49 protein-coding genes and 1 riboswitch (1 of these 50 only partly in view) are annotated in these 56,817 nt (G+C 74.3%); of the genes, 26 read left to right on the top strand and 23 right to left on the bottom strand.

The window, feature by feature from the left end; translation table 11 throughout:
* Positions 1-196 carry the 5' portion of a helix-turn-helix transcriptional regulator gene (locus AB0910_RS06055; RefSeq protein ID WP_366743320.1) on the bottom strand. It extends 638 nt beyond the left edge of the window, so only the first 196 of its 834 coding nucleotides appear in the window; the start codon lies at positions 194-196; its stop codon lies beyond the left edge, outside the window.
* A gap of 89 nt (positions 197-285) precedes the next feature.
* Between AB0910_RS06055 and AB0910_RS06050 the strand changes: the two genes are divergently transcribed.
* From AB0910_RS06050 to AB0910_RS06040, 3 genes are all read left to right on the top strand, one after another.
* Complete coding sequence (locus AB0910_RS06050) at positions 286-516, top strand: hypothetical protein (RefSeq protein ID WP_366743319.1); 231 nt, start codon at positions 286-288, stop codon at positions 514-516.
* Between the two features lie 53 nt (positions 517-569).
* Positions 570-1,466 carry an MBL fold metallo-hydrolase gene (locus AB0910_RS06045; RefSeq protein ID WP_366743318.1) on the top strand — a complete coding sequence of 299 codons (897 nt, stop codon included), beginning with the start codon at positions 570-572 and terminating at the stop codon, positions 1,464-1,466.
* Positions 1,467-1,528: 62 nt separating this feature from the next.
* A complete protein-coding gene (locus AB0910_RS06040; protein ID WP_366743317.1) occupies positions 1,529-2,110 on the top strand; it encodes a TetR family transcriptional regulator in 582 nt (193 codons plus the stop codon).
* A gap of 67 nt (positions 2,111-2,177) precedes the next feature.
* Here the strand turns inward: AB0910_RS06040 and AB0910_RS06035 are convergent, their stop codons facing one another.
* Together AB0910_RS06035 and AB0910_RS06030 are read right to left on the bottom strand one after the other, a co-directional pair.
* On the bottom strand, positions 2,178-3,248 hold the full coding sequence (locus AB0910_RS06035; protein ID WP_366743316.1) for an alkene reductase: 1,071 nt from the start codon (positions 3,246-3,248) through the stop codon (positions 2,178-2,180).
* 85 nt (positions 3,249-3,333) lie between these two features.
* Positions 3,334-4,599, bottom strand: coding sequence for an MFS transporter (locus AB0910_RS06030; protein ID WP_366743315.1), 1,266 nt, complete (start codon positions 4,597-4,599; stop codon positions 3,334-3,336).
* Positions 4,600-5,086: 487 nt separating this feature from the next.
* On the opposite strand from AB0910_RS06030, the gene AB0910_RS06025 reads away from it, so the two are divergent.
* The 8 genes from AB0910_RS06025 (at position 5,087) to AB0910_RS05990 (ending at position 13,666) form a co-directional block, all read left to right on the top strand.
* On the top strand, positions 5,087-5,494 hold the full coding sequence (locus tag AB0910_RS06025) for a DUF485 domain-containing protein (RefSeq protein ID WP_366743314.1): 408 nt from the start codon (positions 5,087-5,089) through the stop codon (positions 5,492-5,494).
* On the top strand, positions 5,491-7,071 hold the full coding sequence (locus AB0910_RS06020) for a cation acetate symporter (RefSeq protein WP_366743313.1): 1,581 nt from the start codon (positions 5,491-5,493) through the stop codon (positions 7,069-7,071). Before AB0910_RS06025 ends, AB0910_RS06020 begins: the two co-directional genes overlap by 4 nt.
* 132 nt (positions 7,072-7,203) lie before the next feature.
* On the top strand, positions 7,204-7,968 hold the full coding sequence (locus AB0910_RS06015) for a citryl-CoA lyase (RefSeq protein WP_366743312.1): 765 nt from the start codon (positions 7,204-7,206) through the stop codon (positions 7,966-7,968).
* Positions 7,965-9,587 carry an AMP-binding protein gene (locus AB0910_RS06010; protein WP_366743311.1) on the top strand — a complete coding sequence of 541 codons (1,623 nt, stop codon included), beginning with the start codon at positions 7,965-7,967 and terminating at the stop codon, positions 9,585-9,587. Before AB0910_RS06015 ends, AB0910_RS06010 begins: the two co-directional genes overlap by 4 nt.
* 71 nt (positions 9,588-9,658) lie before the next feature.
* Positions 9,659-10,432 (top strand): enoyl-CoA hydratase/isomerase family protein, encoded by a 774-nt coding sequence (locus AB0910_RS06005; RefSeq protein WP_366743310.1) that lies wholly within the window; start codon positions 9,659-9,661, stop codon positions 10,430-10,432.
* A gap of 2 nt (positions 10,433-10,434) precedes the next feature.
* Positions 10,435-12,090, top strand: coding sequence for an AMP-binding protein (locus AB0910_RS06000; protein WP_366743309.1), 1,656 nt, complete (start codon positions 10,435-10,437; stop codon positions 12,088-12,090).
* A 72-nt stretch (positions 12,091-12,162) separates the two neighbouring features.
* Positions 12,163-12,981 carry an IclR family transcriptional regulator gene (locus tag AB0910_RS05995; protein ID WP_366743308.1) on the top strand — a complete coding sequence of 273 codons (819 nt, stop codon included), beginning with the start codon at positions 12,163-12,165 and terminating at the stop codon, positions 12,979-12,981.
* Between the two features lie 49 nt (positions 12,982-13,030).
* Complete coding sequence (locus AB0910_RS05990; protein WP_366743307.1) at positions 13,031-13,666, top strand: enoyl-CoA hydratase/isomerase family protein; 636 nt, start codon at positions 13,031-13,033, stop codon at positions 13,664-13,666.
* 266 nt (positions 13,667-13,932) lie between these two features.
* Here the strand turns inward: AB0910_RS05990 and AB0910_RS05985 are convergent, their stop codons facing one another.
* Positions 13,933-14,967, bottom strand: a complete 1,035-nt coding sequence (locus tag AB0910_RS05985) for a polyprenyl synthetase family protein (protein ID WP_366743306.1) — start codon at positions 14,965-14,967, stop codon at positions 13,933-13,935.
* Positions 14,968-15,327: 360 nt separating this feature from the next.
* Here AB0910_RS05985 and AB0910_RS05980 point away from each other — a divergent pair, with 360 nt between their 5' ends.
* The 6 genes from AB0910_RS05980 (at position 15,328) to AB0910_RS05955 (ending at position 24,122) form a co-directional block, all read left to right on the top strand.
* Positions 15,328-16,341, top strand: coding sequence for a LacI family DNA-binding transcriptional regulator (locus AB0910_RS05980; RefSeq protein WP_366743483.1), 1,014 nt, complete (start codon positions 15,328-15,330; stop codon positions 16,339-16,341).
* Positions 16,342-16,592: 251 nt separating this feature from the next.
* Positions 16,593-18,203 carry an FAD-dependent oxidoreductase gene (locus AB0910_RS05975; protein ID WP_366743305.1) on the top strand — a complete coding sequence of 537 codons (1,611 nt, stop codon included), beginning with the start codon at positions 16,593-16,595 and terminating at the stop codon, positions 18,201-18,203.
* Positions 18,204-18,299: 96 nt separating this feature from the next.
* The gene (locus AB0910_RS05970) at positions 18,300-20,429 is read left to right on the top strand and encodes a hydantoinase/oxoprolinase family protein (protein WP_366743304.1); all 2,130 of its coding nucleotides are present in this window, start codon (positions 18,300-18,302) and stop codon (positions 20,427-20,429) included.
* Positions 20,426-21,064, top strand: a complete 639-nt coding sequence (locus AB0910_RS05965) for a hypothetical protein (RefSeq protein WP_366743303.1) — start codon at positions 20,426-20,428, stop codon at positions 21,062-21,064. The genes AB0910_RS05970 and AB0910_RS05965 overlap by 4 nt, the downstream gene beginning before the upstream one ends.
* 2 nt (positions 21,065-21,066) lie before the next feature.
* On the top strand, positions 21,067-22,359 hold the full coding sequence (locus AB0910_RS05960; RefSeq protein WP_366743302.1) for a transporter: 1,293 nt from the start codon (positions 21,067-21,069) through the stop codon (positions 22,357-22,359).
* 1,007 nt (positions 22,360-23,366) lie between these two features.
* Positions 23,367-24,122: a hypothetical protein gene (locus AB0910_RS05955; protein WP_366743301.1), complete on the top strand. Its 756-nt coding sequence runs from the start codon at positions 23,367-23,369 to the stop codon at positions 24,120-24,122.
* A 132-nt stretch (positions 24,123-24,254) separates the two neighbouring features.
* Here the strand turns inward: AB0910_RS05955 and AB0910_RS05950 are convergent, their stop codons facing one another.
* From AB0910_RS05950 to AB0910_RS05935, 4 genes are all read right to left on the bottom strand, one after another.
* The gene (locus AB0910_RS05950; RefSeq protein ID WP_366743300.1) at positions 24,255-25,751 is read right to left on the bottom strand and encodes an arabinofuranosidase catalytic domain-containing protein; all 1,497 of its coding nucleotides are present in this window, start codon (positions 25,749-25,751) and stop codon (positions 24,255-24,257) included.
* 249 nt (positions 25,752-26,000) lie between these two features.
* On the bottom strand, positions 26,001-27,425 hold the full coding sequence (locus AB0910_RS05945; RefSeq protein WP_366743299.1) for a condensation domain-containing protein: 1,425 nt from the start codon (positions 27,423-27,425) through the stop codon (positions 26,001-26,003).
* Between the two features lie 166 nt (positions 27,426-27,591).
* Entirely contained in the window at positions 27,592-28,776 is a 1,185-nt protein-coding gene (locus AB0910_RS05940) for a PP2C family protein-serine/threonine phosphatase (RefSeq protein WP_366743298.1), read from the bottom strand.
* 85 nt (positions 28,777-28,861) lie between these two features.
* Positions 28,862-29,065, bottom strand: coding sequence for a hypothetical protein (locus AB0910_RS05935; RefSeq protein WP_366743297.1), 204 nt, complete (start codon positions 29,063-29,065; stop codon positions 28,862-28,864).
* A gap of 40 nt (positions 29,066-29,105) precedes the next feature.
* Between AB0910_RS05935 and AB0910_RS05930 the strand changes: the two genes are divergently transcribed.
* Entirely contained in the window at positions 29,106-29,366 is a 261-nt protein-coding gene (locus tag AB0910_RS05930) for a hypothetical protein (RefSeq protein WP_366743296.1), read from the top strand.
* Here AB0910_RS05930 and AB0910_RS05925 read toward each other — a convergent pair.
* Positions 29,363-30,322 (bottom strand): aquaporin, encoded by a 960-nt coding sequence (locus AB0910_RS05925; protein WP_366743295.1) that lies wholly within the window; start codon positions 30,320-30,322, stop codon positions 29,363-29,365. The two genes, AB0910_RS05930 and AB0910_RS05925, sit on opposite strands and share 4 nt — an antisense overlap.
* A gap of 236 nt (positions 30,323-30,558) precedes the next feature.
* Between AB0910_RS05925 and AB0910_RS05920 the strand changes: the two genes are divergently transcribed.
* On the top strand, positions 30,559-31,980 hold the full coding sequence (locus AB0910_RS05920) for a helix-turn-helix domain-containing protein (RefSeq protein ID WP_366743294.1): 1,422 nt from the start codon (positions 30,559-30,561) through the stop codon (positions 31,978-31,980).
* Between the two features lie 196 nt (positions 31,981-32,176).
* Here AB0910_RS05920 and AB0910_RS05915 read toward each other — a convergent pair whose 3' ends face one another.
* Both AB0910_RS05915 and speB read right to left on the bottom strand, forming a co-directional pair.
* Entirely contained in the window at positions 32,177-32,563 is a 387-nt protein-coding gene (locus AB0910_RS05915) for a DUF1304 domain-containing protein (RefSeq protein WP_366743293.1), read from the bottom strand.
* A gap of 180 nt (positions 32,564-32,743) precedes the next feature.
* Positions 32,744-33,739: an agmatinase gene (speB, locus tag AB0910_RS05910; RefSeq protein ID WP_366743292.1), complete on the bottom strand. Its 996-nt coding sequence runs from the start codon at positions 33,737-33,739 to the stop codon at positions 32,744-32,746.
* 659 nt (positions 33,740-34,398) lie between these two features.
* A riboswitch (cyclic di-AMP (ydaO/yuaA leader) is annotated at positions 34,399-34,558 on the top strand.
* 4 nt (positions 34,559-34,562) lie between these two features.
* Here speB and AB0910_RS05905 point away from each other — a divergent pair.
* Complete coding sequence (locus AB0910_RS05905) at positions 34,563-35,411, top strand: transglycosylase SLT domain-containing protein (protein WP_366743291.1); 849 nt, start codon at positions 34,563-34,565, stop codon at positions 35,409-35,411.
* A 121-nt stretch (positions 35,412-35,532) separates the two neighbouring features.
* On the opposite strand, the gene AB0910_RS05900 is transcribed toward AB0910_RS05905, so the two are convergent.
* Both AB0910_RS05900 and tatA read right to left on the bottom strand, forming a co-directional pair.
* Positions 35,533-37,278, bottom strand: coding sequence for an LCP family protein (locus AB0910_RS05900; protein ID WP_366743290.1), 1,746 nt, complete (start codon positions 37,276-37,278; stop codon positions 35,533-35,535).
* Positions 37,279-37,334: 56 nt separating this feature from the next.
* The gene (gene tatA / locus AB0910_RS05895) at positions 37,335-37,628 is read right to left on the bottom strand and encodes a Sec-independent protein translocase subunit TatA (RefSeq protein ID WP_366743289.1); all 294 of its coding nucleotides are present in this window, start codon (positions 37,626-37,628) and stop codon (positions 37,335-37,337) included.
* A 213-nt stretch (positions 37,629-37,841) separates the two neighbouring features.
* On the opposite strand from tatA, the gene AB0910_RS05890 reads away from it, so the two are divergent.
* Both AB0910_RS05890 and mgtA read left to right on the top strand, forming a co-directional pair.
* A complete protein-coding gene (locus AB0910_RS05890; protein ID WP_366743288.1) occupies positions 37,842-38,213 on the top strand; it encodes a metalloregulator ArsR/SmtB family transcription factor in 372 nt (123 codons plus the stop codon).
* Between the two features lie 12 nt (positions 38,214-38,225).
* Positions 38,226-41,036: a magnesium-translocating P-type ATPase gene (gene mgtA / locus AB0910_RS05885; RefSeq protein WP_366743287.1), complete on the top strand. Its 2,811-nt coding sequence runs from the start codon at positions 38,226-38,228 to the stop codon at positions 41,034-41,036.
* On the opposite strand, the gene AB0910_RS05880 is transcribed toward mgtA, so the two are convergent.
* From AB0910_RS05880 to AB0910_RS05865, 4 genes are read right to left on the bottom strand one after another with little or no spacing between them, the layout of a single operon-like run.
* Positions 41,029-42,024, bottom strand: a complete 996-nt coding sequence (locus tag AB0910_RS05880) for an ABC transporter substrate-binding protein (protein WP_366743286.1) — start codon at positions 42,022-42,024, stop codon at positions 41,029-41,031. The two genes, mgtA and AB0910_RS05880, sit on opposite strands and share 8 nt — an antisense overlap.
* Before the next feature lie 5 nt (positions 42,025-42,029).
* Complete coding sequence (locus AB0910_RS05875) at positions 42,030-43,058, bottom strand: amidohydrolase family protein (RefSeq protein ID WP_366743285.1); 1,029 nt, start codon at positions 43,056-43,058, stop codon at positions 42,030-42,032.
* Between the two features lie 7 nt (positions 43,059-43,065).
* On the bottom strand, positions 43,066-43,767 hold the full coding sequence (locus AB0910_RS05870; protein ID WP_366743284.1) for a 4-carboxy-4-hydroxy-2-oxoadipate aldolase/oxaloacetate decarboxylase: 702 nt from the start codon (positions 43,765-43,767) through the stop codon (positions 43,066-43,068).
* On the bottom strand, positions 43,764-44,882 hold the full coding sequence (locus tag AB0910_RS05865) for a zinc-binding dehydrogenase (RefSeq protein ID WP_366743283.1): 1,119 nt from the start codon (positions 44,880-44,882) through the stop codon (positions 43,764-43,766). The genes AB0910_RS05870 and AB0910_RS05865 overlap by 4 nt, the downstream gene beginning before the upstream one ends.
* Before the next feature lie 146 nt (positions 44,883-45,028).
* Here AB0910_RS05865 and AB0910_RS05860 point away from each other — a divergent pair, with 146 nt between their 5' ends.
* Both AB0910_RS05860 and AB0910_RS05855 read left to right on the top strand, forming a co-directional pair.
* Positions 45,029-46,003, top strand: a complete 975-nt coding sequence (locus AB0910_RS05860; protein WP_366743282.1) for an ABC transporter substrate-binding protein — start codon at positions 45,029-45,031, stop codon at positions 46,001-46,003.
* Complete coding sequence (locus AB0910_RS05855; protein WP_366743281.1) at positions 46,003-46,482, top strand: RpiB/LacA/LacB family sugar-phosphate isomerase; 480 nt, start codon at positions 46,003-46,005, stop codon at positions 46,480-46,482. Before AB0910_RS05860 ends, AB0910_RS05855 begins: the two co-directional genes overlap by 1 nt.
* A 54-nt stretch (positions 46,483-46,536) precedes the next feature.
* Here the strand turns inward: AB0910_RS05855 and AB0910_RS05850 are convergent, their stop codons facing one another.
* From AB0910_RS05850 to AB0910_RS05825, 6 genes are all read right to left on the bottom strand, one after another.
* Positions 46,537-49,182, bottom strand: coding sequence for a SpoIIE family protein phosphatase (locus AB0910_RS05850; protein ID WP_366743482.1), 2,646 nt, complete (start codon positions 49,180-49,182; stop codon positions 46,537-46,539).
* Between the two features lie 239 nt (positions 49,183-49,421).
* The gene (locus tag AB0910_RS05845) at positions 49,422-50,300 is read right to left on the bottom strand and encodes an alpha/beta hydrolase (RefSeq protein ID WP_366743280.1); all 879 of its coding nucleotides are present in this window, start codon (positions 50,298-50,300) and stop codon (positions 49,422-49,424) included.
* 14 nt (positions 50,301-50,314) lie between these two features.
* Positions 50,315-51,178: a 3-methyl-2-oxobutanoate hydroxymethyltransferase gene (locus AB0910_RS05840; protein ID WP_366743279.1), complete on the bottom strand. Its 864-nt coding sequence runs from the start codon at positions 51,176-51,178 to the stop codon at positions 50,315-50,317.
* Positions 51,179-51,296: 118 nt separating this feature from the next.
* A complete protein-coding gene (locus AB0910_RS05835; RefSeq protein WP_366743278.1) occupies positions 51,297-51,821 on the bottom strand; it encodes a 3-methyl-2-oxobutanoate hydroxymethyltransferase in 525 nt (174 codons plus the stop codon).
* Positions 51,822-51,823: 2 nt separating this feature from the next.
* Positions 51,824-53,110 (bottom strand): aromatic ring-hydroxylating dioxygenase subunit alpha, encoded by a 1,287-nt coding sequence (locus AB0910_RS05830; protein ID WP_366743277.1) that lies wholly within the window; start codon positions 53,108-53,110, stop codon positions 51,824-51,826.
* Between the two features lie 72 nt (positions 53,111-53,182).
* Positions 53,183-53,497, bottom strand: a complete 315-nt coding sequence (locus AB0910_RS05825) for a 2Fe-2S iron-sulfur cluster-binding protein (protein WP_366743276.1) — start codon at positions 53,495-53,497, stop codon at positions 53,183-53,185.
* Positions 53,498-53,835: 338 nt separating this feature from the next.
* Between AB0910_RS05825 and AB0910_RS05820 the strand changes: the two genes are divergently transcribed.
* A complete protein-coding gene (locus AB0910_RS05820; protein WP_366743275.1) occupies positions 53,836-54,951 on the top strand; it encodes an ethanolamine ammonia lyase-activating protein in 1,116 nt (371 codons plus the stop codon).
* A 133-nt stretch (positions 54,952-55,084) separates the two neighbouring features.
* Positions 55,085-56,719, top strand: coding sequence for an ethanolamine ammonia-lyase reactivating factor EutA (locus AB0910_RS05815; RefSeq protein ID WP_366743274.1), 1,635 nt, complete (start codon positions 55,085-55,087; stop codon positions 56,717-56,719).
* The last annotated feature ends 98 nt before the right edge of the window (positions 56,720-56,817 follow it).

Below are 56,817 nucleotides of genomic sequence, written 5' to 3'. Positions count from 1 at the left end.
CCGACACCTGGTGGCTCTCGCCCTGTTCGAGCCGGGTGTAGTACGTCGCGCTGATCCCGGCGAGTTCCGCGAGCTCCTCGCGGCGCAGCCCCGGCACCCGCCGCCGCCCGTGGAAGGCCACCCCGGCCTCCTCGGGCGTCACGGCGGCCCTGCGGCTGCGCAGGAACGCACCGAGCTCACGCGACGGATTCCTCATGCAGTCCAGTGTCGCAGGCCCCGTACGCCGGGCGAGGGTATCCACCGCGTGGTCTGGTTGCCCGCCCCACGGCGGCCGACAGTGGGGGCATGGACACGGAACCCCCGCACGCGCCCGTACCACCGCCGTTCCCGCAGGGCGCGGCACCGGTCGTCGTGACGGCGGCCGCCGGCGCGGCCGGCTCGGGCGCCGTACGGGCCCCGTCCGACGCGGGCGCCCCGGTGCCCGCCGTGGCACGGGGCCGCAGCAAAGTGCGCGACTCCGGCCTGGCCGTCAGGACGCCGACCGCCCTCGGCGGCTTCCTCGCCGCCGTCGCCTGACGCGCGGCGTCCCCTCACCCATCCCGTACGCGACCGGAAGAGAGCAGCCCACCATGACCAGCCCGACGGCCCGCCAGGCACCCGGCTTCCAGCGGTTCCGCATCGGCGGCCTCCTGATCACCGCCCTGTACGACGGCTATGTGCCGATCCGCGCCGACGACCTGCGCGGGGCGCCCGCCGAACTGGTGCGCGGCCGCCTGGCCGCCGCCCACCTGCCGGAGGACGGCGACCCGCGGACCGCGGTGCTCGCCTTCCTCGTCGAGGGGGACGGCCGCAGGATCCTGGTCGACGCGGGCAGCGGGACGACGCTCGGCCCGGCCACCGGGCACCTTTGGGAGAGCCTGGCCGCGGCGGACGTGCCCGCGCACAGCGTCGACCACGTGCTGATCACCCACCTCCACCCGGACCACGCCGGCGGCCTCGTCACCCCGCAGGGGCTGGCCGCCTTCCCCGCCGCGACCGTGCACGTCGCACGCGCCGACACCGACCACTGGCTGGACGCCGGGCGCACCGGCAGGGCGCAGGGCGTGCAGGCACAGATCCACCGGGACGCGGCCGCGGCGCTCGCGCCGTACCGGGAGAGCGGCAGGCTCGACGCCTTCACCGGCCCGGACGTCCTGCCGGGCGTGCGCGCGCTCGACGAGCACGGGCACACCGCCGGCCACACCGGCTACCTCGTCGGCACGGGCCGCGACACCGTCCTCTTCTGGGGCGACACCGTCCACAGCCACACCGTCCAACTGCCGTACCCGGACGTCTCGGTGGCCATCGACAGCGATCCCGCGCGGGCCGTCGCGAGCCGCGCCGAGGTGCTCGGCCTCGCGGCCCGCGAGGGATGGTGGGTCGCGGCGGCGCACCTGCCCTTCCCCGGCCTCGGCCATCTGCGCGGCGACGGATCGGGGTACGCCTGGCTTCCCGCCTCCTACGCGCCCCTGCCGGACGCCGGCTAGCGGGGATACGGGCCGCAGGGCCCGTTCTGTCCCGATCGGTCAAGGACGGGTACCCTGGGGCCATGGCAAGGCCGCGCAAGTTCGAGGAAGAGGCGGCCGTGGCCGCCGCCCGCACGGCGTTCCGGCGTACGGGGTACGCGGGCACGTCCCTCAGCGACCTGGTCGAGGCCACGGGCCTCGGCAAGGGCAGTCTCTACAACGCGTTCGGGGACAAGGAGGAGATCTTCGAGCGCGCCTTCGACGGCTACTGCGCCGAGGCGGACGCCGCCACGGACGAGGCGTTCCGCAGGGCCGCGGGCCTCGCCGCGGCCCTCGGCTACCTGGACCAGGTCACCGGCGACACGATCGCCGACCGCGAACACGTCGGCTGCATGATCAGCAAGGCGACGGCGGAGCTCGCGGTGAGTTCGGAAGCGGTGGTCGAGCGCGCGTCGAGGACCCTCCACCATGTCGAGGACCGCCTCGCGTGCTCGCTTGCGCGGGCCCGGGACGACGGCGAGATCGACAAGGACACCGACCCCCGCGACCTCGCCAGGCTGCTCCTCGCGGTCACCCGCGGCATCGAGGCGCTCGGCAAGGCGGGCTACTCGGCCGAGGAACTGCGGTCGGTCGAGTCGGCGGCCGCCCGCGTCCTCGGCGGGTGAGCGCCGCCGCGGGCACGGGCAGCCCCGGGCCCGCCGGCGGGCCCACGGCCCACCGGCGGCGGAGCGGTCAGACGAGGGCCGGGTAGTCGGTGTAGCCCTCGGCACCGCCGCCGTAGAAGGTGGCCTGGTTCGCCTCGTTGAGCGCGGCGCCGCTGCGCCACCGCTCGACCAGGTCGGGGTTGGCGAGCAGCGGCCGCCCGACGGCGACCATGTCGGCGAGGCCCTCGGAGACGATCGCCTGCGCGGACTCCAGGCTGGTGACCGCGGCGAAGCCGTCGTTGGCGACGGTGACGCCGCCGAAGCGCGCGGTCAGGTCCCTGGCCAGCGCGGAGCGCGGGTCGGCCACGTAGGACAGGTAGGCGATCCCCAGCGGGGCGATCGCGTCGACGAGCGTGCCGTACGTCGCCGCGGTGGCCTGCTCGTCGTCCTCGATGACGCCCTGGATGTCGTGCGCGGGGGAGATGCGGATGCCGGTCTTCTCGGGGCCGATCGCGTCCGCGACGGCGCGCACCACCTCGATGGCGAAGCGTGCCCTCTTCTCGGGCGTACCGCCGTAGCCGTCGGTGCGCAGGTTGGACGTGGGGCCGAGGAACTGGTGCACCAGGTAACCGTTGGCCGCGTGCACCTCCACACCGTCCAGGCCCGCGGCGACCGCCTGCCGGGCGGCGTGCGCGAACTCCTCGACCACGGAGGCGATCTCGGCCTCCTCCAGGGCGCGCGGCACCGGCTGGGGCTGCATGCCCGTGCGGGTGAAGATCTCGCCGGGGGCGGCGACGGCGCTCGGCGCCACCAGCTCGGGCGTCGTCTTGTTGTCGGGGTGGCCGACCCGGCCCGCGTGCATGAGCTGCGCGAAGATGCGGCCGCCTCTCGCGTGCACCGCGTCGGCGACCGCCCGCCACCCCTCCACCTGCGCGTCCGAGTGCAGCCCTGGGGTGGCGAAGTAGCCCTGGCCCGTGGCGCTCGGCTGCGTGCCTTCCGTTATCAGCAGGCCGGCCCCTGCGCGCTGGGCGTAGTACTCGGCGACGAGCGCGGTCGGGACCCCGTCGTCGTCGGAGCGGTTGCGGGTCATCGGGGCCATGGCGACGCGGTTGGCGAGGGTGAGCTTGCCGACGGTGATCGGGTCGAACAGTGTGGACACGGGTATACTCCTCGACTGGCTGTCACAGGGCGCGGCGCCGGGGCCGAGCCCGTGCGCCGCGGTCTTCCTTCGTATTCCGGCTGGGTCAACGCCCGGGCGGTGGCCTCCATTCCGCCTCCTGGGACCTTTCCTCCGGCTGCGTGTCCGGCCGCGGCTGCCCCGGGACGCGGCGCCGGTCCCGCGCCGTCACAGCGGCGGCGCCGAGCAGGGCGGCGGCCGCGGCCAGGGACAGCGTGACCGCGAGCCCTGCCGAGTCGACCAGCAGGCCCCCGGCGGCGGAGCCGGCCGCCAGGCTGATCTGGATGGTCGAGACGAACACCGCCTGACCGCCCTCGGCACCGGCCCCCGCCGTCCGCATCATGAAGATCTGGAGGCTGATGGGGAGCGCGCCCCAGAACACCCCCCACGCCGCGACCGCCGCGACGACCGCCGGGCGGCTGCCGGCCGCCCAGGGCAGCACGGCGACGCATGCCGCCGTCAGGGCCATGAAGACGGCCACGGCCCGCTTGGGGGCAGCGTCGAGCGCCCGGGTGAAACCGAAGTTCCCGACCAGGCCCGCCGCGCCGAACCCGAGCAGCACGAGGGTCACCCCCGAGGAGCCGAAGCCGGCTTCGTCGCGCAGGTAGGGCTCCAGATAGGTGTACGCGGCGAACTGGGCCGCGAACGTCGCCACGCACGCGATCAGCACCGTGCGCGACCTGCCGTCCCGCACGATCCCGACCAGGTCGCGCACCCGCTGCCCGGCGCCCGGCGGCAGCGAGGGCAGCAGCAGGAGCTGGGCGACGAGGGCGAGCGCGGCGAGCGCGGCGCCCAGCGCGAACGCGGCCCGCCACCCCGCGAGGCTGCCGATCAGGGCGCCGAGCGGCAGGCTCGCCACCGTGGCGAGGGCGATGCCGCCGGTCACGGTGGCGGTGGCCCTGGTGGCGCCGCGGGCGTCGACCAGGCGCGGCGCGACGCTGCTGCCGAACACCCAGAAGCCGCCGACCCCCACGCCGAGCAGCAGCCGTGCGACGAGCATCACCCCGAGCCCGGGGCTCAGCGCGCCGAGCAGGTTCGAAAGGCAGATCAGCGCCGCGAGCGCCACCAGGACCGCCTTGCGGTCGACCCGGCCCGCGGCCAGGGTCGCGACGGGGGCGGCCACCGTGGCGGCGAGACCCGGCATCACGACCAGCAGCCCCGCACTCCCCGAGGAGACGTGCAGCCCCGCGGAGATGTCGGAGAGCAGCCCGATCGGCAGGAACTCCGAGAGCACGAGGCTGAACGAGCAGAAGGCCACCGACACCACGGCCGCCCAGGCGCCGGCCCGGGGCGGCGCGGCGGTCTCCGGGACGTCGGCGCAGGTGGCGGTCATCGCTCCGCCGGCCACGGCAGTGGGCCGCGGGTCGCGGCCGCGGTGTGTCGCGGGGCGGCGGTTCCGGTGTGCGGTGTGCGGGCGGAGCCGGTGCCGGTGTGCAGTGCCGGGCGAGCCGTCATCGCGTCCTCCTTGTGCGGGTGCGGGTGCGGGTGCGGGTGCGAAAGCGTTGCACGCAGCACCGTAGCATCGTTTTTGACCGGTCGGATAAGAACCTGGTCGGGCCCTGGCAGGCATGGCGCGGGTGGCGCCCCGGAGGGTGGGTGGGGGCCGTCTCGGGTCGCCTTCGAAAGTTGTGTCGTATGGCCTGAATGTCTGTTTCCTTGAGCCGCCGGACGGCTTCCGCCTGGCAAAACATGAACCTTCTTCCGCTCTATTGACGGCCCAAGTCGCCCGCATTACGGTCATGAAACCGGATCGCGGGATGCCATCCCACAATCCGGAACATCCGCAGGAGCAAGGATGCTCCAGAAGGGCGGGACTTCCCATGAGCCTCGACAACGGCAGCGCCACCGGCGCCCCGGCCGTACCCCCGTACGACCGGCCCGCGGAGCACTCGGTGCACGCGGTCTACTCCTCCGAGGACTTCCAGCGGCTCAGCCGGGCGCGCGGGCGGCTCGCCTGGTGGCTCACCGGCGTGACGCTCGCCGTCTATCTCGGCTTCTTCCTCTGGGTCGCCCTCGGCCCCGGCTCGCTCTCCGCGCCCGTCGCCGGGTTCGGGTCGAGCGGCCTGCTGGTCTACCTGCTGCTCTCGCTGGCCGCGTTCGCCCTGGTCGCCGTCTATCTGCGGGTCACCGCGCGGCGCATCGTGCCGCTCCAGGGCGCCGTCGCGGCCCGCGCTGCCGAACTCCTCGGCGCCGAGGGCCCGCACCGCACGGAGGGATCCGAGGCATGAACCACGGACTGACGCTCGGCGTCTTCGGGGTCCTGGTGGTGGCCATGCTGGCGATCATCATCAGGGCCGGGCGGCGCACCCGCACCGCGAGCGACTTCTGGGCCGCGGGCCGCGGCATCGGCTCCGCGCAGAACGGCCTCGCCGTCGCAGGCGACTTCATGTCCGCCGGCACCTTCCTCGGCACCGTGGGCCTGATCTTCCTCACGGGCTTCGACGGCACACTCATCCTGCTCGCCGCGCTGTTCTCCTTCCTGCCCGTGCTGTTCCTGCTCGCCGAACGGCTGCGCAACTCCGGCGCGTACACCCTCGCCGACGTGCTCTCGCTGCGCTTTCGCGGCGAGGCGGTGCGCGGCTCGGCCGCGGTGAACACACTCGTCGTGTCGTTCTTCTACCTCTTCGCCCAACTCGTGGGCGCTGGGACCCTGTTGCAGGCGCTCTCCGGGCTCTCCTTCACCACGGCCGTGCTGATCACCGGCGCCTTCATGACGGTGTACGTGACCCTCGGCGGGATGCTCGGCGCCACCTGGGTGATGATCGTCAAGGCGCTGCTCCTCGTGGTCGCGGCCCTGGTGCTGACCGGAGCCGTACTCGCCCACGCGGGCTGGGACTTCGGCGGGCTGCTGCACACCGCGGCGGGCCGCACCCCCGCGGGCGACGCCATCCGCGGCCCCGGCCTGCTGCTGCCGCACGGCCACGCGCTCGACCGGACCGACATCGTCTCGTACGGCCTCGTCTACATGCTCGGCACCGCGGGGCTGCCGCACGTCCTGGTCCGCTTCTTCACCGTCCGCGACGGACACACCGCGCGTCGCTCGCTCGGCTGGGCCATCGGCGTCATGGGCGTCTTCTTCGGCCTGATCGTGGTGATCGGCTTCGGCGCCCGCGCCCTGCTGAACTCCGCCGCCGCCAAGGAGGCCTCCGCGGCCGGCGGCAATCTCGTGGCACCCATCCTGGCCCGCGAGCTGGCGGGCGGGGCGGGCACCGCCTGGGGCGACATCAGCCTCGCCGTGATCTCGGGCGTCGCCTTCCTCACCATCCTCGCCGTGGTCTCCGGGCTGCTGCTGTCCGCTTCCGGCGCGGTCGCCCACGACCTGTGGACCGGCAGCCTGCACCGCAACAGTCCCAAGGCCGCGCGGCAGGAGCCGGCAGTCGCCCGCGTCACCGCCATCGGCATGGGCGTCCTCGCCACCCTCGGCACCTGCGCCATCGGCTCGGGACGCAACATCACCTTCCTGCTGGGCCTGGCCTTCCTGGTCGCCGCGAGCGCCAACCTCCCGGTTGTCCTGCTCACCCTGTTCTGGAAGCGGTTCACCGCGCGCGGCGCCGTCTTCGGGCTGCTCGGCGGCCTGCTCGTGTCGATCGTGGTGATCGCGCTCTCGCCGACCTGGCTGCACGACAACGCGGTCATCAAGCTCGACTACCCGGCCGTCATCTCCATCCCCGCAGGCTTCCTGATCGCCTGGCTCGCCACCGTGCTCGGCAGGACCCGCCCCGACCCCGCCGCCTGGGAGTCGATGTCCGTACGCACCCAGCTCGGCATCACCCCGGCCCCTGCCGAGGCCCCTGCACGCACCTGAACCGCGCCGCGCGCCCCCGGGCGCGCGCCCGCACGCACCACCGCACCAGGACCACGCGTCCGCACCCCGCACCGGGCCGCCGCGGCCCGGCGCACCCGGCCGCCCCGCCGGCCGCGCACCGAAGGACACCGCATGCCTCAGCCCCACCAGACCATGGCGGCGGTGACGCCGGACGGCGTCACCGTCAAGGGCCTCGACCTCGTCGACGACCTCATCGGCGCCGTCCCGTTCACCGACATGGTGCACCTGGAGATCACCGGGCGGCTGCCCGGGCCCGGTGCACGCGCCGCCCTCGACGCGGTGCTCGTCGCCCTCACGGAACACGGCATGACCGCCACCGCGGTGGCCGCGCGCCTCACCGACCTGGGCGCGCCCGGCGCGCTCCAGGGCGCGGTCGCCGCGGGGCTGCTCGGCGCGGGCGACCGCTTCCTCGGCGCCCTCGACGGCGCCGCGCGGCTGCTCCAGGAGTGGCCCGACGACGCCGAACCCGACGCACACGCACGCCGGCTGGCCGAGGAGGCGCGCAGCCGCAGGGACCGGCTGCCCGGACTCGGCCACCCCGTGCACACCGAGGGCGACCCGCGCACCGCCCGGCTTTTCGCCGTCGCCGACGCCGCCGGGCTCGACCCGGCGCCGCGGGAGCGGTTCCTGCTGCTGCGGCACCACGCCGAGCGTGCCGCGCACCGGACGCTGCCCGTCAACGTGGACGGCGCGTCCGCCGTGCTGCTCACCGCCGCGGGCATCCCCTGGCAGGTGTGCCGGGGCATCGCGCTTGTCGCACGCGCCGCCGGGCTCGTCGGCCACCTCTGGGACGAGCACCGGGCCCCCGCCGCGCAGGCGATGCTCGACGCCGCGGACGCCGCGGCACCCTACGGCGACCCGGAGGCGACCAAGTGACCACGCTCCCGCACCAGTCCGCGCCCGTCGAGGACTCCTGGCGCGACCCCGCGGCCGAGGCCGTACCGCTGCCGGTGCTGCTGCGCGAGCGCGCAGCGGCCACGCCCGACGCGGTGTTCGTCGAGGACACCGCGGAAGGCCCCGTCACCTACGGCAGGTTCGAGGAGCTCGTGCACGCCTGGCGCGGCGCGCTGCACGCCGCGGGCGTACGGCAGGGCGACCGGGTCGCCACGATGTTCCCCACCGGGCCCGAGGCGCTCGTCGTGTGGATGGCCGTCGCCAGACTCGGCGCGGTCGAGGTGCCCCTCAACACCGCCTACCACGGCCGGGTCCTCGCGACCGTGCTCGCCGACGCAGCCCCGGCGGCCGCCGCCGTGCACCCCCGGTGGGCAGAGCGCTTCGCCCCCGCGCAGGCACCCGAGTCCCTCGCACTGCCCGTCCTGACCGGCGCCGGCGGCCCCGGCGGGACCCCGGGCCCCGCGGGAGCACGGCCCGCGGCCGTGCTCCCGCCCGAGCCCCGGCTGCGCGAGCACACCACCGCCACCGTCGTCTACACCTCGGGCACCACGGGCCGCTCCAAGGGCGTCCTGATCCCGTGGCGCCAGCTGGAGCGCTCCGCCGTCTGGTGCATCCCCCTCGACGAGGCGGGACCCGGCGACCACTGGTACGTGCCCGTCCCGCTGTTCCACGTCAGCGGCAAGCTCTCGGTGTACGCGGCGGCCCTGACCGGCGCCCGCGCCGTCACCCGCGACGGCTTCAGCACCTCGCGCTTCTGGCCCGACGTGCGCGCGTACGGCTGCACGACCACCCTGCTGCCGGGCAGCGCGGCCCGCTACCTGGAGTCCGTGCCGCCCGCCGAGGGCGACGCCGACAACCCGCTCCGCAACGTCTTCGTGGCGCCCTTCCCGCGCGACCGCGCCGCGTTCGCCGCACGCTTCGGGGTGCGGCTGACCACGGCCTTCAACATGACCGAGGTGAGCTGCCCCGTCGTCAGCGGCTGGGAGCTCGGCCCCGAGGGCAGCTGCGGCCGGGTGCGGCCGGGCGCGCAGATCCGCATCGTCGACGCATACGACCGCGAGGTCGAGGACGGCGAGACCGGCGAACTCCTCGTGCGCACCGACTCTCCGTGGGAGATCACCGCGGGCTACCTCGGCCTGCCGGAGGCCACCGCCGCGGCCACCCGCAACCTCTGGTTCCACACCGGCGACCGGTGCCGCCGCGACGCCGACGGCTGGGTGTACTTCGTGGACCGCTCGGGCGACGCCATCAGGCGCCGCGGCGAGAACATCTGCTCCACCGACGTCGAGGCGGCCATCGGCGGGCACCCCGCCGTCGCCGAGGCTGCCGTCGTCGGCGTCCCCTCCGAGTGGGGCGAGCACGACGTCAAGGCGTTCGTGGTGGCACGTGAGGGCCACGACCCGGACGGCGTGCCCGGCGGACTCGCCGCCGACATCGCCGGCTTCGCGCGCCGCGAACTCCCGCGGTTCATGGTGCCGCGGTACGTCGAGATCGTGGACGACCTGCCCCGCACCCACACCCAGCGCGTCCGCAAGGCCGAACTGCGCGCACGGACCGGCCACGACGAGCGCCCCGGCCGCTACCACGACGCAGGCCGCTGACCGCGGCGCGAGCCCACCCCTCACCGCACGACTGGCCGGGCGGCGCGCCCGGCCGAGCGAAAGGCCACCCGATGAGCATCACCCTCGAACGCGAAGGACAGGTCGCCGTCGTGACCATCCGCCGCCCCGAGCGACTCAACACCCTCGACATGCCCACCCTGGACGCGCTGCGGGACGCGTGGATCGAGATCCGCGACGACGACGCACTGCGTGCCGCCGTCCTCACCGGCGAGGGCGAGCGCGCCTTCTGCGCAGGCGCCGACCTCAAGGACTTCCTGCCCCGCCCGCACCCGCTGCGCGACCTGTGGAACCCCGGCGTCGAACTCAGGCCCGACCGCGGCCTGGAACTCTTCAAGCCGGTCGTCGCCGCCGTCAACGGCTACTGCCTCGGCGGCGGCCTCACCCTGATGCTCTCCACCGACCTGCGGGTGGCCGCTGAGCACGCCACCTTCGCCACCCCCGAGGTCGGCCACGGCATCCTCGCGAGCTGCGGCGGCACCCAGCGCCTCGCCCAGCAGCTGCCGCGCGCCCTGGCCATGGAGATGCTGCTCACCGGCGACCGCATCGACGCGGAGACCGCCCTGCGCTGGGGCCTCGTCAACCGCGTGGTCCCCGCCGCCGACGTGCTGCCCACCGCGCTCGAACTCGCTCGCCGCATCGCCCGCAACGCCCCCATGGCGGTCCAGGCCACCAAGGAACTCGCTCTGCGCTCAGGGGACATGGACACCGCGTCCGGGCTGCGCCTGGAGGACGCCATGGTGCGGCTGCTCCAGGACAGCGAGGACTTCGCCGAGGGCGTCAAGGCGTTCGCCGAGCGCAGGCCCGCCGAGTTCCGGGGGCGGTGACGATGCCGCACACCGCAGATGCGGCGCCCGCGCGCGGCATCGCCGCCAGAGTGGCGCGCCCCAGGCCCGCACCGCCGCCGCCCACCCTGGCCGACCTGGTGGCCGCACAGGCACGCTGGCGGCCCTCGCGCACCGCGCTCGTCGACGACGCGGGCGAGCACAGCTACGGCGCGCTGCACCGCAGGGTGAGAGAACTGGCCGGAGGGCTGCGCGCGCTCGGCGTCCTGCCGGGCGACCCCGTCGCCGTCGCCGACGACCCGTGCGCCGACATGGTCGCGCTCTACCTGGCGACCGCGCTCACCGGCGCCGTGTTCGTACCGCTCAACACCCGCCTCACCGAAGGCGAGCTGGCCGTACCGCTGGGCATGGCGCGGCCCGTGCTCGCCGCCGCGGCGGCCGACCGCGCGGCCGTCCTGTCCCGCGCCCTCGGCCGGTGCGGCACCGACACCGTGCTGCTCGCCGGCGGCCAGGAGTCCTCGTGGGCCGACCGCATCGCCGCCGCAGGCGCCGACGGTTCTGCCGGTGTCACCGGAGAAACCGGCGGCGCGGGAGCCGCGGGCCCCGAGAGCCCGCACCTGCTGCTGTTCACCTCGGGCACCACCGGCGCGCCCAAGGCCGCTGTGCTCTCCCAACGGCGCAGCATCGGAGACGCGTTCGGCGCCGCGCTGGCCTCCGGAGTACGGCCGGACGACCGGCTGCTCGCCTACCAGCCGCTTTACCACACCGGCGGCTGGGACTTCCTCAAGCAGTACCTGCTCGCGGGCGGTTCCGCCGTGCTCATGCGGAAGTTCGATCCTGACACCGCGCTCGACCTCATCGAACGCCACCGCTGCACCTCGCTGTTCGCGGTCCCGCTGGTCCTCGCGCGGCTGCTCGAATCGCCCCGGCTCGCCCGCACCGACCTCTCGTCGTTCCGCCGCCTGATGTACGCGAGTTACGAGCCGAGCCGGCTGATCCCCCGCGCCGTCGCGGCCTTCGAGGAGCGCGGCGCGCGCGGGGTGCGCATCGAACACGTCTACGGGCAGACCGAGGCGGGCTCGTTCATCACCACCCTGCGCCCCGAGGACGCGCGCCCGGACAACCTGGACGCCGTGGGCACCCCCGTGCCCGGTGTGACCGTGGCCCTGCTCGACGCCGAGCAGCGGCAGGTGCCCGAGGGCGCGACCGGCGAGGTGTGCGTGCGCGGCGAGACCGTCATGCTCGGCTACCTCGACAACCCCGAGGCCACCGCGGCCGCGTTCGACGGCGGCTGGCTGCACACCGGCGACCTCGGCCGCAGGGGAGCGGACGGGCAGCTCAGGATCGTCGGGCGGCTCAAGGACATGGTGCGCACCGCGGGGGAGAACGTCTTCCCCAAGGAGGTCGAGGGCGCCCTCGTCGAACACCCGGAGGTGCTGGACTGCGCGGTGTTCGGCACGCCGGACGACGAGTGGGACGAGCGGGTCGCCGCCGTGGTGGTGCGCACACCGGGCTCCGCCCTGACCGCGGAGTCACTCGTCGCCCATCTCCGCCCGCGCCTCGCCGGGTTCAAACTGCCCCGCACCGTGCGCTTCGTGGCGGCGATCCCCAAGACGCCCGCGGGCAAGACCGACCGCAAGGCCCTGCCCGCCCTGCTCGCCGCCGCGGCCGGGCAGCCGCCCGGCGGAGCGACGTCGTGACCGCCCGCGCGGCCCGGGCCGTGGGACCCGCCTCGCCTATCCTCGGCTCACGGCGGCATTCGAGGAGGAAGCATGGCGGACGGGCGCGGCGACCCGCTGCTCAGCGTGGAGCGCAGCATCGCGGTACTGGACCTGTTCACGTCGAGGCGGGGCACCCTGACCCTGGCGGAGATGCAGGAGCTGCTGCCGTGGCCGCGCACCACGCTGCACCGCTACGCACACTCGCTGCGGCAGACCGGCATGCTCTCGTACGACACCAGGAGGAGCCGCTACCGGCTCGGGCCCAAGCTGGTGCGGCTCGGGGCCGTCGCGCTCAACGGGCTGCCCCTCGCGGAACTCGCGGGGCCCCTGCTGGAGCGGCTCGTACGGGTCACACAGGTCACCGCGCTGCTGACCATCTGGGACGGCGACGCGCCCCTGGTGGTGCGGGAGAACGACAACACCGACCAGCTGGTCTCGCTGAAGATCCGCGAGGGCTCGCACCTGCCCGCCTACGACTCGGCCGCGGGGCAGGTCTTCCTCGCCTTCTCGCCGACCGCCCGCGAGCGGTTCGACAGCCAGCAGGACCCGGGCGCCGACCTGGCGGAGCGGGAACGCACCCTCGCGGCCGTACGGCGCGACGGCCTCGCCTACACGGAGGTGCTCTCCGGCCTGCGGGCGTACGCGGCGCCGGTGTTCCAGGCGGGGGAGCTGGTCGGCGCGATCAGCATCCTGGGCACGGTCTCGCAGCTGCCGGAGCCCGGCCCTTCGGAACCCACCACGCGGCTGCTCGCCGTCTGCCGGCGGCTGACCGAGGCGCTCGGCGAGGAGTCCCCGGAGGAGCCGGGCGCCCTGACGGGCGGCGACCTCGCACCCGAGGCACTGCCCCGGGGGAGCGTCGCGCCGAAGTGACCAGGCGGCGGCCCGGCGGCGCCGGCGCGCGTACGGAAGGAACGACGCCATGACCATCGACGCCACCAGGGACGGCCCGGTCCTCACCCTCACCCTCAACCGCCCCGAGCGCCTCAACGCCCTCACGGGGCCCGACTACCGGGACCTCTCTGCGGCCTGGCGGGAGGCGGGCGAGGACGACCGGATACGGGCCGTCGTGCTGACCGGCGCGGGGGAGCGCGCCTTCTGCACCGGCGCGGACCTCAGGGACACCATCCCGCACCCGCCGCCGCTGCTCGACCTCGCCAAGCCGATGGCCGCGGTGCGGCCCGACCGCGCCCAGCCGCTGTGGAAGCCGGTGGTCGCCGCGGTGCGCGGGTACTGCCTCGGCGGCGGCCTGACCCTGATGCTCCGCACGGACCTGCGGGTCGCGGCCGAGGACGCGGTCTTCGGCCTCCCCGAGGTCGCCTGGGGCATCCCCGTCAACTGCCCGCCGGGGGAGCTGGGTTCTTCCCACCCCGCGGGCGCGCGCTGGACCCTCACCGGCGAGCGCTTCGACGCGGCCGAGGCGTACCGGTACGGCCTCGTCAACCGCGTCGTACCTGCGGACCGGGTCCTCGCCACGGCGACCGCGCTGGCCCACCGGGTGGCGGAGCACCCGCTTAAGGACCTGATGGCCGTCAAATACCTGGCCCTGTCCCGCTGACCGCACCGCGACGGCTCCGCGCGCCGCCCGCTCCCCGGCCCGCCCGCACCCGCGACAGGGAGCGGGCGGGGCCGGGGAGGGGGGCGCCGCGAACGCGCCCGCCGCCGGGCCGGCTCGGCGCCCGGGGCGCGGTCCGCGCGCCGGAGCGACCCGGCCGCCCCCGGTGAGCGGCCGGACGGGCGCCGCCCGGCCGGCCCTGCGAGGCGCTGGACAGCGGTCCCGAGCCGCCGCGCGCCCTGCCCGCCCCGTGGCGGTAGGGCGGGGTTTCACACCGTCCGGTGGAGGACGAAGTCCGCGATGCGGGCCATCCGGTCGGCGGCGTCCGCGCGCAGCCCCGCCCCCGCGAGGGCGGCCACCGCGTGCCCGGTGTGCTCGGCGGCGGCCCGTGCCGACTGCTCGCGCCCGCCCGCCTCGGCCACCAGGCGCGTCGCCTCCCGCAGGTCCTCGCGGGCCGCGCCGCCCGCCAGCAGCGCGCGCAGCCGCTCGCCCGCCGCGGTGCCGGACGCCAGGGCGCACACCACCGGGTGGGACTTCTTCGCCGACAGCAGGTCGCTGCCGATGGGCTTCCCGGTCGCCTCGGGGTCGCCGAACAGCCCCAGCAGGTCGTCCGTGATCTGCCCGGCGAGCCCGAGCCGCAGGCCGAAGGCGGCGAGCGCGCGGGCGGCCCGCTCGTCCCCGCCCCCGGCCAGCGCGCCCAGTTCGCACGCCGCCGACGCCAGGGCGCCGGACTTCGCCTCCGCCATCGCCGCGTACTCGGCGGGGGAGACGTCGGCGCGCGACTCGAAGGCGACGTCCATCGCCTCGCCCTCGGCCATCCGCGTCACCGCGTCGGCGAGCACCGCGACCGAGCGTGCCGCGTGGGCCGAAGGACGGGCGGCCAGCACCCGGAACGCCTGCGCGAGCAGGGCGTCCCCTGTCAGCATCGCGCGCGGCACGCCGAAGACGTCCCACGCCGTCGGCCTGTGGTGGCGCAGCCGGTCGCCGTCGATGATGTCGTCGTGCAACAGCGTTGCCGCGTGGACCAGTTCGACCGCCACGGCGGCCTCGGCCGCGTCCGCGGGATCGCCGCCCACCGCCTCGGCGCACGCCCGCACGAGCAGCGGCCGCAGCTGCTTGCCGCCCGGCCGGTCCACGGGAGCGCCCTCCTCGTCCAGCCACCCGAAGTGGTAGCCGGCCGCGGCCGACGTCGCCGCGGGCAGCGCGTCGACCCAGCGGCGCAGCGCCTCCCGCACGTCGGCCGCCCGGTCGGTACGCCGCGTGGTGCCTGGCTCGCCGCCGGGCGCGGGCGCGCGCATGTCCATGTCGTACCAAGCCTCCTGCTCCCGGCGCGGCACCCGGCTGCGCCGCGGCGGCCCCGGCAGGACCGGCCGTGTCCGGTCCTGCACCTTACCCGAGCGCGTCGCAGGGGCCCCGCGCCCGGCCCGCTGCCCCTCGGCCTGCCGCCGCCCCCAGGGGCCTGGAAAGCCGGCGCACGGGGGCCGGAAAGCCGGCGCACGCCCCTTGACCTCGGACCGGGGCGGGCCCATAGTGCGTTAATGCGCATTACTAATGCGCATTAACGCAGGGGCAAAGGAGCACCGGTGGACGAACCGAGGAAACGCGCACGGCCGGGCAGGGCGCCCGCGCCCGCCGGCCGCACGTCCCGGCCGCGGCAGGCCGAGGTGGCCAGGGTGGCCGGGGTCTCCCAGGCCACCGTCTCCCTCGTGCTCGGCGGCAAGAAGCAGGGCGCCGCCATCTCCGAGGAGACCCGGCGCAAGGTGCTCGAAGCGGCCCGCGCCCTCGGCTACGTGCCGGACCCCGCGGCCCGCAGGCTCGCGGCGGCGCGCAACGACCTGCTCGGCGTCTTCAGCTTCACCGCCACCTTCCCCACCGACGTGCAGCACTCGTACTACCCGTTCCTCGTCGGCGTCGAGCAGGAGGCCGCGGCCCGTGGCTTCGACCTGGTGCTGTTCACCGGGTCGAGCACCGGGGGCGCGGGCGCCGCGGCCCCCGAAGCCCTCAGCAGGGTCCGCCTCGCCGACGGCTGCCTCTTCCTCGGCCGCCATGCGCCCGCCGCCGAACTCGGCAGGCTGGTCGCCGACGGCTTCCCCGTCGTGCACATCGGCCGCAGGGACGAGCCCGAGGGCCTCGCCTGGGTGGGCGCCGACTATGTGAGCGCGTCCGCGGACGTCGTCGCGCACCTCGCGGGGCTCGGCCACCGCAGGATCGTGCTGGTGCGCGAGGACGACGAGGCGCCCGCGTCCACCGACCGCGAACGCGGCTTCCTCGCGGGCGTCGCGGCGGCGGGCCTCTCCACGGCCGACTGCGCCGTGTTCCGCTCGGCCGACCCGGCGGCGGACCTCACCGCGCGGCGGCTGCGCGACTGGGTCGCCGAGGGCGTGACCGCGTTCGTCGCCGAGGAGACCGACACGGGCACCGCGTGGCGCGCGCTGCGGGAGGCTGTGGACGCGGCGGGCTGCGCGGCCCCCCGCGACCTGTCCCTCGCCCTGCTCGGCAGCCCCGCGCCGGGCCGCCCCGCGGATCGCGTCCCCACGGGGTTCGACGTGCCGCGTCCCGAACTCGGCGCCGCCGCCGTGCGGTTGCTCGCCGCACTCGTCGCGGGGGAGGAGGGCGGCGAGCCGCTCGTCCCCTGCACCTTCAGACCGGGCGAGACCTCGGGGCCGCCGCCCGCCTGACGGGCCGTGCGGCGGCCCGCGCCCCGCCGCACACACCGGCACGCGCACACCGGCACGCGCACACCGGCACGCGCACACCGGCACACGCACCGCACCCGCCCTCCGCGGCACACGCACCACCGATCACACCGACAGCCGCACCACCTGCACCGCCTGCACGACCCGGGCCACCCGGACCACCCGGACCACCCGGACCACCCAGGCACCGCACCACAGGCACCTCAGGCACCACCCGCACCACAAGGAGAACCGTGACACCGGAACCCGACATCCTCGTCGTCGGCGGTGGACTCGGCGGCGTCGCGGCGGCGCTCGCGGCCTGCCGCGCCGGCCGCACCGTCGTCCTGACCGAGGAGACCGACTGGATCGGCGGGCAGCTCACCGCCCAGGCCGTGCCGCCCGACGAGCACCCCTGGGTCGAGCAGTTCGGCACCACCGCCACCTACCGGCAGCTGCGCGAGTCCATCAGGGCGTACTACCGTCAGTGGTACCCGATGCGCGCCGAGGCGCTCGCCCTGACCTCGCTCAACCCCGGCGCCGGGCGCGTCTCGAAGCTCTGCCACGAGCCGCGCGTCGCGGTGGCCGTGCTGGAGGCGATGCTCGCGCCGCACCGCGCCGCCGGCCGGCTCACCGTCCTGCTCCGCCACCGCCCTGTGGCCGCGGAGGCCGAGGGCGACACCGTGCGCGCCGTCACCGTCGAGAGCCTCGGCGACGGCGCACGGCACACCCTGCCGGCGCGCTACGTCATCGACGCGACCGAGACCGGCGACCTGCTCGAACTCGCGGGCGTGGAGCACGCGCTGGGCGCCGAGTCCCACGCGGAGTACGGCGAGCCGCACGCACCTCAGACCGCCGACCCGCTCAACCAGCAGGGCATCACGGTGTGTTTCGCCGTCTCGCACCACGAGGGCGAGGACCACACCGTCGACCGGCCGGAGACGTACGACTTCTGGCGCTCCTACCGGCCGGACTTCTGGCCGGGGCCGCTGCTCGGCTTCCTCGCGCCCGACCCCCGCACCCTGGCGCCGGTGCCGCGCACCTTCGTGCCGAACCCGGCGGCCGACCCGCTCGCCGTCTCCGCCGACCAGTCCGCCGACGCGGGCGACAAGGAGCTGTTCGGCTTCCGCCGCATCCTCGCCCGCGAGCTGCACAGGCCGGGCGCCTTCGACTCGGACATCACCCTCGCCAACTGGCCGCTCAACGACTACTGGCTCAAGCCGCTGATCGGCGCGGGCGAGCAGGGCGCGGCCGAGGCGGTCGCCGGGGCGCGCCAGCTCTCGCTCTCCGTCCTGTACTGGCTCCAGACCGAGGCGCCCCGCGAGGACGGCGGCACCGGCTTCCCCGGCCTCAGGCTCCGCCCCGACGTGACCGGGACCCCCGACGGCCTCGCCAAGTCGCCCTACGTGCGGGAGTCCCGGCGCATCAAGGCCGTCACCACCGTCACCGAGCACGACGTCTCCATCGACCTCGTGGGGCCGTACGGCGGCACCCGGCACCGCGACTCGGTCGGCGTCGGCAACTACCGCATCGACCTGCACCCCTCCACCGGGGGCGACAACTACATCGACATCGGCTCCGTGCCGTTCGAGATCCCGCTCGGGGCACTGGTGCCCCGCAGGGTCCGCAACCTGCTGCCCGCGGGCAAGAACATCGGCACGACCCACATCACCAACGGCTGCTACCGGCTCCACCCGGTGGAGTGGAACATCGGCGAGGCCGCGGGCGCCCTCGCCGCCCACTGCCTCGCCGAGGGCGTCGAACCGCACCAGGTACAGGCCGAGGACAAGAGGTTCGAGACGTTCGCCGCGGTCCTCGACCGGGCCGGGGTGCAGCGCCACTGGCCCGACGTACGCGGCTACTGAGAACGCGGCGCACGGCCCTGGCGGGACAGCTCCACCTGTCCCGCCAGGACCACCGCCCGCGAGGTCGCCACACAGCACAAGGAGGTGCCCGGACCAATGACCACCCACCGTATCCGCGTCGGCATCGACGTGGGCGGGACCTTCACCGACGCCGTGGCGGTGGACGCCACGACCCTCGACCTGCTCGGGCAGGTGAAGGTCCCCACGAGCCACCACCACAAGGACGGGGTCGCCCACGGCATCGTCGAGGCACTCGACCGCCTGCTGGCCAGGACGGGACACGCCCCCGGGGACGTGGCCTTCCTGGCGCACGGCACCACACAGGCTACCAACGCCCTGCTGGAGGGCGACGTCGCGACCGTCGGACTGATCGGCGTCGGGACGGGGCCAGGCGCCGTGCTGACCCGCCGCCTCGCCGCGCTCGGCAAGCTCGAACTCACCCCGGGCAGGGCGCTGCCGCTCGCCTACGCGCATGTGCCGGACCCCGAGGACCCGGAGGCCGTCGACGCCGCGCTCGACACGGTCCTGCGCGAGGGGGCCGAAGCCCTGGTCGCCACCCAGCCGTTCGCGGTGGACCGCCCGGACGGCGAGGAGGCCGTCGCCGCCGCGGGGCGGGCGCGCGGCCTGCCCACCACCGCGGCCCACGAGATCACCTCGCTCTACGGCCTCCACAAGCGCACCCGCACCGCCGTGGTCAACGCCGCGATCCTGCCGCGCATGCTCGCCACCGCCGATCTCGTGGACTCCTCCATCGCCGCGGCGGGCGTCACCGCGCCGCTGATGGTGATGCGCTGCGACGGCGGCGTCATGTCGCTCGACGAGATGCGCCGCAGGCCGCTGCTGACCGTGCTCTCGGGGCCCGCTGCCGGCGTCGCCGGCGCCCTCATGCAGGAGCGGATCAGCGAGGGCCTCTTCCTGGAGACGGGCGGCACGTCGACGGACATCAGCGTCGTCAGACGCGGCAAGGTCGCCGTGCGGCACGCCGTCGTCCTCGGCAAGCCGTCGTACCTCTCCGCGCTCGACGTGCGCACCGTCGGCGTCGGCGGCGGCTCCATGATCCGCGTCGGCGGCGGGAAGGTGACCGCGGTGGGCCCGCGCAGCGCGCACATCGCGGGGCTGCCGTACGCGTGCTTCGCGACCGCCGACGACCTGCGCGACGCGCGGCTCGCGACGGTGAGCCCCCTGCCGGGCGACCCCGCCGACCATGTCGTGGTCGAAGCGGCGGGCGGCCGCTACGCCCTCACCATGACCTGCGCGGCGAACGCGCTCGGCCGGGTGCCCGACGGCGACTTCGCCCGCGCCGACCAGGACGTCGCCGAGGCGGCGCTCGCGCCGCTCGCCGCCGCGCTCGGCGTGGACGTCGCCACCGCGGCCGCCCGGGTGCTCGACGCGGGCACCGCCCAGGTCAAGGCCGTGGTCGACCAGCTGGTCAAGGACTACAGGCTCGACCGGGAGGCGGCCGTCCTCGTCGGCGGGGGCGGCGGCGCGGCCTCCGTCACCCCGCACCTCGCCGCCGTCACCGGGCACGAGGGCCGCATCGCCCGCCACAGCGAGGTCATCAGCCCCATCGGTGTCGCGCTCGCCCTCGTGCGCGAGCAGGTCGAGCGGATCATCCCCGGCGCCACCCAGGAACAGATACTCGCGGTGCGCGCCGAGGCCGAGCGCGCCGTGACGGCGCAGGGCGCCGCCGCCGAAGGCGTCGAGGTCGAGGTGACCGTCGACCCGCAGACCAACACCGTGCGCGCCGTCGCGACCGGCGCGACGGAGCTGCGCACCCAGGACCGCGCGCACCGCGCCGACGACGCGGAGCGCCTCGGCGCCGCGGCCGCGAGCCTGCACAGCGACCCCGCAGCGGTGCGGGTGCTCGCCGACACCCCCGCGCACACCGTCTACGGCACCGAGGTGCGCCGCCGCCTGCGCGGGACGCGCCACCCGGTGCGCGTCGTGGACGCGGACGGCGTGGTCCGGCTGCACGCGCCCGACGCGCGCGTCGCCACCACCACGGCGGGCGAGGCGCCTGCCGTACTCGCCGCCCTGGTCGACGAGTCGACGTCCTACGGCGACGGTGGCGTCCGCGCGCCCGCCCTCAGGCTGCTGGTCGGCTCCCGGATCGCGGACCTCTCCGGCGTCCTCGACCCGGGCGCGCTGCTTGCGCTCGCCCGCAGCGAACTCGGCTCGCGCGGGCCCGCGGAACCCGTCGTCGCCGTCGTGGAGGCGCGGACATGACCGTCACCTCCGCCCCCGCGCTGCGCGCGGCCCGCGGCCTCGCGGACCTCGACGACACCGAGTTCGGCGCGCGGCTGCTCGCCTCCGCCCCCGTCCACCAGGGGCGCGGGCACGGCGTGCTGCGCGCCTGGGCAGCGGCCGCCGCCGAGTTCGGCGCCGCGCTGCCGTCGGCGCCGCCGCCCGCCGCGCGCGTCGTGGAGCGCGAGGGCGGGCTCGCGCTCGGCATGCTCGCCCGCTACCGGTCGAGGCCCGCGACCGTCGAGCTGTACACCGACGCCATCGCCGCAGCCGAGGACCTGGTCGAAAGGCTCGGCTGGCGCGCCCTCTACCCGGCGGGCTCCGTGCGGGCCGCGGCGCTCGCCCACGAGGCCGTTCACGAGCAGCTCCACCACGGCGGCGGCAAGGCGGAGCTCAGGCGCGCCGTCGGCCATCTCGTGCTCTCCTGCGGCCGGTTGCGCGTGTACGGGTACGTCGCGGGCGCCGAAGAGATCGCCGCGCACGCCTACGCGGCCCGCGCCGCGGGCCTCGGCCGCAGCCCGCTCCTGCTCGCCGAGGCGCTCGCCGCCACCACGGCGCCACCGCTGCCCGCGGGCGCCGAAGCGCCGCGGGCCCCGCACGCACGAAGGAAGAAGTGACCATGGGCATCGTCATCCTGCTGGTCATGGCGGCCGGAGTCGCCGCCATGCTCAGCCGCAAGCTCCCGACGGCGTTCGCGCTCGTGCTCCTCGCCGTCGTCATCGCCCTGGTCGCGGGCGCCCCGCTCACCGGCAAGAACAGCGTCATGGACACCGTCCTCCAGGAGGGCGCGCCCGCGCTCGCCGCCACCATGATCGCCATCATCCTGGGGTCCTGGCTCGGCAAGCTGCTGGACGAGACCGGCATCGCGGGGACCCTGGTGCGCAAGATCGTCGAGTTCGGCGGCGACCGGCCCACCGTGGTCGGCCTCGGCGTCCTCGCCGTGTCCACCCTCATCGGCACCGTCACGGGCTCGGCGCCCGCCGCGATGCTCGCCGGCATCATCGGCATCCCCGCCATGATCGCCGTCGGCATCCCGAAGGTGACGGCGGCGGGCACGATCCTGATGGGCATCGCCGCCGGCATGCCCTTCGAGCTGCCTGTCTGGCAGTTCTTCTCCAGCGCGCTGCACCTGTCGGTCCCCGAGGTGCGCGGCTTCATGATCAAGCTGTTCCCGCTGGCGCTCGCGGCCGCGATCCTCTTCGTCCTCATCGAGACGCGCCGCAGGGGCGTCGAGCACGCCTGGGCCTTCAGATCGCCGGAGGCCGCCGGGAAACCCCGCACGCCCTCGCGCCGCAAGCAGCTCGGCGACGCCCCCTGGTACGCCCTGCTGACGCCCGTCGTGCCGCTGGTGCTCGCCCTCGGCTGCGGTCTCGCCATCATCCCCTCGCTGCTCGCGGGCGTGGTGTACGCACTGGTCACCACGGTGCGGCCGCGGGAGATGAACAAGCGGCTGCTGCGCACGCTCTACGCGGGCTTCGAGGTGGCGGCCGCGCCCGTCGCCCTCTTCGTCGCCATCGGCATCCTGCTCGCCGCCGTCCAGCTGCCCGGCGCGATCGACGCGCTCCAGCCGCTGGTCAAGGCGGTCAGCCCGCAGAACCCCGTGCTGTTCGTCGCCGTCTTCACCGTGCTCGTGCCGCTCTGCCTCTACCGGGGACCGCTGAACGTCTACGGGCTCGGCGCCGGTATCGCGGGCGTCCTGATCGCCGCGGGCATCTACCCGGCCGTCGCCGTCCTCGGCCTGACGACCTCGTACAACCAGGTCTTCGGCGTCGCCGACCCGACCAGCACGCAGACGGTCTGGGCGGCGCAGTACGCGGGCGTGGGCCCGCAGCAGGTGATGACGAGAACACTGCCGTACGTGTGGTGCGTGGCGCTCGGCGGCTTCGCCGTCACCGCCTCGCTGTACCTCTGAGGCGGTGCGCCCCGGGAGCCGGGCCCGCCGCCCGGGGCGCACCGTGCGGGGCGCGCCGTGCGGTGCGACGGCCACCGCACACACTGCCGGTGTGCGGTGGCCGCGCTCCACGCTGCCCGGCCGTCGAAAACCGCAGGCAGCGGCACCAACAGCCCACCGAGACACGCTTGTTGACACTGCCGCAGGGCGCGCCTACCGTCATCGGCATTCGAGTGGCCGGCGCGCGGAGGACGTACGCGCCGGGTCGCTAATGCGCATTAACGCGGTGGAGGCAGCTGTGGCACCTCAACTCCGGTCGGTCGGCAGGCGAGCGGTCCTCGGCGGCGCGTTGGGCGCCGCCGCGCTGCTGGGAACGCGGTGGGCGGGCGGCACCGCGTCGGCGGCCGTACCCCCGCCGCCCGGGCCCTTCCCGCCGCTGGCACCGCTCCCGCAGGGCGCGCCCGTCCGCAGGCTTTTCACACCGCGTGAGCAGCGCTTCGGCCCGTACCTCGCCATCCTGCCCGGCATGGTGAACGACGTCGTCCTCGACGACCCCGCCACCCTCGGCTACCTGGGCGGCGGCTGGTGGCGCACCCCGAGCGAACCGACCAACTCCCGCGTGCAGGAACATGTCTTCACCCTGAGCTGGTTCTACGCCAACGCCAGGAGCTGGAACCCGTACAGCGGCGACAAGGCGCTGCTCTCCCGGCTCGACGCGGCCGTCGCGCACTACCTGGACCTCCAGCACGCGGACGGCTCCTGGCCCGAGTACGCGCCCGACGAGCGGTCCAAGGCCGCGACCGGCTTCGGCATCGGCTACCTCGCGAAGACCCTCGCCAGCCTCCGGCAGGCGGGGGCGCTGCCCGCACGCCGCGTGCAGATCGAGGCGGCGCTGCAGCAGGGCATGACCTGGTTCCTCGACCCGGCGAACGCCATCTGGAACACACCGATCCACTACGCCAACCAGAACACCGCGGGGCTCGCGGGCGCCACCAGGTCGCTCCAGCTCATCCGCGACCGCGCGCTCTTTGCCCGCCTCCACGAGCGCATCGAGTACCTCGCGGCAGGCCAAGGCCGCGGCGGTGCGGCGGCTGCCCTACCTGCGCTCCCAGGACTTCGCCGTGCAGCGCAGGGACACGGCGCTCGACCAGACGTACCTGTACGTCCGCAGGCCCGCCCTGTACCTCCCGTCCTTCTTCGGCACCCGCCCGAGCCCCGACGTGCGCACCGGCCCCGGCCTGCTGTGGCACCCCGAGGCGGGGGCCTTCGTCCAGTCGCAGCGCGCGAGCGACACCCAGGTGTGGGGCAGTGTGCTGGCGAACGGCAACGCCGAGGCGCACGGCGACCTCGACGCCTCCTACCGCATCGGCGACCGCCCCTGGGACGGCACCGAGGCCGTCCCGGGCGCCGCGCCCGTGGTGGTGGCCTACGGCCTGCGGGACGGGCGGACCAGCACGGTCCTCACCGTGGACCGCACGTCGGTGACCCGCGAGGTGCGCGGCACCGGCAGCCTCACCGGGCAGGTGCCGCTGGTGCTGCTGCCCACCGACACCGTGCGCTTCACGGACGGCACGCCCGTCCCGTACGGCGAGGACAGCGGGGCGAGCGCCGAGGGCCTCGTCGTACGGCGGGGCGGCACGTCCTTCACCGTCGCGTGGGGGAGGGCCCTCGCGGCCACCGTGGAGGCGACGGACGTGACCCTGCTGCGCGGCGGAGCGCGCAGGATCCACGTCCTGCGCGTCCCGCACGGCGGCACCCTCACGACGGTCGTACGGATGGGCTGAGCAGGCCCTCCGAACACCGGGGGCCTGCTCGGGGGAGGGGGCGCGGGGGCACGCCACGGGACGTGCCCCCGCGCGGTGGCGCCCCGCGCGCGGCCCGGCGGGTGCGCCGGGCCGCGGGGAGGCCGCGGGGCGTCAGTGCAGGGTGAACTTCTGGGCCGCGGAGCCGTTGCAGTCCCAGATCCGCAGCCGGGTGCCGTTGGCCGTCGCGCCGTTCGGCGAGTCGAGGCAGCGGCCCGACTGGGGGTTGAGCAGCGAACCGTCGCTCTGCTGCACCCAGTTCTGGCCGCCGACGCCGTTGCAGTCCCACAGCTCGACCTCGGTGCCTGCCGCGGTGCCGTTGCCGTTGATGTCGAGGCAGCGCCCGATGGTGCTGAGCGAGCCGTTCGTGTGGTGCGTCCAGTACTGGTCCTCGGCGTAGGACTGGCAGTCCCACAGCTGGACCGCCGCCCCGTCGACGCCGGTGTCGTCGGCGGCGACGTCCACGCACTTCCCGCCGGGCCCGGTGATCGTGGACTGCGGGCCGTTGGGCACGTTCGTCTCGCCGGAGTACCCGGCCGACACGATGTTCGCCTGCACCGCGTTCTCCGCCGCGTCGGTGGGATAGCCGGAGACCATCACGCCCTCGAAGAAGGTGCCCATGTTCCAGTTGCTGTTGTCGCCGCCCGTGCCCAGGATGATGCCGCCCTCCTGGTGCATGGGCCGGTAGCCGCCGCGGGTCGGCAGGGCACCGTTCCACCACGTCGACAGGGCGCCCGACTGGGAGTTGCCGCCCTTGAGCGCGTAGGTGGTCTGGCCGTCGTTCTTCAGCACGGCGGTGACGAACGGGGAGCTGTTGCCCCTGTTCGCGGTGTTGGAGCCGTTGTCGCCCTGGAACATGCCGTTCTCCATGTCGGCCTCCACCCAGGGGCCGGAGCCGGTGCAGGGCGCGAAGTAGCAGGTGGTCGCGATGGAGACCGCGTCCATGTGGCCGTTGCCTGTGTCGGCGGGCGTGCTCTCGGCGTTGCCGTAGTCGAAGCAGCAGGCGGAGCCCACATGGGTGCCGCTCGCCACCATGTAGGCGCCCTCCGCCTGGCCGTCGACCGCGGTGCCGGACGCCGCGCCCTTCGAGCGGTAGCCCACGCCGGGCGAGATCCAGATGCCGTACGCCTTGTGCCCGCCGACCGTCACGGCGAGTTCCGCCGCGTCCGCGCCGCGGTCGGCGCCCATGCCCGAGGTGCCCGCGGGGCCCGGCGTGAGGTCGTTGTGCCGGGGCGACTGGTCGTAGATCTTGTCGATCCTGCACTGCGTGTCGGCGCAGAAGGAGTCCTGGGCCTGGGCGTTTGCGTAGCCGCCCGTGGACAGCAGCCCGATGTCGGTGCTCGCGCCGTCGGAGGTGCGGGTGACCTGGTAGAGCGGGCCGTTGTAGGAGGAGTAGAGGGCGCGCGTGGTGCTGTGCGCAGCCACGCAGGGCGTGCCGGCGGCGCCGTAGATGTCGCAGGGCAGGGAGCCGGCGGCCCGGGCCGCGGCGGGGAGGGCCGTGCCGAGGCCGAGCAGCAGCCCGAGGACGGCGAGCGCCGAGAACAGGGCGCGGCGGAGGCGGACGGGCAGGGGACGCGTCCCGGAGGCGGCGGTGGATCTTCTTTCGCGCATGGTGTGCTCCAGACGTGGGGTATCAGAGCTCGAACTCGACTACGCGGCGGCCGAAGCGGCCGACTCGGAAGCTACGCCCGCTGTTTGAACACGTCAATATTTGTTGCCAATAAGGGAGTTCGGTCTTTCGTTCTGTTGGCAAGTGTTGATTCTTTGACGGCTTGTCGCACGGCCGCCGCCGGGACGCACGAAGGCCCGCCCCCCTGAGGGCGGCGGGCCGCGGGGCGACGGTGGCCCCGGCGCGCGGCGTCAGACCGAGGCGGCGACCCGCCGGTCGGCCGAGCCCGCACGCCTGCCGGTGCCCACCGCCTCCTGGAGGATCTCCCGCACGCAGCGCGTGTACGACGCGAGCGTGGCCGCCGCCTCCTCCGTGTCGGGGTAGCGGCCGAACAGGTACAGCCCTTCAAGGGTGCGCACCACCCACAGGCACGCCTTGCCGCTGTCGGAGAGCCGCAGCAGCGCCCGCGCGTTCCACCCCGCCCAGTCGCGCGCGCCCGGGAAGTCCCGCACGTCCATGTAGGACAGCAGCGAGAACGGGTCGGGCGAGGTCTTCTTGAAGTCGACCCCGAGCAGCTCGCAGACCCGGAAGAACGGCACCCGCGCCACCCGCCGCGCCTCGCGCGCGGAGCGCTGCGCCGTCCGTACCGCCTCGGGGAAGCCGCACCCGGGCGCCAGGTCGATCTCGACGGGACCGCCCTCCACGTACCACCCCACCGAGGCCGACCACTCGGAGCGCGTACGGGTGTGGAACGGCATCACCGTGCGGTACGGGCCCGTCGCGCCGAGGTCGCGCACCGCGAGCGCGCTCGCCGCCAGCACGCCTGCCGGCAAAGCGCTGCTCTCCCGCTTGCACAGCTCGGCGAGCGCCTCCGTGTCGTCGGCGTCCAGCAGCCAGCCGAACACCGACTTCTGCGGCAGCAGTTCGTCGTCGCCCGTGCCGAGCGGCAGCGGGAAGCCGGGCGGGCGGCCGCCGCTGTCCTCGATGAAACGTTTCCACCTCAGGACCGCCGGGTGGTCGCGCCCCACGAGGGACGCCTGGTGCCGCTGTTCGCGGCTGTAGCCGACATGGCTGCCGGTCGCCGGCAGCGCGGGCGGCCGCCCCTCGCGGGCCGCCCGGTAGAACTCCTGGATCTCGTGGACCATCCCGAACAGCGTGTACCCGTCCGTCTGCGTGTGGTCGAAGGCCAGCAGCACGGTCGCGGAGCCCGGCCGCTGCACGGTCTCCACCCCATAGCACGGCCAGCTCAGGGTGTCGGTGGCCGCGTCGAGCCGGTCCGTGAGGAAGCGGCCGAGCACCTGGCTGTCCCGGAACTCCCCGAGCACCGCGCTCTCCACGCCGATCGCCTCACGGGGGAGCGTGAAGCGGTGCAATTCCCCGCCCTCGCTGCGGAATCCGCTGCGCAGCGTCTCATGTCTGCCGATCCAGCCCACCAGCGCCCGGCCGAAGGCGCCGGTGTCGAGATCACCGTCCACCTCGAAGGCGACGCCTCCCCAGTCGGCGGTGCGCGCTCCGCGCTCCTGGAGCCGGACCGTGGTGAGGACGTGGGACTCCTGGTTGTACGAAGGCGGCACGGAGTCCCGCTCCGCCCGCCGTGCGGCGGCCAGCGCGGGCGGATGGAGCGTCCACTCCCGTACCTGCCCGGGACGCACGGGGTATTGGCTGAGTTCGGTCATCTTCACACCGGGGACAACGACGCGCCCCGGGGACGGGCACTGCGCGGCGTACGGCAAGAGTGTTCGGCTGGGTATCACACGAGTGGGAAGGCCCGCGTTTTCCGCCGTACGCGCCGTACGCGCCGTGCGCGCCGCGCCCGTCCGTGCGCGCGCAGGGCCGCCGCCGTCAGCCGCGGCCCTGCGGGCGCGCGGACGGCGGCGCGCCCGCGTGCAGCACGCGCTGCCCCTCCTCGGCGCGCGGCGGCCCTGCCCGCTCGATGACCAGCAGCGCGGTGTCGTCCGCCGCGCGTCCGCCGGTGTGGGTGAGCAGGTCCTGGTGGACCCGGTGCACCAGGCTCTCGGGGCTGCCGGGCAGGAAGGCCGCCACCCGCTCGGCCAGCGGATAGAACTCCCCCGCGGGCGAGCGCGCCTCGATCACGCCGTCCGTGTAGAGCACGAGCAGGTCGCCCGGCTCGAAGGTGAACGGATCGGTGCGCGGCTCACCGCCGCGCAGCCCCGCCATCCCCAGCGGCGGCGAAGGGCTGCGGGGGTGCAGCGGCTCGACCCGGCTGCCGCGCACCAGCAGCGGCGGTGGATGGCCGCAGTTGACCATCTGGGCCTGCGCCCCCTGGTCGGGCAGGTCGAGGACGAGGGCGGTGACGAAGTGCTCGCCCGGGTCGTGCTCGGTGTCCGCGACCTCCTCCAGATTGCGGCAGACGCTCTCCTCCAGGGTGGCCACGAGGTCGGGCAGCGCGGGGTGACGGTGGGCGCCCTCGCGGAAGGAGGCGAGCACGACGGAGGCCTCGCCGATGGAGGTGAGCCCGCTGCCGCGGACATCCCCGATGATCACCCGGGTCGAGGGGTGCGCCGCGCGCGCCGTCGCGAAGAGGTCGCCGCCGATCCTGGTCTCGTCCTCCGCTGTCAGGTACAGCCAGGCGACGCGCAGCGGGCCGATCCTGCGGGGCGGGGGCCGCAGCAGCACCCGCTGCGCCGTCTCGGCGACCGACCGCGCCTCGGACAGCTGTCTCGCACGGCGCTCGCGCGCCAGGCTGACGAGGACCACCAGCAGGGACAGCACGGCGAGCGCGATGATCTGCGACACGTGGTTGGCCGTGCCGAGCCCGCCGTGGAACACCGCGATGAAGACCTGCGCGAGCAGCGCGAGCGCCCCGGCGAGCGCGGTCAGCCGCGCCCCCGCGAGGGCCACGGTGAGCGCGGGTGCGATCACCAGCAGCGGCCCCAGGTGCACGTCGTCCGGTGCCTGGACGTCCACCGCGGTGATCGCCGCGATGAGCGCGAACGGAACCGCGGCCAGCTTGCCGCGTCCCGAAGGCGGCTCCAGCAGGCGCTCCGACACACTCCTCCTGCCCATTCACCCCGTATACACCCTTTCGGTGGCCGGTGCATGTTTCCCGCAGGAGACCCGCTCGGACAGGCGCGCGGCTCTCCGTACGGGGTCAGCGGCGCGGTTCGATCCGCAGGCCGCCCGTCGTCACCTCGCGGATGTGGTCGCCCGCGAGCATGTCGAGCGGGTAGCCGAGCTCGATCGCGCTCGCCGCGTCGAGCGGGGCCGGCTGGGACGCGGTCAGCTCGACGTCGAGCGCGCCCAGGTTGTCCGCGAGCTGCGCGGGCGTGCGCGCGCCGAGGACCGGCGCGGTCAAACGGCCGGGTTGTGCAGGGTCCAGGCCGGCGCGACCTGGGATGGCGGCCCTGCTCGTGGACTTCGAGACCCTGCCGGCGGCGCGGCGCAACACGATGTGGCTGTGCCTGCTGCATCCGCAGACGTGCGAGCCTGTCCTGCGGGAGGGCGCGCGGATCAACGGGCGCGGAAGAAAGGCGATACGCCCTCCCGACGCCGGTGCCCTCTCGGTGCACTTCGAGGTGCTCATGCCGCTCCAGGACACGGACCAGCGGCTGGTGATCTGCCGCCCGGCGGCCCTTCAGACGGGGGCGCGGATCTAGCGCGGGCCGGGGCCGCCCGGGCGCGGGCCGCCTTCCGCGTCCGGGCCGCCGTGCGCGTGCGGGCCGCCTTCCGGGCCCGCGCCGCCGTCCGCGGTGCGGATGGTGTACGGGGTGTCGGCGCCGCGGTCCATGGGGTCGCGGCCCGCGCCGGGCAGCGGCGGGTTCTCGTCCGTGACCTCGGCCGTGCCGCCCGCGGCCGGCAGGCCGTGGGTGCCCACGTGCACGAGATAGGCGATGACGGCGCCGACCAGGGGCGCCACCAGGAAGACCCACACCTGGCTCATGGCGTTGTTCGCGGCGAAGACGGCGGGGCCGAGCGCCCGCGCCGGGTTGACGCTCGTCCCGGTCAGCGGGATGCCGACCAGGTGGATCACGAGGAGCGACGCGCCGATGGGCAGGCCGTCGAAACCCTTGGCGCCCTTCTGGTGGGTGGTGCACAGCACCACGAAGACCAGCAGCGCGGTGAGGATCGTCTCCGCGAGGAAGGCGCCGCCCAGCGTGATGTGCACCGCCGAGTCGGCCCCGTAGCCGTCGGAGCCGAAGGCGCCCCTGCCGAAGGTCTTGAAGGCGGGTACGGAGTTGGCGAGCCAGGCGAGCAGCGCGGCGCCCGCGAGGCCGCCCGCGAGCTGGGCGACCCAGTAGCAGAGGCCCGTCAGGGGGCTGATCCGGCGCGCCAGCACCATGCCGAGCGTCACGGCGGGGTTGACGTGCGAGCCGGAGATCGGCCCGATCGCGTACACGATGGCCAGCAGGACGAAGCCGAAGGCGAGGGCGATGCCGACGGTGCCCACGAAGGGCTTGGCGAAGACCGCGGTGCCGACGGCGAAGAAGACCAGGGCGAGCGTCCCGAAGAACTCGGCGATCAGCGCGTGCGGATCGAGGGAGCGCGGCAGCGCGCGGCCCGTGCCCTGCGCCGAGCTGCGCGACCCCTGCGATGTGGTGTGTGTAGTGCTCATGACATCCCCTTCGCGGGTGGCGGCGACGGCGACGGGCGCCGCCCGCCTGCCCACCGGAGCCGCCCCGTGCTCCACCGCACGCGCGAGCCCGGTGGCCGCCTCGACCCCGTGGATCACACTCAGTCCCAGCGACCTTAACGCCGCGGCGCCGGGCTGTCGCGGCGAGTGGAGCGCCGCCCGGCCGCCCCGGGCACGCGTGGTGTTCCGCGGCGGCGGCCACTGGCTACCGTGTCCCCATGGCAGACCAGGGGCCGCGGGACGAGTCCGCACGCGCCGCTGACGTGTTCGCCCTGCTGCAACGGGTCGGCGGGGCAAGCGGGGCAGAGCCCGCCCTGGAGTGGCTGGCGCGGCGCACCGGCGGGACCGCGGCGGTGGTCGCGGACGACGGCTCCGTCACCGCCTCGGCGGCCGGCCGCCCGAGCCGTGCCGCACTGGCCGCCGTGCGCGCACTGCGCCTGCGCGGCGCGCCGTCGGGGGTGACCGGCACCGGCAGGGGGCGCACCGCGCAGGTGGTGGCGCTCGGCCAGGGCGAGAGCCTCGTGGTCGAGGGGCGCGCGGACGACCGGCACGGCCCGCTCCTCGCCGACGCCGCCAGGGTGCTCGAACTGGCCCTGCGCTCGCAGGAGTACACCAGGGACCGGCGCCGCATGGAGACGGCGCGCGCCCGCGGCAGGGAGGCCGTGCTCCATTTGCTGGTGGGCGGCGACGTCGCGCTGGCCCACCGGGTCTCCGGCGCGATGGGGGACCGGCTGCCGGGACCGCTGCGCGTGTGCGTGGTCGAGGCCGCGGCAGCTGAGCGCGGCGCCGCCGCGGCCAGGCTGGAACGGGTCGCGGCGGGCGCGGCCTGGATCGTGCCGTGCCCCGTGCGCTCCCGGCACGTCATCGCGCTGGTGCCCGCCGGAGTCGCGGGCTGGGAGCGTGACGCGCTCGCAGAACTGCCGGAGTGCCGCATAGGGACCAGCGCCGAAGTGGCCCTGCGGGACACCGCCCTGGGCTACGAGCAGGCCTTCCACGCGCTGACCGCGGCGCGCGGTGCCCCGGGCCGCGGCGGGCGCTTCAGCAGCCACGACACCCTCGTGCCGCCGCTCGGCCCCGCCGGCGCCCGGTGGGCCGCCGGGGTGCTCGGGCCCTGCCTCGCGTACACACCGGCAAGGCGCTCCGATCCCGACGCGGCGGAGCTGCTGGACACACTGGCGTCCTGGCTGACCTTCGGCACCGGGGCCGACCGCCATCTGAAGATCCACCGCAACACCCTCACGGCCCGGGTGCGGCTCCTCGAACAGCTCCTGGAGACAGAGCTGTTGACCGGCGTCGCCGGGCGGGCGACCGTATGGCTCGCGCTGCGGCTGCGCACCCCCGCGGCCGCGCAGGGCCCCGGGGACGCGCCGGGGCTGCCCGCGCTGCTCGCGGCGCCCGCCGCGCAGCGCTGGGCCGGCGCCCGCACCCGCCCGCTCGGCGCGTCAGGTCTCGACGCCGTGCGCGCCTGGCTGCGCGCGGGCACCCGGCTCGCCGAGGCGGCCGCGGCGCTCGGCATCTCGCCGCCGGGGCTGCGCAAACGCCTCGTACGGGCGGAGGACGCCCTCGGCAGGTCGCTGCTGCACGCGCCGAGCGCCACCCACGAGCTGTGGCTCGCCCTCAGGGCGCTCGGCGAGCTGTGAGACCCCGCGGACCCCGCCACTGTGCGGGGCGAAACCCGGGGCGCGGGTCACTGGGCGAGAAAGACCTCGCCCCCTGCCGACCGCTCCTCTAGTGTCCTCCTGGCGCGGCCGGGGCGGTGGCGCGCGGGGGCCCGGCCGGCACGACCACGGGGGAGCCGTGCCGGTGGTCCCGCGGGCGCCTCCCCGGCGGCGCGCCTCAGGTGAGGTGTGCCACCAGGAGCGCGATCAGGGCGAGCGCCGGTGCGAGGACCTGGACCAGGGCCGCGCGGAGCTTGGTGCGGTCGCTCGACACGAGGACGAGGCCCGCGAGGACCATGCTGCCGGTGCCGGTGACCGCCAGCGTGGTGCCGACCGTCACCGTGCCCGCGAGCACCAGGACGGCGCCCACGAGGGCGGCCACGGCCAGGAACAGGTTGTAGAAGCCCTGGTTGTAAGCGAGTTGGCGGGTCTCCTTGGCCTGCTCCGCCGAGGTGCCGAAGGTCGCGCGGGTGGCGGGGGCCGTCCAGCGGAACGACTCGAGGACGAAGATGTAGAGGTGGATCAGCCCTGCGACCATGGCCAGGACGAGCCCCGCGACCAGCATGTGTGCTCCAGTAGTCCAACTGCCCCGCGACCGGGGGCTTCCGTGCCGTGCCGACGGCTGCGACAGGCCGCCGCATCGTAACAGCGTGCGCCTCGCGCGCCGGTGCCGGGCCCGTACGGGCCCCGACGCCGCGGAACGGCCGGGCGCCGCTGTTCCCGCGGGCCGGCGCCCGGCCCTGCCTCAGGAGGCTGCGGCCTCCGCGCGGCGCAGGGCGAGCAGGCTCACCATGTCGTAGGCGACGTGCGAGGCCGCGACCGAGGTGATGTCGGCGTGGTCGTAGGCGGGCGCCACCTCCACCACGTCGGCGCCGACGATCCTGGCGCCGGCCAGGCCGCGCAGGATTTCGAGCAGTTCGCGCGAGGTGAGGCCGCCCGCCTCCGGGGTGCCGGTGCCGGGGGCGTGCGCCGGGTCGAGGACGTCGATGTCGACGGAGACGTACAGCGGGCGGTCGCCGATCCGCTCCCGCACGGCGGCCACCGTCTCGTCCACACCGCGCCGCATCACGTCGGCCGCGGTCACGACGCCGAAGCCGAGCCGCCTGTCCTCGGCGAGGTCCGCCTTGCCGTACAGCGGACCCCGGGTGCCGATGTGGCTGAGCGCCTCGGTGTCGAGCAGCCCCTCCTCGACCGCCCGGCGGAACGGCGTGCCGTGGGTGTACGGCTCCCCGAAGTACGTGTCCCAGGTGTCCAGATGGGCGTCGAAGTGCAGCAGGGCCACGGGCCCGTGCACCCGGGCGGCGGCCCGCAGCAGCGGCAGCGAGAGCGTGTGGTCGCCGCCGACCGTCACCACCGAGGCGCCGTCCGCGGCGAGTTGGCCGACACGCTCCTCCACGGTCGCCACCGCCTGGCCGATGTCGTACGGATTCACGGCGATGTCGCCCGCGTCGGCGACCTGCACGGCGGCGAACGGGGACACGTCGAGCCCCGGGTGGTAGGGGCGCAGCAGCCTGCTGGCCTCGCGCACCGCGGCGGGCGCGAACCGCGCGCCCGGCCGGTAGGACACACCGCTGTCGAAGGGGATGCCGACCACGGCGACTTGGGCGCTGCCGACGTCTTCGAGGCGGGGCAGCCGCGCGAAGGTGGCGATGCCCGCGTAGCGCGGCACCACCGAGCTGTCGACGGGGCCCACAGGTCCTGCGGGTGCGCCGGTCGGCGGCTTCTGCTCGTTCGATGTCACGGGACGGGTTCCTCCATGTGGATAAGGAATGAGCGGTGCGGCGCGGGCGCGCCCGGTGGGGGAGCCCGCACGGCACCGGCAGCTTACGCCGCGGTCGCCTTTTGATTGCACGTCAGAAAGGGAAAGGGGAATGTCTTTCTCTTCTGCGAGGTCTTGCGGACGACTCTCCTGTGGGAATTGGTGCGGGTTCCGCTCGACCTTTGCCCGGCGATCTTCCGGGGCCTTGCGGCAGGCCGCGCGGCCGCCGTCCGCGGGGTGAATTCCTGATTGCGCGTCATTCTCGGGAGGGTGGGCCGCACGGAAGGAGGGAGCGTGGATCCATGGTGCCGTTATGGGCGATTTAGTGCTTTTCACACCTAAGCTCCCGTCTGGGCTTTTAGGGTAAGTTATTGCTCTCTGGCGGGTGTTGTCTGGGACGGTTGCGCCGCTGGTCGGTGATATGTGTCACCAGAAGGGGCGTGTGGGCCTGTTGAGGGCCTGCCTCATTTCGCGCGCGTCCAGGGCGCGTTGGGGCTTTCGGCGGCAGGGGGAAGATCGAGTATTCCCTCGCTGAACGCGTTTAAAGCATCGCTGCGTGAATTCAGAACTTGTTTCGCCGCGAGGTCTTCGCTTACGTTCTCGTCATTCCGGACAGACCGCCGAATCCTGCCGCTGCCCGGATACCTCAACCACTGAACTCATCCATACGGCAGGAGCGGGGGACCCAGGTAAGTCGCCGTGCCGCGCATGCGGACCGGCTCGGGGTGAAGCCGCAGCCATGCGGCCGGGCATCTCCAGCCCGAACCCGACAGCTCACCTCGCAGGCGACGGAGAGGAATTCAGCATGCCCAAAAAGGCCAGCCACCGCCGTCCCCTGTCCCGATCGCTGACCCGCGGCCTCATGGCCGCAGGTGTGGGCGGCGCGGTGATCGCCGTACCCCTGCTGACCGCCGCGGCCGCGGGCGCCGCGCCGGCCCCGCAGTCCGCAGCCCACGAGGCCGCGGTCCACCAGGCCGCCGAGGCCCCCGCGCAGGCCCGCACGGCCGCGCACACCGCCGCGGGCTCCGTGTACACCGTGGTGCCCGGCGACTCGCTCTCGAAGATCGCCTTCGACCACTCGCTGTCCGGCGGCTGGCACAAGCTGTACCAGGACAACCGGGAGGCCGTCGGCGGCAACCCGTCGCTCATCCACCCCGGCCTCAAGCTGTCCCTCGGGCACAAGGCCGCCGCCTCCGCCGCCCACACCACGGGCGCGACCGGCGGCACGGGTGAGCGCACCGCGCACACCGCGCACACCGCGCACAAGACCGTCATCAAGACAGAGAACACCGCGGACACCGCCCCGGCGAAGAAGGCCGCGGCTCCGGTGTACGCCGACAACCTGGACGGCTGGATACGCCAGTCGCTGGCCGTCATGGCCGAGCACGGCATCCCCGGCAGCTACGACGGCATCTACCGCAACATCATGCGCGAGTCGTCCGGCAACCCGACGGCGATCAACAACTGGGACTCCAACGCCGCCCAGGGCACCCCGTCCAAGGGCCTGCTCCAGGTGATCGACCCCACGTTCCAGACCTACCACGTCGCGGGCACCTCGATGGACCCGTACGACCCGGTGGCGAACATCACCGCCGCGTGCAACTACGCGGCCGCCACGTACGGCTCGATCGACAACGTCAACGGCCCGTACTGACGGACACACCACCCTGCTCGGGCCCGCCGGAACACACCGGCGGGCCCGAGCGGGGCGAGACGCGGAGGCCCGCCGGAGACACACCGGCGGGCCTCCGTGCGTCCTGCGCGCCTCCCGCGCGTCAGGAGGCGGAGTCCTTTTTGTTGGGAGATGCCGCGTACGCCTGAGAAGGCGTCATCGGTACGCCGTTGATCTCGACCGTCTTGTACCGGCTCACCTCGGCGCACGCCTTCGAGTCGTCGGCGGTGTCCGCGTGGGCGCCGGAGACGGCCTCGTGCGCGTTCCCGGAGCCGCCGCCCGAGGAGCTGCCTGGATAGGCGGCTCCCGAGGGCCAGTCCGAGCCGATGGTGAGCACGAGGCCCGCGGTGTCCGAGGACGTGACCTGGGAGGACGGCAGGCCGAGCGCGTCCGCCGCGGTCTGCGCCGCCGCCTTCTGCCCCGGGCCGTAGGCGAGCGTGGTACGCGCCACCGCGCTGCCCGCGTTGCCCGACGCCCCGACGGTGAAGCCCTTGCCGGTCAGGGCCGAGGCGACCGCGCCGGCCCGCCCGGTGATGCCGGTGCCGTTCTCCACGGACAGCGAGACGTCGGAGGGCGCGACCGAGGCCGAGGGCTGCGCCGCCTTGGACGGCGAGGCCGACGGCTGCCCACCCGCCGCCGTCTTCTTGCCGTTCGACGCGGTCAGCGACTTGTCGTCGGCGATCGCCGAGAACAGCGCGGTCGCGCCGGGCGCCGGGATCACCCGGTTCGCATCGGTCGGCGACTGCCCGGTCTGCATGGTGGTGAAGGTGATCCGCTTCGCCGGGACCTTGTTGAGGTCGTCGGCGAGCCCGATCAGCTTGCTGATGCTGCCGAGGCCGGTGTCCACCGTCATCGCCTTGGTCGCGCTGTCGGCCAGCGCGTAGACCTTCGGCGGGTCGGAGAGGGTGCCCGCGCTCTTGAACTTGCGGATCATCGCGCTCAGGAAGATGTGCTGCGCGTACGTGCGGCCCAGGTCGCTGCCGTCGCCCAGGCCGTGCCGCGTGCGGACGAACTCCAGCGCCGCGTCGCCCTTGAGGGTGTGCGTGCCCTTGGCGAGCTTGAGGTGCGAGTACGTGTCGTAGACGTTGTCGCTGACGCACACCGACACGCCGCCCACCGCGTCGGACATCTTCACCACACCGGAGAAGTCGAGCATCACGAAGTGGTCGATGGGGATGCCGGTGAGCTGGTGCACCGTGGAGACCTGGCAGGCGGGGCCGTACTGGAGCGCGCTGTTGATCTGGCCCTGGTAGCCGCCGGTCGAGGGGCCCCCGTCGCTGCCCTTGCAGGCGGGGATCTGCGTCTCGGTGTCGCGCGGGATGCTCATCACGGTCGCGTTGGACCGGTCGGCGGAGATGTGCACCACCATCTCGACGTCCGCGTTGTGCCCGGCGGTCGACGTGCTCGACCCGCAGCCGCCGCCGAGCTTGCAGTCGCTCGCCGAGTTCCGGCCGTCGGAGCCGATCGCCAGGATGTTGATCGGGGTCCTGCCGAAGGAGTCCGCCTTCTCCTTGGAACCGCCGTCGATGGCGATGCTGCGGATGTTGCCGCTGAGGTGCTCGTAGAGCCAGGCGCCGCCGCCCGCGACGATCAGGATCAGCGCGGACACCACCGTCAGCAGCGTCCTGACGATCCGCTTGCGCCGCGGCAGCGGCTTGGCGCGGCGCCGCCTGCTGCCCCGGTCCTTGGCGCGGGCCGCCTTGCGGGCCGCCGCCCGGCCGCCGGCGGGCGGCTCGCCCGGGCCCGCCCCGAGGTCCCGGCCGTCGCGGGACGTGCGCTGGCGCGGCGGCCCCGAGGGGCGGTGGCGGGTCGCCTGCCGGGCGCGTTCGCCCGCCCTCGGGTCCGTCATCTGCGAACTCCCTGTGCGTCAGTGGTCGGTGTGCGTGCTGACGGCCGACTGGCGGCTCAGTGGGCCGTGGCGGTGTCCCGCCCGGCCGCCTCGGACGCCGGCGCGGCGTCCTTGCGCGCGGTGGACACGACGCCGCCGATGGGCGCAGCCCCGGTCGCGTCCTGGGCCTGCGCCGCGTCCTTGCCGCCCGTCTCGTCCAGCGTCTTCATGGCCCTGACCTCGCTCTTGAAGATGCGCAGGGACTTGCCGATGCCGCGCGCCGCGTCCGGGAGCTTCTTCGAGCCGAACAGCAGGGCCACCACGAGTACGACCACGAGTACGTGCCAGGGCTCAAGACCGTTTCTGAGCATGCGACGCCACCTCCGGGTACGACGGGGACCGGCGGCGGACGCCACCGGTGCCCCAAGGTTGCCACATTACGCAACCGAGCAAGTGAGCGGCCCGGCGCTGTTCCTGTCGGGCCCCGGCCGATCCTCTCACTCGCGTAGGCTGACGGACCGGCCCGGCCGGCGACGCGCCCGGCTGCCGCCCCCACCCTGGCACGTCAATCTGTGGAGGTTCACGTGACACGGTCGCCCGCGAGACCGGCCGACCCCGAGGACGACGCGCTGCAGGACGCGGCAGCCACCTTCGGCCTGCTCTCGTCACCGGTCAGGCTGCACATCGTCTGGATACTCGCCCAGGGCGAGAGCGACGTCACCGGTCTCGCCGAGCGGGTCGGCGGATCGCTGCCCGCCGTCAGCCAGCACCTCGCCAAGCTGAAGCTCGCCGGGCTCGTCCACGCGCGCCGCGAGGGCCGCCGCCAGGTCTACTTCGTCGACGACCCCGCCCTCGTGACCGTCGTCCTGCTGGTGCTCGGCAGGCCCGGCGAGGCCGCCGACGCGCCCGGCGGCCTGCCCGCGGCGGTGTCGGGCCCGCGCGGCCCGGTGGCCTGACCCGCCCGCCCCATGCGCACCAGCGAGCCGCCGCCCGCGGGCGCCGCACCCGCCGCGCACCCGCGCCCCGGCCGGCGCGAAGGGACCGCGGCCACCACAGCAGTCACCACACTCGAAGTGCTGCGCCGCCTCGGCACCGGGCCGCGCGGCCTCACCGAGGCCGAGGCGGAGGACCGCCTCGTACGGCACGGCGAGAACACCCTGCCCGCCGCGCGCACCGCACCCCTGCTGCGCCGCTTCCTCGGCGGGGTGCGCGACCCCTTCACCGGCGTCCTGCTCTGCCTCGCCGCGGTCTCGGCCGCCGTCACGTCCTGGGGCACGGCCTGCGTCCTGACCGTCCTCGTCGCCGTCAGCTGCGCGCTGCGCGCCCGCGCGGGGCGGCAGGCCGACCGCTCGGCCGCGGCCCTGCACGGCGCGCTGCCCTCCACGGCGACCGTGCGGCGCCGCGCGGGGCCCTCGTACACCGAGACGCGCGAGCGCGAGGTGCCGGCCTGCGACCTGGTGCCGGGGGACATCGTCAGGCTCGCCCCCGGCGACCTGGTCCCCGCCGACGTGCGGCTGCTGCGGGCCACCGGCCTGAGCGTGCACCAGGCCGCGCTCACCGGGGAGTCCGTGCCGGTCGCCAAGCACCCGGTGGACGACCCCGAAGGGCCAGGAGGCCCGGGCAGCCGCGCACCGGCGGCCGCCGACGCCTTCGAGGCGCCGCACCTGTGCTTCCAGGGCAGCAGCGTCGCCGCGGGCAGCGCCACGGCCGTCGTCACCGCCACCGGGCCCGGCACCCGGTTCGCCACCGCGCACGGCACCGACCATGAGCACGGACCGCGCCAGGGCGGCGTGGAGCGGCCCTTCGACCGGTCGGTCAAGGGCGTCGTGTGGCTGCTGGTGCGGCTGATGGCGCTCACCCCGCCGCTGGTCCTGGCCGCGGGCGCGCTCCTGCACCGCAGCAGCCCCGAGTCGCCCGCCTTCGCGGTCGCCGTGGCGGTCGGCCTCACGCCCGAGATGCTGCCCGTCGTCGTCAACACCGTGCTGGCGCGCGGCGCCGGGCGCCTCGCAGGCCGCTACGGCGTCATCGTGAAGCGGCTGCCCGCGCTGCACGACCTGGGCGCGGTCGAGGTGCTGTGCACCGACAAGACCGGCACCCTCACACAGGACCTGCCGGTGCTCGACCGCACCCTCGCGCCGGACGGCGGCCCCTGCCCCGAGGCGCTCGCCTGGGCCGCGGTCAACAGCCTGGTCACTCTCCAGCTCGCCGAGGTCCCGCAGCCCGACCCGCTCGACGAGGCGGTCCTTGCCGCAGCGCCGCCCGGCGCCGCCGACCGCTACGAGGGCGTCGCCGCGCTCCCCCTCGACCCGGTGCGCCGCCGCTCCGCCGCCCTGGTGCGCGACGGCAGCGGCCACACCCTCGCCGTGAAGGGCGCCCCCGAGGACGTGCTCGACCGCTGCACCCGGCTGCGCACCAGGGAGGGGACGGCCGCGCTCGACCCGGCGGCGCGCGCCCGGCTCGACCGCCTCGCCGCGGACGCCGCGGGCGAGGGGCTCAGGGTGCTCGCCGTCGCGGTCGGCGATCTGCCGCTGCGGCCACGCCCGCTCACCTCGGCCGCCGAGAGCGGCCTCACCCTCGTCGGGTTCGTGGCGCTGCGGGACGCCCTCGCGCCGACCGCGGCCGACGCGCTCGCCTCCCTCGCCCGGCGTGGCGTGTCCCTCGCCGTGCTCACCGGCGACCACCCGGGCACCGCGGCCCGCGTCTGCCGCGACCTGGGCCTGACCGTCGCGCCCGAGGCCGTCGTCACCGGCGACACCGTCGACGCGCTCGACGACGCGGAGCTCGCCGCGCTCGCCGCCCGCACCACCGTCTTCGCCCGCTGCGCCCCCGAGCACAAGGCCCGGGTCGTACGGGCCCTGCGCGCCGCGGGGCGCACCACCGGGTACCTCGGCGACGGCGTCAACGACCTGCCGGCGCTGCGCGCGGCCGACCTCGGCATCTGTACGAAGGACGCGGCGCAGGTGGCGCGCGAGGCGGCCGGGGTGGTCCTCGCGACCAAGGACCTCACCGCGCTCTCCCACGCCGTCGCCTACGGGCGCCGCGCGAGCGCCGACATCGTCACCTATCTGCGCATCACCCTGTCGTCCAACGTCGGCAACGTGATCGCGATGCTCGGCGCCGGGCTGCTGCTGCCGTTCCTGCCGATGCTGCCTGCGCAGGTCCTGCTCCAGAACCTCTGCTTCGACGCGGCGCAGCTCACCCTGGCGCTCGACCGGCCGCCCGCGTCGGCCGCCGACCGGCCCGCCACCCTGCGCCCCGCCGGGCTGCTGCGCACCGTCGCCGGGTACGGGGTCCTCAACGCGGCCGCCGACCTCGCCACCTTCGGCGTGATCGCGCTCACCGGGCACCCGGGCGCCCACGCAGGGGGCGAGGCCGCCTTCCACGCGGGCTGGTTCACCGAGAACCTGCTCACCCAGGCGCTCGTGATGCTGCTGCTGCGGCCGCGCGGCGGCGCCACGCCCGCGCCGGTCAGGGCGGCGGCCGCCTTCCTCGCCGCGGTCGGCGTCGCGCTGCCGCTGCTGCCCGCCGGCGCCTCCTTCGGCATGGCACCGCCGCCGCCGGCGTACTACCCGCTGCTCGCGGCGCTCCTCGCGCTGTACGGCGCGGCGCTCGCCTGCGCGCGGGCGCGCCGGGCGCCCAGGGGTGCGGAAACCGGGCGGGCACCCGGGCCGTCGGGACAGGCGGACGGCGCGTGTACGGGCGCGGTGTCCCGGCACGCGGAAGGCGCCGCCCCCGGGCCCTTCGGACCGGGGGACGGCGCCCGCGCGCGGGTCAGATGACCGCGGACTCCAGCGCCTCGGGCGCGAACAGCTCCTCCGGCGTGCGCAGCCGGTCGGAGAGCCCCTGCTCGTGGTGGTAGCGCAGGAACGCGGAGAGCGTCCTGTGGTTGTCCGCCCCGAGCCCGTACGACCAGAAGTCGCTGCCCAGCAGGGCGCGTGCCTCTTCGAGCTGCGGCGTGAGCCACGGCAGCGTGAAGCGCAGCGCCGAGGTGTCGTACATGCTCTCGTAGGCGATCCGCTTGGATTCGAGCGCCGCCTTGTACAGCGACTGGGCCACCCACGGGTGGCGCTCGTAGACGTCCCTGCGCACCACCAGCACATGCATGATCGGGAAGATCCCGGTGTCCGCGTAGTACGCCTTCTCCGCGCCGATCACGTCGGGGAAGATCCGCTTGACCCGTGGGTCGCCCTGCGCGAAGGGGGCGGGGACGCGCGGGGTGACCAGCGCGTCGATCTCGCCCTCCGCCAGCATCGAGGAGAGCGTGCGGTCGGCGGGGATCGGGCTGATCCTCACCGAGTCGCCCAGGTCGACCCTGGCCTTCTCGATCCGGCCAGGGGTCTCCTGGCCGCCGGTGCGGTGCTCGTACGCGTCGAACGGCACGCCGTGCCGGTCGCCGACGACGCCGCGCATCCACACGCACGCCGTGAGCTGGAACTCGGGCGTGCCGACGACCTTGCCGCGCAGGTCCTCTGGCGACTCGATGCCCGCGTCGGCGTTCGCGTACCAGGAGCTGTGCCGGAACATCCGCGAGGTGTACACCGGCAGCGCCACGAACGGCGAGGGGTCCTGCCGCAGCGAGACCACATAGGAGGAGAGGGAGAGCTCGGCGACCTCGAACTCCCGGTGGCGCATCATCCGGAAGAAGGTCTCCTCGACCGGCAGCCGCAGATACGTCAGGTCGATGCCGTCCGGCCTTACGGTCTCCTCCCACAGGGCGCGGGTGCGGTCGTAGTCGCCGCAGGCCATGGTGAGCGCGAGTCGGGGCATGCCCGCTACCTGCCTTCCGCCGTGAGCTTCGCGTCGAGCCTGGGGTAGACGCGCCGGGCGTTGCCCTCGTAGACCTGCCTCAGCTGCTCCTGCGAGAGCCCCGCGCCGTCCACGTACTGCTTGGTGTCGTCCCAGGCCACGCCGGTCTCCGGGTCGACACCGCGCACGGCGCCCAGCATCTCGGAGGCGAACAGGACGTTGCCGGTGGGGACGACCCGCGTCAGCAGGTCGACCCCGGGCTGGTGGTACACGCAGGTGTCGAAGAAGACGTGGCCCATCAGCCGCACGGTCGGGTCGGGCAGCCCCATCCGCATCGCGAGGCCCCGGTAGCGGCCCCAGTGGTAGGGCACGGCGCCGCCGCCGTGCGGGAGTACGAACCGCAGCCCGGGGAACCGCTCGAACAGCTCGCCGCCGTCCTGCACGAGCTGCATGAACACCGAGGTGTCGGCGTTGAGGTAGTGCGCGCCGAGGGTGTGGAACGCCGGGTTGCAGGACGTCGACACGTGCACCATCGCCGGCACGTCGAGCTCGGCGAGCACGTCGTACAGCGGGAACCAGTACGGGTCGGTCAGTGGCGGCGACGTCCAGTGGCCGCCCGAGGGGTCCGGGTTGAGATTGGCCCCCACGAACCCCAACTGCTCGACGCAGCGCCTCAGTTCGGCGATGACGTCGTCCAGCGGGCCGTTCGCGGTCTGCGGCAGCTGGCACACGGCGGCGAAGTGCTCGGGAAAGAGCGAGGCGGCCCGGTGCACCAGGTCGTTGCTCGCCTCGGCCCAGGCGGCCGCGGTCGCCCGGTCGGTGACGTGGTGCTCCATGCCGGAGGCCTTCGGCGAGAACACCATCAGGTCGCCGCCGCGCTCGCGCAGGACCTTCAGCTGGTGGTTCTCCACCGACTCGCGTACCGCGTCGTCGCTGATCGGCGCGAGCCGCGGCACCGGCAGCGCCGGATCGGCGAGCCGCGCCAACTGGGCGTCCCTGAACGCCTGGAGCTGCGGCGGAGCGGTGGTGTAGTGGCCGTGGATGTCGATGATCACCGCGGGCTCACTCCCCGGCCGCGGGTTCTGCGTAGTCCGTGTACGTGAGGCCCTTGGCGGCCAGGCGCTCGCGCATGCTGTTGACGTCGAGGCCGAGTTCGCCGTTCGCGTACCGGTCGCGGGAGCGCGCCTCCTTGTCCTCCCGGGCCCGGGAGGCCGCCGCCACGTCGGCGGCGGTCAGCCGCGGCACCACCACGACGCCGTCGTCGTCCGCGACGATCACGTCGCCCGGGTGGATGATCTGGCCCGCGCAGGCCACCGGCACCCCGACGTCGCCCAGCGTCTCCTTGACCGTGCCGAAGGCGCAGACGTGGCGCGACCACACGGGGAAGCCCATCGCGGTCAGCTCGGCGATGTCCCGGCAGCCCGCGTCGATGACGAGGCCGCGCACCCCGTGCGCGGCCACGGAGGTGGCGAGCAGCTCGCCGAAGTAGCCCGCGTCCGAGGGGGAGGTGGGGGAGACCACCAGGATGTCCCCCGGCCGGCACTGCTCGACGGCGACGTGCAGCATCCAGTTGTCCGCGGGCGGCACGCTGACCGTCACCGCCGACCCCGCGATGTGCGCGCCCGGGTAGATGGGCCGCAGGGCGGAGGAGAGCAGGCCGGTGCGGCCCTGCGCCTCGTGGACGGTGGCCACGCCGAAGCGGGCGAGCGCCTCGACGGCGTCCTTGTCGGCGCGCGGTGTGTTCCGTACGACGGTGCCGCTCATGCCGCCTCCGCCCAGGGGAGCAGGGAGACGTGCACGGCGTCCTCGCCGCTCTCGCCGCCGACCGTGCGGATGGCCCGGTCGGTCTCGCTGAGCGGGAAGGTGTGCGTCGCCAGCTTCTCCAGCGGGAAGCGGCCCGACGCCAGCTGTTCGAGGGCGAGTTCGCAGGCGCGGTAGCTGTGGCCGCGTGCACTCTTCATCGCGATGGACTTCTCGGTGAGCTTCTTGAGCGGGAAGTCGGGGAAGGCGGCCACCTCACCCTGGACCACCATGGTGCCCTCGCGGCGCTTGAGCGCGTCGATGCCGAGCAGCACGGGCGCGGTGCCCGCGCCCGCCGTGCAGTCGAGGACGACGTCCACGCCGCGCCCGCCGGTCAGCTCCATCACCCGGGCGAGCGCGTCCTCCTCGCGCACGTCGATGACGGCGTCCGCGCCCAGTTCCTTGGCCATCGCGAGGCGCGCCGCGTCCTTCGTGGTGCCCGTCATGATGATGAGGGAGGCGCCGGCCTGCTTGCAGGCGACGACCTGCGAGAGGCCCTGCTGCCCGGGGCCCTGGATCAGCACGGTGTTCGCGTAGCCGACGCCGGCGGTGACCAGCGCCCACTCGATGCCGTTGGACAACGGCGTGACGAGCCCGGCCAGTTCGGCGGAGACGCCGTCCGGGACGCGGTGCGTCACCGAGTTCCACGGAAGGTAGAGGTACTGCGAGAAGCCGCCCCACAGGTGGTACGGGTTGTTCGCCGAGGTGTACCCGTAGCGGCGCGCGTCGGGGTTGGTGCGCCAGTCGGTGGCCTCGCAGTGGCGGTACTCGCCCGCGTGGCACCAGGCACAGCGCATACAGCCCACGTAGTGCTCGACGAAGATGCGGTCGCCCTCGCGCAGGCCCTTGCGCTCGGTGAACTCGCGGCCGGCCTTGGCGATCACACCGACGTTCTCGTGGCCCATGATCACCGGGTCGGTGAACGGCGGCTTCCCGTACATCTTGACGTCCGTGCCGCAGATGCCGGCGACCTCCACCTTCAGGAGCGCGCCGTCGGCCGGGATGTCCGGCATCGCGAACTCCTGGAGCTCGGTCGTGCCCGGCCCCGTCCTGACCGCCGCCAACACCTGCTCTGCCATGACTTCTCCTCACCCGTGGGGAACGTTCTCCGGTGGGCTTTCCCGCGATGGTTTGCGTGCGGGACGATACTCTATGGCCTGATGGACTGACCATGCTACCTTTCGGCAGTCGATAGGTCCGTGCGCGACAGAATCGAGCAGCAGACATGGCAGACACGGCCGGCACCGCCGACGAACGCCGTCTTCTCGCGGTGACCCGCACCCAGGGGGACAACGAGGCGCTCAAGACGGGGGAGGTGAAGCCGCAGGGCTGGTCCTTCGCCTTCGAAGAGGTCCCCGTCCTGGTGCACGCCTTCCGCCGGATGGTGCGCGGCCTCGCATTCGACGTCAGCGAGATGGCGCTCACCACCTACCTGGTCGCCAAGGAGCACGGCGCACGCTTCACCGCCGTCCCCGCCTTCCTGGTGCGCGGCTTCCACCACGGAGCCATCCACTACAACCCGGCCCGCTGGCCCTCGGTCAAGAGCCCCAAGGACCTGGAGGGCCACAAGGTCGGGGTGAGCCGCGGCTACACCGTCACCACCGGGGTGTGGGCGCGCGCCGTCCTCCAGGAGGAGTACGGCGTCGACCTGTCGACGATCACCTGGGTGCTCTCGGGCGACGAGCACGTCGCCTCCTACGAACCGCCGTCCAACGTCGAGAGCATGCCCGAGGGCGCCACCCTGGAACAGCTCCTCGCCGACGGGGAGCTCGCCGCCTGCATCGGCGCCGGCGCCGACGTGCCCGGCGTCGTCCCGCTCGTCCCGGACGCCGAGGAGGCCGGCTTCGCCGCGCTCCAGACCCGCGGCTTCTACCCGATCAACCACCTGGTGGTGGTCAAGGACGAACTCCTGCGGGAGCGCCCCGAGCTGGGCGCCGAGGTCTTCGACGCGTTCGCGCGCGCCAAGCGCCTCTACGTCGACCGGCTGCGCGCCGGGGCCATCGAGAACCCCACCGCCACCGACCGGATGTACGCACGCGTCCTGGAGACCACGGGCGAGGACCCCCTCCCGTACGGCATCGCCCCCAACAGGGCCGTGCTGGAGACCCTGATGCGGCACGCGGTCGACCAGCGCATCCTGCGCAGGCCCGCCGCCCTCGAAGACGTCTTCGCCAAGACCACCCTGGACGTGACCGGCTGATGCGCGTCGCCCTCACCGCCGACCACAACGGGGCCGCCCTGCGCGTCCGCCTCGCGGCGCGCCTCGCGGCCGGCGGGTACGAGGTCGACGACCGCGGCGGCGCGCCGGACGGCGACACCGTCGTCGACTACCCCGCGCTCTGCGCCGACGTCTGCGCCGAGGTGGCCGCGGGCCGCGCCGACCGCGGCATCGTCCTCGGCGGCAGCGGCCTCGGGGAGACCATCGCCTGCAACAAGGTCGGCGGCATCAGGGCCGGGCTCTGCCACGACCTGTGGAGCGCCGGGATCTCCCGCGGCAACAACGACGCCAACGTCCTCGTCCTGGCCGCCAAGACGCTGCCGCCCGAGACCGCGGAGGAGATCGCGGCCACCTGGCTCGCCACCCCCTTCAAGGGAGGCGTCCACGCCCGCAGGGTCGCCCAGATCGAGGCCATCGAGCGCGGCCGCCCCCTGCCCCGCACACCGGGGCACACCCCATGAGCCCCCGGGCGGGCCCGGCGGCCCGCCCGGGACCCCCGTGCGCAGCCGCCGTGCTCAGGCAGGGTGCGCGGCCGAACCCTCCGGTACGCCGCGCGGGCCCGCGTACCCCGTCGGCAGCTGCTGCTCGGCCCAGGTGATCTTGCCGGACGACGTGTAGCGGGTGCCCCAGCGCTCCGCGAACTGCGCCACCAGGAACAGGCCGCGGCCGCCCTCGTCGGTGGCCGCGGCCTGCCCCAGGTGCGGGGCGGTGCTGCTGCCGTCCGAGACTTCGCTGATCAGCTGCCGGTCGAGCAGCAGCCGCACCCCGATGGGCCCTGTGGCGTACCGGATCGCGTTGGTCACCAGCTCGCTCAGGATGAGCTCGGTGACGAAAGCCGTCTCCCCGAGGCCCCACTCCGCGAGCTTCGCCGACACCGCGGTCCGCACGTCGGCCACCGCCGCCGGGTCGTTCGGCACCTCCCAGCGCGCCACCCGCTCCCGCGGCAGCACCCGGGTGCGCGCCACCAGCAGCGCCGTGTCGTCCGCGCTGCGCCCCGGCGTCACCAGCGTGTCGAGCACCGCGGCGCACACCTCCTCGGGGCAGCCCCGCGCCCCGGCCAGCACCGCCGCAAGGCCGGCGAGGCCCTCGTCGATGTCCCGCCCGCGCTCCTCCACCAGCCCGTCCGTGTACAGCACCAGCTCGCTGCCCTCGGGCACCACCACCTCCGCCGTCTCGAACGGCAGTCCGCCCACGCCGAGCGGCGGCCCCGCGGGCAGGTCGAGGAAGCGCACCCGGCCCTCGGGCGTCACCAGCGCGGGCGGCAGGTGCCCGGCCCGCGCCATGGTGCAGCGCCTCTCGACCGGGTCGTACACCGCGTACAGGCAGGTCGCGCCCATGATCCCCTGGTCGGACTCGGCGGAGCCGCTCTCCTGCCCGATCCGGTCGGCCAGCTCGTCCATGCGCGCGAGCAGCTCGTCGGGCGGCAGGTCGAGCGCGGAGAACACATGCACCGCCGTGCGCAGCCGCCCCATCGTCACCGCGGCCTGCACGCCCTGCCCGACCACGTCGCCCACCACGAGCGCCACCCGCGCCCCCGGCAGCGGGATGACGTCGAACCAGTCGCCGCCCACGTTCGTCTGCGCGGGCAGGTAGCGGTACGCCACGTCCAGCGCGTTCTGCTCCGGCAGCCCGCTCGGCAGCAGGCTGCGCTGGAGGGTCGCCGCCATGCCGTGCTCCCGGGTGAAGCGGCGTGCGTTGTCGATGGAGACGGCGGCCCGCGCGGCCAGCTCCTCCGCGAGCGCCAGGTCGTCGTCCTCGAACGTCCCCGAGTCCTCGGAGAGCCAGAAGTTCACCACGCCGAGCACCGTGTCCCGCGCGATCAGCGGCACCGAGAGCAGCGAGGTGATGCCGTACGCCACCACCTCGCGGGCGCGCTCCGGGTACTGCCGGTGCCACGCCCCGGCGGCGCGCAGGTCGGGCTCCAGCACGGCGTGCCCGCTCAGCAGCCCCCGCACCTGGGGGGACGTCTCCGTGAGCCGCAGCTGCTCGCCCGGCCTGAACAGCGGATGGTCCTCGAGCACCCCGGCGCACGCGGCGCGCCGGAAGGAGCGCACGGCGCCGCCGCCCGGCTCGTCGCCTGCGAGCACCTGCTCCACCAGGTCGACCGTGACGAAGTCCGCGAACTGCGGCACGGCCACCTCCGCCAGCTCCTCGGCGGTACGCGTCACGTCCAGCGTCGTGCCGATGCCGAGCCCCGCCTGGTAGAGCAGTTCGAGGCGGCTGCTCGCGGCCTCTGCGCGGCCCGAGAGCGCCTTCAGCTCCGTGGAGTCGCGCAGCGTCACGACGCTGCCGGGCGGCCCGCCGTCCGTGCCGGTGCGCCGCTGGTTGACGGCGAGCACCCGGCCGCCCACCAGGTGCACCTCGTCGGTCGCGGTGCGGTTCGACGTCAGCAGCTCCGCCACCGGCGCGGGCAGCCCCAGCTCGCGCACCGGGCGCCCGAGCGCGTCCTTCGGCAGGTCGAGCAGCCGGTGCGCCTCGTCGTTGGCGAGCAGCAGCGCGCCGTCGCCGTCCACGATCAGCACGCCCTCGCGCGCCGCGTGCAGGACGGCGTCGTGGTGCTCGTACATCCGGGTGATCTCGGCGGGGCCGAGGCCGTGGGTGTGGCGCAGCAGGCGCCTGCTGATCAGCCCGGCGCCCCCGGTGATCACGGCGACCGCGGCGGCCGCGCCGCCGAGCAGCACCGGCATCTGGCGGCTCACCGCGTCGCTGACGCTGCTCGTGCGCACCCCGGCGCCGACCGCGCCGACCACCCGGCCTTCGTCGTCGCGCACCGGGACGAAGGTCCGGTACTGCGGACTGACCGAGCCGACCGCCTTGCTCTGCACGGTGTGCCCGGCGAGCAGCGGCGCCATGTCCTGGTTGGTGTGCCGGCCGATCAGGTCGGGGATGGCGGCGGTCAGCCGCACGCCCGCGCGGTCCACCACCGTCACGAAGTCCACGTCCGCGCCGTCGGCAGCGGCGCGGGAGCGCGGCTGGAGCACCTCGGAGGCGCCGGGCGACGTGATGGCACGCGCCACGCCCGGCGTGTTGGCGAAGCCCTCGGCCACCGCCAGGGTCCGGTGCGAGGCGTCCTGGGAACTCTCGTGCTGCACGGTGAGCACGAGCAGCACGCCGGCGCCGACCGCGACCAGCAGCACCACGACGACCTGGAGCAGGAACATCTGCCCCACGACCGAGCGCGGGCTCAACAGCGACCAGGCACTGACCCGGCCGCGCCGCCGCTCGCCGGCGGCCCGGTCCTGCCGGGGAGAACCCTGGTGCCGATGTCGTGCCATATGCCATTTTTACCCGTACGTGACGGGGTTGCCGAGCGGCGTGCGCCGACCGGTGCCGGGGCCGCCGGGGGACGGCGCCCCTGGGCGGCCCGGGCGACTCCGGCGGCCCCGCGCGGCCCCGGCGGTCAGGCGCCGGACAGGAACCGCGCGATGCGCGCGGGTGCGTTCTCCTCCGTCTGCTCCGCCACCGGCACGTCCCAGTACTCGTTGTGCGGCAGGCACTCCTGGAGGTAGCGGGCGGCCGAGGGGGCGTGCGAGGTGTCCTGTCCGGGGACGATCAGCGCGGGCACGTCGAGCGTCAGCAGGTCCTCGGGCTCGGCGCCCGGCACGGTGTCCCGGTCGAAGAGGTGGCGCACGAGACCCGTCACCGTCGTCGCGTACCGCTCGGGCTCGACGGCCGCGTACCGCTCGGCGAACTCCTCGTCGGTGCGCAGCACCGAGACCCAGGGCCCCACCCGCGGATCCGCGGTGAAGCCCGCCGTGGTCGAGCGCGCCAGCTCCACGACCGCCTTCAGCCCCTCGGCCTGCGCGAAGGAGAGGTGTTCGAGGAAGCGCGCGTGCTGCTTCATCCGGTACTTCACCCCGCCGGCCGGCGAGTACAGCACCATGCTCAGCACCCGCTCGGGGTGCGCGACGCCGAACGCCGCCACCGTGGAGCACCCCACACAGCCGCCCATCAGGTGGGCGCGCTCGATGCCGAGGTGGTCGAGCAGGCCCGCGCCCTGGGCCACGTAGTGCGCCCAGGAGATCCGCTCGACCCGCCCGCCCGACTGCCCCGACTCGCGGCGGTCGAAGGTGATGCACGTGAAGGAGCGCGAGAGGTGGTCGAGCAGGTTCAGCCGCTTGTAGACGCCGACCGTGCGCCAGCTCTCCAGCGTCGAGTCGAAGCCGCCGGGCGAGAACATCAGCAGCGCGGGGCCGCTGCCGGTCACCCGGTAGCGGGTGCGCAGCCCGCCGATCTCCGCCGTGCCCGTCCCGTCGTCCTGCGTGTCGGTGGTCGCCATGGGGCCCGCTCCTCTCAGTTCCCGGTCTGCGCGGCGGCGCCTGCGCCGTCTGAGGGAGGCACCGGGATGCCGCCCGCGACCTGCCGCGCCGCCCGCACGTCCGCCGCGTAGGAGCTGATCGCGTCGAGCGTGATCCGCGCGACGTTCGCGTACGTGTCCGGCGGGTCGTCCACGGCGGAGGCCGCGTACCCGATGGCCGCGTGCGCCATCCGCATCCGGCCGTCGAGCCAGGGCCCGCCGCCGAAGCCGCCGACCACCGGCACGGAGACGGCCTGCGCGACGGCCGCGCCCACCGCGGGGCCCGAGTTGGTGAAGTTCAGCAGCACGGCGCCCGCCTCTTCGAGGCGCTTGGCCTCCGCGACCATGGCGTCCTTCATCTCCACCGGCACCGCGTCGGCAGCCGAGGGGATCGCCTTGTACTCGACGCCGTAGCGCAGCGCCGTCTGCGGGGTGATGCCGAACTGGGCGAAGACCGGGATGCCGGCGCGGGTGATCTCGGTGACCGCCTCGGGGAAGTCGGACGCCGCGTCGACCTTGACCATGTCGACCCCCGCCTCCTTCACGAAGCGGATCGCGGCGCTCACCGCGCTCGCCGTCCCCTCCTGGAGGGGGCCGAACGGGAAGTCGACGCTGACCAGCGCGCGGCTCACGCCCCTGCGCACGGCCTGCGCCACGGTCACCATCTGGTCCATGGTGATCTCGAAGGGGTTGGCCTGCCCCCACAGGTTGACGCCGACGGTGTCGCCCACCGACACGATCTCCACGCCCGCCCGGTCCACGAGCCGGGCGATCTGGTAGTCCCAGGCGACGACGCCGACGATCTTGCGGCCCTCGTCCTTCATGCGCTGGAGCGTGCCTGTCGTGACCTTCTCGGCCATGAGCCGCGCACCGCCTTTCCTTCGTCTCCACGGCCGGATGCCCGGCCCATGACCAGCGCGAGGGGCCGGGCGGGGTCTCTCTTCCTCCCCCCGAAAGGCCGGCCCCTCGCCGCGCCGCTCACACCCGCAGGGCGGTGAGCAGTTCGAACACGTCGTTCTCGTCGGCCGACGGGAGCAGCACCCGGGCGTACGGGCGCAGCGCGGCGACGGCGTCCTGCGCCTCGTAGTCGATGCCGAGCACGAGGCCCGCCGTCGTGATCCCGCGCTCGCGGCAGATCCGCCCGATCGCCTCCGCGTAGTGCCTGCCGGTGTCCTCGGTGGCCAGCACGACCACCACGTCCGTCCCGGTGAGCACCTGCGCGAGGGGCGCGGGCACGCCGTCGAGGCGGCGCAGCAGCGGGTCGCGGGGGTCGCCGCCCTCGCAGGCGTAGAACCGCGCGTGCGCCCACTGCCGCCCCGCGACGTGCCGGGCGACGGCGACCGCCCGCTCGTCGAGGGCGATGACGCGCGCGGCGCGCGCCGGCACGATCGGCCGGTCGATGCGGAAGCGCGACTCGTAGGCGGAGGTGGCCCGTGCGCACTCGCTGAGGGCAGGCGCCTGCGGCGGCGCCGTGGCCCGGTCGAGCTCGGTTGTCCGCGCCATGGTCACACCGTGGTCTGGCGCACGCCGGGCTGCACCGTCACGGCGTCCCTGCAGGCGTCGAGGAAGGACTCGGCCTGGGGCAGGACGACCGCCGCCGAGCGGACCTTGTGGTGCTCGGGGTCCACCCCGGGAGGCGTCACGCCCTCGTCGCGCAGCGCGAGCACCGCCTTGCGCAGCTTCTGGCGCGCCTTGATGATGCCGCTGTCCGCGGGCACGAGGCGCTCCTTGGTGCGGTCGACGATCGGACCCATGGACTCCTGGAGCGACGCGTCCTGCATGGCGATGCCCTCGACGCCCGAGTACGTCTCGCCGCGCTTCTGCGCCTCGCGGTCGATGAGGTAGTCGTTGTCCATGTTGGCGGCGGGGCGGTAGGTGCCGGGGATGTTCTTGCTGTGCACCCCGAAGCCGTCCTTCATGTGCTGCCGCTCGGCCTCGGTCAGCGCGCGGACGGGGTGGTAGTCGAAGGAGTAGGCCCAGCAGTTCTCGTCGTCGATCGGCACCCAGAAGTGGCCGTGCACCGGGTGGTCGCCGCGCGGCGGGACCATCGTGAAGCAGGGCATCACCCAGGGCGTGATCCGCCAGTAGTACTGGCCGTCCTCGGCGTTGCGCCGCGCGCCCACGAACAGCCCGCCCTCGGTGTCGGCGACCTCGAAGAACGGCTTGGTGTCGTTGGCGTTGTAGTCGTTGCCCTTGGAGCCCTTGAACAGCGGGTCGGTCTTGAGGCCGCCGGAGTGCAGGAACGTCACATGGCTGGAGTCGATGCCGCCCTCGAACGCCTGCAGCCAGTTGCACTGCTGCCAGCGCTTGGAGGTGTAGTTCTGCTCCTCCGGGACGTGCACGAACTCGAACTCGGGCAGTGGCGGCGTCTTGGCCGGGTCGCCCATGTAGGTCCACAGCACGTCGCCGATCTTGACCAGCGGGTACGAGGTCAGCTTGACGTTCTCGCAGAAGCTGCTGTTGTCCGCCTCCGACGGCACCTCTATGCACTGCCCGGTGACGTCGTACTTCCAGCCGTGGTACGGGCAGCGCAGCCCCGAGCCCTCGTTGCGGCCGAACCACAGCGAGGCGCCGCGGTGGGCGCAGAACTCGTCCATCAGGCCGTAGCGGCCTTCGCTGTCACGGAAGGCGACCATGCGCTCGGACAGGAGCTTCACGCGCACCGGGGGGCAGTCGTCCTCCGGCAGTTCCTCGGCGAGCATCGCCGGAAGCCAGTACTGCCGGAACAGCTCGCCCATGGGCGTACCAGGACCGGTCTGCGTGAGCAGCTCGTTGATGTCTTTTCTAAGCACGGCCGTTTCCCTTTCACGTGATGGCCCGCCACCGGGGTGGCGGCAACCCTGCGTTGGCGCGCGGCGCAGCGGTCAGGGCTGCTCCGGGGGGATCTCGACGGTCAGCCCGTCGAGTTCCTCCGTGACACGGATCTGGCAGGACAGGCGGCTCGTCTCGCGCCGGTCGGCCACCGCCATGTCGAGCAGGTCCTCCTCCATGTCGCCCGGCTGCCCCACCAGGGGGGCGAAGCCCTGGCCCACGTACACATGGCAGGTGGCGCAGGAGCAGTTGCCGCCGCACTCCGCGACGATCCCGGGGACTCCGTTCTTGACCGCAGCGGCCATGACGGATTCACCGACCGTGGCGTCGACCGTGTAGGCGCGGCCCGAGCTGTCGGTATAGGTCACTTTGGACAAGATCCCTCGTGTCCTCTCACTTGGACGTCCCCGAAGTGCCGGGACGCACGGCCTCTGACGCACGGGGCCGTTGGTATGTCCATTAGACCAGAACGCCCGTCGGCGGCACAAGCGCTCGTCGCGGGCTGTGTGGCGGGCCCGCCGGGTGGGCATCGACGCCGTTGACACGCCGAAAACCCTGGCCTTAGGGTCCTACCAATGCGCCGCCATGGCACTCCCCTCCGAGTAAAAGGTCGGGAAGATGCGAAGGAGAGGTCCGGACGAGACCGTCCCGCGGCGCGCCGGCCCCTCGTCGCGGGGACCGGGTACGACGACAGGGAGGGCCCCGCATGGCCAAGGACGCGATCGTCAACGACAGCCTGGCGGCGAAGTTCGCCACCGAGAAGGACTCCCCCTACACCCGCTGGGTCGCGGACGAGGGCCTCGACATCATCGCCGCGCACTATGTGCCGGACCTGCGCACCGTGGAGCTCAAGCCGTGGGCGCGCCGCGGCGGCCGGGGCGTGTTCATCAACCACGAGGCGACCCGCACGTCCAACGACTGCTACGTCTGCGAGATCCCCGCGGGCGGCAAGCTCGCCCCGCAGCGCCAGCTGTTCGAGGAGATGATCCTCGTCCTGGACGGCAACGGCTCCACCAAGGTGTGGAACGACAAGGGCGCCGAGGTCACCTTCGAGTGGGGGCCAGGGGCGCTGTTCGCGATCCCGCTCAACGCCCACCACCAGCACTTCAACGGCTCGGGCAGCAAGGCGGCCCGGTTCGTCTCGTCGACGAACATGCCACCCATCATCAACCTCTACGACGACGTCGACTTCGTCTTCGGCACGGAGAAGGACTTCCCGAACCGCTTCGACGGCGAGCCCGACTACTTCGCGCCCAAGGGCGAGCAGAAGGGCCTCCTCCTCGACACCAACTTCGTCGCGGACGCGGTCAACCTGCCGCTGATCGAGGCCAAGGAGCGCGGCGCAGGCGGCGGCCACATCCGCTTCAACATGGCGCGCGGCTCGATGAACAGCCACATCTCGCAGTTCCCCGTGGGCACGTACAAGAAGGGCCACCGGCACGGCCCCGGCGCCCACGTGATCATCCTCTCCGGCACCGGCTACAGCCTGATGTGGCCCGAGGGCGAGGAGCCCCGCCGCTACGAGTGGGGTCCCGGCAGCCTGATCGTGCCGCCCAACATGTGGTTCCACCAGCACTTCAACACCGGTGACGAGCCCGGCCGCTACCTCGCCTTCAAGCACGAGGTCGTGTCCGTGCGCAACGCGCAGGGCGTGCCGAAGGCGTGGATCAGCATGCGCATCGGCGGCGACCAGATCGACTACGCGGACGAGGCGCCGCTGGTGCGCGACATGTTCCGCGAGGAGCTGGCGAAGGTCGGCCTGAAGCCGCAGATGGACGAGGTCTACGAGGCCGAGATCCCCAACCTGCCGCCCAAGCCGTAGCCCCCCGGGCTCCCCGGCCCGAGCGGCGCCCGCGCCGGGCGGCCCGCAGGACGCCCCCGCCACCCCCCCGTCCCGACCCCGTGCGGCCCGCCTGAGCACCCGGCGGGCCGCACGGCACAGGAGGAGCACCCCCGTGCAGCACGACGAGCACTCCGGCCACCCGCACGGCGGCCACGCGCACCCCAGCCACTCCCACGGGCACGACGGCGGCGCGGGGGACGAGCGGAGCGTGTACTCCGCTGCCTGGGCCCCCGACGACGACCACGTCCACGACGACGAACCGCTCGGCGCCCTTGAGGACAACCCGATCTGGCAGCAGGACAACGTCACACTGCACAGCGTCGGCATGGACATCGGCTCGTCCGGCACCCAGGTGGTCTTCTCCGAACTGCGGCTGCGCCGCATCAGCGAGGACCTCACCAGCCGCTACATCGTGGTGCGGCGCGCCACCACCTACCGCTCGCCGGTCGAGCTGACGCCGTACGCGAGCGCCGAGCACATCGACGCGGAGGCCCTCGGCTCGATCATCGACCGCGCCTACAACGCCGCCCGGGTCCACCCCGACCGGGTCGACACCGGCGTCGTCATCCTCACCGGCGAGGCCCTGCGGCGGCAGAACGCCGAGGCCATCGCGGGCGTCCTCGCCGAGCGCGGCGGCGAACTCGTCACCGCGACCGCGGGCCACCACATGGAGGCCATGCTCGCCGCCTACGGCTCCGGCGCCGCGCAGACCTCGTACGACAGGGGCCTGCGCATCCTCAACGTCGACATCGGCGGCGGCACCACCAAGCTCGCCCTCGTCGAGGGCGGCCGGGTGCTGCGCACCGCGGCCGTGCACATCGGCGGGCGGCTCCAGGTAACCGACGACGCGGGCCGCGTCGTACGGCTCGACCCCGCGGGGCGCGGCCACGCGGCGCGCGCCGGCTTCAGCTGGGAGCTGGGCGACACCGCGGCCCCCGAGGAGTGCGCCAAGGTCGCGGAGACCATGGCGGACACCCTGATCACCGCCCTGACCGCGGACCCGCTCCCGGACGACGTGGCGGCACTCTTCCTCACCGAGCCGCTCGGGCCGCTCGGCCGCGTCGACGGCGTGATGGTCTCCGGCGGCGTCGCCGAGTACGTCTACGAGCGCGAGGAGCGCCGCTTCGGCGACCTCGGCATGCCGCTCGGCCAGGCCCTGCGCCGCCGCCTCGACACCGGGGCGCTGCCCTACCCGCTGCTGCCCGCGGGGGAGTGCATCAGGGCGACCGCGCTCGGCGCGAGCGAGTACAGCGTGCAGCTCAGCGGCAACACCGGCTTCATCACGGCACCGGACACGCTGCTGCCCCGCCGCAACCTCCAAGTCGTCAAGCCCGTCTACACGTTGGGGGAGGACGTCGACGCGGCCGGGATCGCGGACGCGGTACGCCGCCACCTCGTCGCGCTGGACGTGTCGCCCGAGGCGGACGTCGCGCTCGCCATGGGCTGGCAGGGCCTGCCGAGCTACGAGCGCGTCGTCGCGCTCGCCCGGGGCGTCCGCGACGGCCTCGCGGAGCGCACCGCCCTGGGGCGCCCGGTCTACGTGATGCTCGACGGCGACGTCGCCATGACGCTCGGCCGGCTGCTGCGCGACGAACTCGGCGTCTCCAGTGACCTCCTGGTGATCGACGGGGTGAGCCTGCGCGACTTCGACTACATCGACATCGGCCGCCGGCGCTTCCCCTCCAACACGGTCCCCGTGACCATCAAGTCCCTGATCTTCAGCGAGGATCCGCGCGCGACCGCATGACGTGCGCGCGGGCGCACGGGAAGGGGGCCGGCCGCCACGGCGGCCCCGCGACACGGCGCGCGCCTGGGCCCGCCACCCGGTGATGGGGCACTTCTGGG

It is taken from the genome of Streptomyces sp. NPDC047002 (genome assembly GCF_040704505.1).
Lineage (GTDB): Bacteria > Actinomycetota > Actinomycetes > Streptomycetales > Streptomycetaceae > Streptomyces.
This window is presented reverse-complemented; position numbering and strand designations above follow the sequence as displayed.

Bases quoted from the DNA above. Each gene is read 5' to 3' on its own strand.
- AB0910_RS05995 (WP_366743308.1), top strand. From the start codon at position 12,163: ATGGCGGACGGGCGCGGCGACCCGCTGCTCAGCGTGGAGCGCAGCATC.
- AB0910_RS05900 (WP_366743290.1), bottom strand. From the start codon at position 37,278: ATGACGGACCCGAGGGCGGGCGAACGCGCCCGGCAGGCGACCCGCCAC.
- AB0910_RS05880 (WP_366743286.1), bottom strand. From the start codon at position 42,024: ATGCCCCGACTCGCGCTCACCATGGCCTGCGGCGACTACGACCGCACC.
- AB0910_RS05945 (WP_366743299.1), bottom strand. From the start codon at position 27,425: ATGACCGAACTCAGCCAATACCCCGTGCGTCCCGGGCAGGTACGGGAG.
- AB0910_RS05925 (WP_366743295.1), bottom strand. From the start codon at position 30,322: ATGAGCACTACACACACCACATCGCAGGGGTCGCGCAGCTCGGCGCAG.
- AB0910_RS05930 (WP_366743296.1), top strand. From the start codon at position 29,106: ATGGCGGCCCTGCTCGTGGACTTCGAGACCCTGCCGGCGGCGCGGCGC.
- AB0910_RS05970 (WP_366743304.1), top strand. From the start codon at position 18,300: ATGACCACCCACCGTATCCGCGTCGGCATCGACGTGGGCGGGACCTTC.
- AB0910_RS05870 (WP_366743284.1), bottom strand. From the start codon at position 43,767: ATGAGCGGCACCGTCGTACGGAACACACCGCGCGCCGACAAGGACGCC.
- AB0910_RS05855 (WP_366743281.1), top strand. From the start codon at position 46,003: ATGCGCGTCGCCCTCACCGCCGACCACAACGGGGCCGCCCTGCGCGTC.
- tatA (WP_366743289.1), bottom strand. From the start codon at position 37,628: ATGCTCAGAAACGGTCTTGAGCCCTGGCACGTACTCGTGGTCGTACTC.
- AB0910_RS05840 (WP_366743279.1), bottom strand. From the start codon at position 51,178: ATGGCCGAGAAGGTCACGACAGGCACGCTCCAGCGCATGAAGGACGAG.
- AB0910_RS05960 (WP_366743302.1), top strand. From the start codon at position 21,067: ATGGGCATCGTCATCCTGCTGGTCATGGCGGCCGGAGTCGCCGCCATG.
- AB0910_RS05850 (WP_366743482.1), bottom strand. From the start codon at position 49,182: ATGTTCCTGCTCCAGGTCGTCGTGGTGCTGCTGGTCGCGGTCGGCGCC.
- AB0910_RS06030 (WP_366743315.1), bottom strand. From the start codon at position 4,599: ATGACCGCCACCTGCGCCGACGTCCCGGAGACCGCCGCGCCGCCCCGG.
- AB0910_RS05990 (WP_366743307.1), top strand. From the start codon at position 13,031: ATGACCATCGACGCCACCAGGGACGGCCCGGTCCTCACCCTCACCCTC.
- AB0910_RS06005 (WP_366743310.1), top strand. From the start codon at position 9,659: ATGAGCATCACCCTCGAACGCGAAGGACAGGTCGCCGTCGTGACCATC.
- AB0910_RS05950 (WP_366743300.1), bottom strand. From the start codon at position 25,751: ATGCGCGAAAGAAGATCCACCGCCGCCTCCGGGACGCGTCCCCTGCCC.
- AB0910_RS06000 (WP_366743309.1), top strand. From the start codon at position 10,435: ATGCCGCACACCGCAGATGCGGCGCCCGCGCGCGGCATCGCCGCCAGA.
- AB0910_RS05965 (WP_366743303.1), top strand. From the start codon at position 20,426: ATGACCGTCACCTCCGCCCCCGCGCTGCGCGCGGCCCGCGGCCTCGCG.
- AB0910_RS05860 (WP_366743282.1), top strand. From the start codon at position 45,029: ATGGCAGACACGGCCGGCACCGCCGACGAACGCCGTCTTCTCGCGGTG.
- AB0910_RS06050 (WP_366743319.1), top strand. From the start codon at position 286: ATGGACACGGAACCCCCGCACGCGCCCGTACCACCGCCGTTCCCGCAG.
- AB0910_RS06020 (WP_366743313.1), top strand. From the start codon at position 5,491: ATGAACCACGGACTGACGCTCGGCGTCTTCGGGGTCCTGGTGGTGGCC.
- AB0910_RS05920 (WP_366743294.1), top strand. From the start codon at position 30,559: ATGGCAGACCAGGGGCCGCGGGACGAGTCCGCACGCGCCGCTGACGTG.
- AB0910_RS05835 (WP_366743278.1), bottom strand. From the start codon at position 51,821: ATGGCGCGGACAACCGAGCTCGACCGGGCCACGGCGCCGCCGCAGGCG.
- AB0910_RS05865 (WP_366743283.1), bottom strand. From the start codon at position 44,882: ATGGCAGAGCAGGTGTTGGCGGCGGTCAGGACGGGGCCGGGCACGACC.
- AB0910_RS06025 (WP_366743314.1), top strand. From the start codon at position 5,087: ATGAGCCTCGACAACGGCAGCGCCACCGGCGCCCCGGCCGTACCCCCG.
- AB0910_RS06045 (WP_366743318.1), top strand. From the start codon at position 570: ATGACCAGCCCGACGGCCCGCCAGGCACCCGGCTTCCAGCGGTTCCGC.
- AB0910_RS05820 (WP_366743275.1), top strand. From the start codon at position 53,836: ATGGCCAAGGACGCGATCGTCAACGACAGCCTGGCGGCGAAGTTCGCC.
- AB0910_RS05905 (WP_366743291.1), top strand. From the start codon at position 34,563: ATGCCCAAAAAGGCCAGCCACCGCCGTCCCCTGTCCCGATCGCTGACC.
- AB0910_RS05845 (WP_366743280.1), bottom strand. From the start codon at position 50,300: ATGGCGACCACCGACACGCAGGACGACGGGACGGGCACGGCGGAGATC.
- AB0910_RS06015 (WP_366743312.1), top strand. From the start codon at position 7,204: ATGCCTCAGCCCCACCAGACCATGGCGGCGGTGACGCCGGACGGCGTC.
- AB0910_RS05985 (WP_366743306.1), bottom strand. From the start codon at position 14,967: ATGGACATGCGCGCGCCCGCGCCCGGCGGCGAGCCAGGCACCACGCGG.
- AB0910_RS05915 (WP_366743293.1), bottom strand. From the start codon at position 32,563: ATGCTGGTCGCGGGGCTCGTCCTGGCCATGGTCGCAGGGCTGATCCAC.
- AB0910_RS05940 (WP_366743298.1), bottom strand. From the start codon at position 28,776: ATGGGCAGGAGGAGTGTGTCGGAGCGCCTGCTGGAGCCGCCTTCGGGA.
- mgtA (WP_366743287.1), top strand. From the start codon at position 38,226: ATGCGCACCAGCGAGCCGCCGCCCGCGGGCGCCGCACCCGCCGCGCAC.
- AB0910_RS06040 (WP_366743317.1), top strand. From the start codon at position 1,529: ATGGCAAGGCCGCGCAAGTTCGAGGAAGAGGCGGCCGTGGCCGCCGCC.